The following is a 57671-nucleotide window of genomic DNA, read 5'->3' as shown; positions in this document are numbered from 1 at the left end:
CGGGATCGGACGGCAAGGAAAAGAGAATTGTGGTAAATGAGTCATATACGGTAAGGATGATGGCAAACGGTAAGGTAAATCTTATTAACTATCAGAGAAGAGCCGAAGAAACATTACTTCCGGACTCGGTAAGCGTAAGCAATAACTCTTTGCTTTTAGGATTTAATTATTCGTCGGAGGTTGAAGGAAGTTCAAGCCGAAACGGCAGATTTACCGCATTTAAAAACGGCGGAAATCTGTGGCTTGCGGATAACGGAGGAAAGCTGAGCGAAATATTTACATTTGACGTAAATGAATCAAATAACAGTGATTTGAATACCACCATAAAGGTTGACGATAAGGGATATATACAGAGCTGTGAAAGATCATACGGAATAAATATAATAAATGTCACGGATGACGGAAAGGTTACGTTTGCCGTATACGGTACGCAAATGGCGGGAGAACACGCCGGCGAAACGGGTATTGCGTTATTTAATTATGACGGCAGTGTGCTGAAAGAGGTTGTATTCGTTAAATCAAACGCAAACTTAAACGAATTGAAAGTGCAGGCGGAATCAAGTTATTTAAATGATAATAACCTGTACTATGTAGTATCGGGAAACACCATGTACGCAATTAATACCGACAGCCATAACTCCGACGCAGTACTGACCGACATTCAGGATGGTAAGTTTTCGGCAAGCGGAGACAGATCCGTTATAGCATACGACGGAGCCAAAAACGGTTCGGGGTATGTAACCGAAATTAAACTGTATAACCGGAACAGGGAAACGGCAAATACGGTTACGGCGGGAGAAGGCGAAACCGTAAAAACAATAGGATATATAGGCAGCGATTTCGTATACGGAGTAGCGGATGTATCCGATATAATAGATGACAAGGTATATTTTAAGAAATTTATAATTATTGACGCCGAAGGCAATCAGGTAACTTCTTATGAAAGTAACGGTATGAGATATGCCGACCCTGTCATAAGTGCCAACGACCTGTCCTTTGACAGGTATAATAAAAACGGCAATACATATAATAAAATCGATAATAATAAACTGATTGGAAAAAACATGGCGGGAAGTGCCGGATATACCGTATCATTTGACGCCGGAAACGCGTCAAATACATACAGAAAGCAGCTGTATATGACATTTACCAACGGATTAAACTTCAGCGGCAACGCAGACGCCGTTAAAAAATGGAAATACATGCAACCGGACACTGCCGTATTAAATAATAAATAATCACATTACTGCGAGGTGAATATGTCGGATAAATCGGAAAAAGGTAAGTTTAAGAATTATATAAAAATCAGAGGAGCGTCGGAGCATAATCTTAAAAATGTGGATGTTGACATCCCGAGAGACGCGTTAGTGGTTCTTACCGGACTTTCGGGTTCCGGAAAGAGCTCTCTTGCGTTTGATACGGTATATGCAGAGGGGCAGAGAAGATACATGGAATCGCTGTCTTCATACGCAAGACAATTCCTCGGTCAAATGGAGAAGCCTAAGGTAGAGTCAATAGAGGGACTGTCTCCTGCCATATCAATCGATCAAAAATCAACCAACAGAAATCCCCGTTCAACCGTGGGTACCGTGACCGAAATATATGATTATCTCAGACTGCTTTATGCAAGAATCGGTATTCCGCACTGTCCTAAATGCGGAAGAAAAGTGGAAAAACAGACAGTAGATCAGATGGTGGACGAGATTATGGCTCTTCCGGAGAGAACAAAGATACAGATTCTTGCGCCGGTGGTGTCGGGGAGAAAGGGAGAGCATCAGAAAGTATTTGAATCTGCACGAAAGTCCGGATTTGTAAGAGTTATTGCAGACGGAATACAGTACGACCTCAGCGATGAGATAAAGCTTGATAAAAACAAAAAGCACAACATTGATATAGTTGTGGACAGACTTATTATCAAAGAAGGACTTGAAAAGCGATTGACGGATTCAGCGGAGACCGCTCTTAAACTCGCAAACGGCGTAATGGATGTGGATGTTGCGGATTCAGATAAATTGAAATTCTCTCAGAGCTTTGCATGCGCAAATTGCGGAATAAGCATAGATGAAATAGAGCCGAGAAGCTTTTCGTTTAATAATCCTTTCGGAGCATGTCCGGACTGTTTCGGTCTCGGTTTTAAAATGGAATTTGATGAAGACCTTCTCATTCCGGATAAGAATTTAAGTATAAGCGAGGGTGCGATTGCGGCAATGGGATGGCAGTCCGCAACGGATAAAAAAAGCTTCTCCGGCGCAATACTTGCAGCATTGGCGGAAGAATACGGATTCAGCCTTGAAACTCCGTATAAGGATTATCCCGACTCCGTAAAGAATATTATTATTAACGGAACGGGAGGAAAAGCCGTAAAAGTAAAATATCAGGGACAGAGAGGATTCGGAATATATGACATTAAGTTCGAAGGCCTGATAAGAAATATGGAGCAGCGGTACAGAGAAACCGCCTCCGATACGATGAAACAGCAATATGAAACATTTATGAGAATCACGCCGTGTAAATCATGTAAGGGGCAGAGATTAAAACCGAGTTCATTGGCCGTAACCGTTGCGGATAAGAACATATATGAAATGACGACGCTTCCGATAGAGGATTTGGCGGCCTTTATAAAGAGTATAAATTTTTCGGAAAGGGAGCTGTCAATCGGCGAAGAAATCATAAAAGAGATAAATGCCAGACTTGACTTCCTGATAAATGTGGGGCTGGATTATTTATCACTTTCAAGATCGGCGGGGACTCTCTCCGGGGGCGAGGCTCAGAGAATCAGACTTGCAACACAAATTGGTTCGGGACTTGTGGGAGTTGCATATATACTGGATGAACCGAGTATAGGTCTCCATCAGAGAGATAATGATAAGTTAATAGGCACACTTACGCATCTTAGGGACCTTGGCAATTCCGTTATTGTGGTTGAACATGACGAAGATACCATGTATGCGGCGGACTGGATAGTGGATATCGGTCCCGGAGCGGGAGAACACGGGGGAGAAGTTGTTGCGGAGGGAACGGCAGAGGATATAAAGAAAAACAAAAACTCCGTTACAGGCGCATATTTAAGCGGCAGACTTGCAATCCCGATTCCGGATAAAAGAAGAGAGCCAGCCGGCTTTATAAGCATTAAAGGAGCCAAAGAAAATAATCTTAAAAACATAAATGTTGACATTCCTCTCGGCGTTATGACATGCGTAACAGGCGTATCGGGCTCGGGCAAAAGTTCTCTTGTAAATCAGATATTATATAAGGCGCTTGCAAAAAGCCTTAACAGAGCGTATACGATTCCGGGAAAATATAAAGAAATCATAGGTACGGAAAATCTCGATAAGGTTATAAATATCGACCAGTCCCCTATAGGAAGGACACCGAGATCCAATCCTGCCACATATACGGGAATATTTGACATAATAAGAGATCTTTTTGCGGCTACCACAGAGGCGAAGGAACGAGGATATAAAAAAGGCAGATTCAGTTTTAATGTTAAAGGCGGAAGATGCGAGGCATGCTCCGGTGACGGAATAATCAAAATAGAGATGCACTTTCTGCCGGACGTATATGTTCCGTGTGAAGTATGCCACGGAAAAAGATATAACAGAGAAACCCTTGAAGTTAAGTACAAGGGTAAAACAATTCATGATGTGTTGAACATGACGGCTGAAGAGGCTCTCGAATTCTTTGAAAATGTTCCTTCATTGAAGAAAAGAATAGAAACTATAAATGAAGTGGGTCTCGGATACATAAGACTCGGGCAGTCTTCCACCGAACTTTCGGGAGGTGAGGCACAGAGGATGAAGCTGGCGGCGGAATTGGCAAAGAAGAGCACCGGAAAAACAATATATATATTGGATGAGCCTACAACGGGACTGCACTTTGCGGATGTTCACAAACTGACGGATATATTGCAAAAACTTACGGACGGCGGAAATACGGTTGTGGTAATCGAACACAATCTGGATGTGATAAAAACGGCGGACTATATTATTGATATGGGTCCGGAAGGCGGAAGTAAGGGAGGCACCGTGGTATGCGCGGGAACGCCGGAGGAAGTGGTAAAGGAACCTGAGAGTTATACGGGTAAATATTTGAAAAAATATTTAACACGATAACGGTTTTAAAAATGCTTACAGCAGTAAATTAAATAAGAGCATTTAGGCATATGTTTATGTGCAGATGTGCAATTGAATGATTTTGCAATATAATATTATGTTATAAAAAATCTTGCAAAAAATTAAATTAGTTGTTAGATTTATAAAGCAAAGAAACAGGAGATTTGACAACAATAGGAGGAACACAAATGTCAATCGTAAGACCGGATGATATGGAAAGAATCAATACGCCTGAACTGGCAAAAAAGTTTATCGAAGAGCAGGTAGTTAAGATTAAAGAGCAGGTTGGAGACGGTAAGGTGCTTCTTGCCCTCTCGGGCGGAGTTGACTCATCGGTTGTGGCCGCGCTTTTAATTAAGGCAATTGGCAAAAATCTTGTATGTGTTCACGTTAATCACGGACTTCTCAGAAAAGGGGAGCCTGAGCAGGTAATAAATGTATTCGGAAAAGAATTAAACGCAAATCTCGTATATGTTGACGCGACAGACCGATTTCTTGACAAGTTAAAGGACGTTGCCGATCCTGAGGAGAAGAGAAAGATAATCGGAAATGAATTTATTGAAGTATTTGCCGAAGAGGCAAAGAAGCAGGAAGGTATCCAATTCCTTGCACAGGGCACTATTTATCCCGACATTCTTGAAAGTGACGGAATAAAATCACATCACAATGTGGGGGGACTTCCGGAAGAACTTAATTTTGAACTCGTTGAGCCGGTGGCACTTCTCTATAAAGATGAAGTAAGAACGGTCGGTAAGGAACTCGGACTTCCCGATTCAATGGTATTCCGTCAGCCGTTCCCGGGACCGGGACTCGGCGTTCGCTGTCTCGGTGCGATTACAAGAGACAGATTGGAAGCCGTAAGAGAATCAGATGCCATTCTCAGAGAAGAGTTTGCAGCAGCCGGCCTCGAAGGCAAGGTATGGCAGTATTTTACGGTTGTGCCTGATTTCTATTCGGTAGGTATAACGAAGGACGGCAAGAGAAGCGACGCGTGGCCTGTAATTATCAGAGCTGTTAATACAACGGACGCCATGCAGGCTTCCATAGAGAGAATCGATTATGACGTGTTGGATAAGATAACTCAAAGAATTACTTCCGAGGTTGAAGGTGTTAACAGAGTATTGTATGACATAACACCGAAGCCAACGGGAACGATTGAGTGGGAATAAACCTAGAGTGGCTTAGAGGTTGGTATAACAAATCAAGTATTTTCAAGGCTTGGAATCATGTTAAGAAAACATGATTTCAGGCCTTTTTTGTGTCGTGATACGATTATGATACTGTTTTTCTCAGAAAAAACTGTATCGGAATTATTCCAGAATAAAGTCCAAATCTGTTTTTCATCTTTTATTTTTCACAAATTATAAAATTTCAAACTTTTTTGCTCTCATTTAGTAATGGGGATTTTTTCAACCCAAATGTATTACGTAACAGGAAATAGTACGTAAGCGGAGGGCAAAAGATATGTTTGAATGCAGAACGTTTATATCAGTAAAAGAGATCTGTCAGGTATTGAGTGTTTCCGAATCAAAGTCATATGCAATCGTTCGTGACTTAAATAAGGAACTTTCTGATAAAGGCTACATGGTAATTCCGGGTAGAGTAAGCAGAAAGTATTTCGAAGAAAGATTCTACGGAGTTGATTCATTTGAAAAGGAGGATGAAGATGGCAGTTTATAAAGATAAGAAGAGAGGCACTTGGTATGTGTCGTTGTATTACACCGACTGGACGGACAAGCATGAAAAGTTTGAAAGGAATTATGTGTTCCCTTTTATTAATATAGTTCCGGCGATTGTTTGGAGTATTCCGATTCATCAAAAACTATTTCCGGAAGCTGGATTTTGGATAGTGGCAATATATATGGTCGTGTTTATTGCTCTATATCTGTATGTGAGTTTAAAACCGGTTATTGCAGCTGCGCCGTGTGTTGCCGGAGTGCTGATTTATACACTAACAGCATGGATACCGCTGAATCATATTGGAAACAATGTGGTGAGAATCATTTTAAAAGGAATAGCTCTGATTATCGTTGTTCTGGTTGAGTTTGCTGTCTGGATCGATGCAACGCTGCCGTGGTTACAGGAAAAAACGTATAAACCGTCGATTAGAAGAGTGGATGAATAGAATATGGAAGATGTAGGAGATACCAGTACTGTTGAGTGCTGGTATTTTTACTTTCACTGATGAAGGGTGATAAGGTTATCGAGGTTCGAAAATGTATCAGCAATTTCCTCTTGCTCTTTCAAATCTTTCGGCAATCTGATTTCAACTGATGATAACGATTTTTGACTCACGCCTTTTGCTGTTCCGCCACTAGAAAGTGCTGTCAGATATGCAAATACAGTTGGTGTTCGTAGAACAGTAGCAAGGAAGTTTTCTGTCAAAAGATTATCTTTAACATCAAGTGCTATGACTCGCTGGCTAAGTATATAACGCCTATTATCAGGCACTTGCGCAACATTTCCCATTGGAGCTTCTGTGGTAAAAAGAACCTGTCCTTTATGTAGTTCATTACCAGTCATCCACTTATCGTACAGCTCCTGATTCCCATAATGAACATCCTGATTGAAGTCTATATATCCGTCTTTGACATTAAGAGCAGATAGCGCCAAATAGCCTTCTTCGCTCCAATCCATTCCTAGTTTTTTTGGAGTTCTGCCTCTAAAATCTGTGATATTTTGAATACAATCAAGTAACTTACGCTGTTCCCAAGAATGTGTTTGATTTTGTTCGCATTTGAGAATATAAATAGAATAACTATTAATTACAACATATAGGTGGAGAATGTATGGAATATAAATCAATTCGAGAAATGGCGGATGAATGGGGAATATCCAAAAGGCGTATACAGGTGCTATGCTCGGGAAACAGAATCGAAGGCACAGTAAGAATAGGTTATTCGTGGGCAATTCCAGCAGATGCCAATAAGCCTGAAGATGCAAGAATAAAGAGTGGAAAATACAGAAAAAACAAGAAGAATGATGACAAATCATAATTGGTTTATAGGAGGGATTACAAGATGTATGGAAAAGCTATTGAACTCTTTCTTGTAAATGGCTCAGCAGATAGTTTGACAACAGCGGAATTATCAAATTGGAATGGAAAAGCCATTAAGATACCAAGAACGGAGATTACAGGTTGTGACCGGGATGACATCAAAGGTGTCGGGGTTTACTTCCTTATGTGCCAGGAAGATGACGGTGCAGATTCTGTATATATCGGAGAGGCAGAAAATGTATTAGACAGACTCACTCAGCATCTTAGAGATTATCAGTTCGGCAAAGAAAAGTATTACTGGAATACGGCGGTAATTTTTGTTGGTCGAGACTTGAATAAAGCCTTGATCCGATATTTAGAGAATCGTTTTGTTGAGATTGCCAAGGACTGTGGCAGATATTCGATTCTGACAAAGAATACATATAAGAACACGGTACTGAAGGAAGCTCAGATTGCCACAATGGAAGAGTTTATTGATAACGTGAAGATTCTTATCAATACCCTTGGATATAAGGTGCTTGTTCCTGTTCCGAGGGCTACGGATGATACGGTTTACTTATATTGCAAGGGCACGGAGGCAAATGCAAAAGGATTTGTAAGCACTGGTGGTTTTACAGTTCTGTCCGGATCGAAAATATCCGATCATACAGTGCCGTCTTTAGAGACAAAGGGAAAAGGATATTTTAATCTGAGAAATACTCTTATCAAAGAAGAAGTGATAAAGGATGGGGTATTCCAAAAGGATTATGAGTTTAGTGCTCCATCCGCTGCATCGGCTGTAATACTTGGACATACATCAAATGGTAATGTTGATTGGAAAACCGAGAACGGAACGAAATTAAAAGATTTGTAGGAGATGTTTAGATTGAAGTATATAGTAAAGAAAATCATGGAACCGGATTACGGTTGTGAGGAGCGTCCGGATGATTATGTGGCTATGGACAAAGTCTTATTAAGAGATGAAAACGGGTCTGAAATTGATATGGAGATTGCTGATAAAGAATTATACAGTAAAGATATCAATGAAGGAGATTGGGTATATTTTGATCTAAACAATCAGATTTTTAAAGAGCAATAACTTTTGGTCCAATGGACCAGAAGTGGACCAGGGGAAATAATATTGATGGATAATAATTTCATAGAGGAATTGCTTAATCATCCATATGAAAAAAAGAGTATTAAGTCATTAAGAGGTGAATTCTGGATAGAGGAAGTCTTTACAAATAAGAACGATCATATAGATGGTGAAATACGTTGTGGCATTCAGGGAGACGATTTTTGGCATGGAAGTGTGGAGGTTTACATAGACATCGAAAAATTTGAAAAAGAACATTATGCTGGATTTGGTTATTTAGAAGTTCCCTCAAAGATTGGTAATCAAGGAATAGGTACAACACTTATGCTTACCGCTATTGATATTATAAAGACTTTTAAGGAGTTTTATTCGGTAGGAGAAATAGTGAGAGTAAGTGGCTGGTTATCTACGGCGGATAAACAGAATGGTAATTGGAATAAGTCTGTTCCTCTTTACGAAAAGGTAGGGCGCTTAGCAAATGTAGAAAGATACTTTACTATCAAAAATGATGAAGAGCATTATACAGCGGAAGACTTCCTGCGTATATCAAATGACGATGGAAGTATTATTTATTTGATTTAAGTAGGAGGTGAGGATTTGCCTTTTCAGATTATTAGAAATGACATAACAAAAGTAAAAGCAGATGCCATAGTAAATACAGAAAATCCGAACGTTGCCGTTGGTGATGGTGTTGATTCTGCCATATATAAAGCTGCCGGAAAGAAAAAGCTTCTTGAAGCACGTAAGAAGATTGGTCTTTTGATGCCGGGTGAAGTAGCAATCACGGATGCATTTGATCTTGATGCAAAGTACATCATTCATGCAAGTGGTCCTTGGTGGACGGATGGAAGTAAAGGTGAGGAAGAGTGTCTTCGTTCATGCTATGCGAAGGCATTACAGTTGGCGAAGGACTATGGATGTAATTCCATTGCATTCCCACTTCTTGCCACGGGCACATATGGTTTCCCGAAGGAGCTTGGCATACAGATTGCTGTTGATACTTTTGCGGCTTTCTTAGAAGATAATGACATAGAGATTACGCTTGCTGTGTTTGGTAGCGAGGATGTTACTGTTTCTGGTAAGCTTGTAGAAGATGTTGCCAGCTTTGTTGATGACGGCTATGTAGAAACAGCTCTTGCTGAGGAATACCGAAATGATAACTATCTGCGCGAAAAGGGAAAACGGCCAAAGAGCAGAGTCGGTGCTTCATTGCAATCTTTCCATATGCCATCATTCCTGCGAAGAGAAAACAGGGATGAGGAGGAATATAGTTTTGATGCGCTTCCTTTAGAGGAAGAGGCTAAGGAAGATAAATCACCGGATGCAGATATGATGCAATCATATTCTGCAATGGAAGAGCCTTCGGTTATGATGCCGGAGTATCTTAAGCCGGTTTCCTTTGAAAAGAAGTCAGAGTCTTTGGAGGATGCGTTAAAGGAAATCTATACGGATTCTTTTGAAAAGCATTTACAGCAGCTTATCAATAAAAAGGGGCTTAAAAACTCAGAAGTATACGCAATAGCGAATATTTCAAAGCAGTATTTCTCAAAACTTCTTAAGGGGCAGGTAAAGCCTTCAAAAGAGAAGATGCTTGCACTTGCTGTTGGGTTGCGCCTTAATCTTGACGAAACGATAGATTTTCTTAGAATAGCCGGGTACGCGTTGTCACCGATATCGCAGACCGATAAGATAGTTGAGTATTTCATAGAGCACGAAGACTATAACGTCTTAAAAATAGATATTGTATTGTTTGATTATGGGCTGGATCCATTGTCAAATAAATAAATATGAAAGGTCGCCTCACGGTTGACCTTTTTTTTTGCCTACGGTTTATTATTACATCACAACAAGGAAATGCCTTATTGCAGGGAGGTCAGTAATAGAAAACGGAGGTAAAGGATCATGAGTAAAGGATTAACGGAAATCGTTTATATTTTGGATAGAAGCGGATCTATGGGAGGGCTTGAAGCAGATACCATCGGTGGTTTTAATTCCATGATGGAGAAGCAGAAAAAGACCGGTGAGAAGGCATATGTATCTACAGTGTTGTTTGATGATACCTGTGAAGTGCTACATGATAGAGTGTCGATTGATAAGATTAAGAAGATGACGGACAAGGAGTATTACGTTCGCGGATGTACAGCACTTCTTGATGCTGTAGGTGGAGCAATCCATCACATCGGAAATATTCATAAGTATGCCAGACCTGAAGACCGTCCGGAGAAGACCATCTTTGTTATTACAACAGATGGTATGGAAAATGCCAGCAGACAGTATTCTTATGATAAGGTGCAAAAGATGGTAAAGCGCCAGCAGAAAAAGTACGGCTGGGAGTTTATTTTCATCGGAGCTAACATTGATGCATATGCGGAAGCTCAGCGTTTTGGAATCAGAAAAGAGCGTGCCGTAAATTATGTGCATGACAATATCGGAACTGCTACAGTTTATGAAGGTGTATCTAAGGCAGTGTGCTTTGCGATGAAGGCAAGTTCTGCGGAAGATATGGAGGATTGTCTTAATGATAGTGGATGGGAAGCTCCAATCGTAGCAGATTATCTAACTCGTGGAAATAAGAAGAATGGGTGTAAGAACTAATGGCTATTAAGGGTGCAGTATTAGGCGATATATTGGGATCTCAGTATGAGTTTAATCGCCCGAAGAATCTGGACTGGAAAAATATACCGCTTATCATAGATGATAAAGCTAAGTTTACGGATGACTCTGTTATGATGCTTGCCATAAAGAAAGCTCCGGTGGAAGATAATGATTTAGTTGAAACAATGGTGAATGTTGGTCAGCAGTATCCGTTCTGTGGATATGGAGCAAAAATCTTTAGCTGGATCAATGGGAAAAAGCATCAGCCGTATAACAGTTGGGGCAATGGTTCTGCCATGCGGGTTGCTTTTGTTGGAGATTTCTACGAAGATTATGATGAAATGCAGGCGATGGCAGCTAAAACGGCTGAAGTATCTCATAATCATCCGGAAGGAATCAAAGGCGCTGTTGCTACAGCTACATGTATCTGGATGGCAAAGCGTGGTAAGTCTAAGCAGGAGATATATGATTATATTTTGTCGGAATATCCAGTAGATCTTTATGAGTACAGCATCGGAAATAGTCTGGATGATATTAGACCACGTTATAAATGGAATGAAAGCTGTCAGGGTTCCGTTCCGGCTGCTATGCGATGCTTTTATGAAAGTACGGATTATGAATCGTTCATGAGAAATATCTACAGTTTGCCGTGTGACAGTGATACATTTGGAGCAATCGCAGGTGGTGTTGCGGAAGAGTTTTATCATGGATTTGGAGATATAGATGCGGAAGGCATATTAAAGAAGCATCTAACAGATGACTTGTATGAGATATTGATGCGATAAATTACATATGTTTACTGTAGGTGACGGCTGTGCTAAGCTGTCACTTGCGAAAAGGCTCTCTATTCGGGTTTTGATACTCAGGTATGGTAGCCTTTCTTTATGCCTTTTTGCACAGCTGTGGGTTCCTGCAGCCAACTTAGGAGTAAAGATTGGAGGGGGGGTAACTTTTGGTCCAGTGGACCGAAAGTGGACTAAGATGATTTTAGGGAAGGCTACCCTAAAGCGGGCGACATAGGAGCACGGAATTTTTGCCTAAAGGGTTGTAACTTTAGGCGTATACTGTTAATCACTCTATAGGATGACCCACCAAAGAAAGACCAAAATGACCGAAGGGTGGCAAGCATTGATTTTACTGGAACCAAGACTTGGCGAAGCAGAAAAGAAAGCAATTTATGTGAAGTGACAAAAAAGGACTCACCAACACATAGCGGAGATGAAAAAGCTAATCAGTGGCGGAAGGTTAGCAGGCTGAAATGCCTGTTTTTTTATTGCCCATTTAGTAATGAGGATAATTCCAACCCAAATGTAAGGTGTAGGAACAAATATTAATATTTAATTGTTTGGCCAACAATTTGTTGGCGGAAAGATGAGGTCGAAATGATCAAATTAATTGTTTTTGTTCCTTGTCTGTCTTTATTGACAGGAGGGAACTATTATGGGCACAATTAAATCTGGACGTGTGTTAAATACTCGAGGAGCAGCTGGCTCAGCGAGTCAGTTTTCGGTAGTTCATTCTAATGAGGGGGCATATACGAAGCCGCAAAAGAATGACCATATTCGTTTGAAGAGCGGAGGTCATGGGCAAGCTGGAATGAATGAACTTGATAAGTATGGGATATGGAAAGGTGTTAGGGTTGGAGTTATAAAAACTCATGGTCAAATTGGTACGATTTTTCCAGATTCTAAACAACCAATAAAGAAAGGCGGTAAAAAATAATGGATATAAAAAGTTTTCGAGAAGTAATAAAGCAGCGTGAAGAAACGGATAATGAATGGGATTATGGTATTGAGCAGTGCTGGAAAAAGGAAATTGAGATACTTTCTGAAGATATTCCTTCAACAATTGAGTTCCTAAAAAATGAATGTACAGCAGACGAGTATTCTTGGATAAGCGAAGTTATCGTTGATGTGGTGGATAAAGTGCCAAGTAAGGAGCTTGTACAATGTTATACAGAACTTATGGCAAAGTTCCCAGAAGAGTGCCAAAAGTATAACATTAAAGGAGTTATAGAGATTTGTGAGGGAATACTCAAATGGGAGGAAGAGAATGGCAAAAAATAAAGAAAACCTTGTAGATGAGGGATTTAGAGTATCTCTTGTTGAAACAGCCTTTTTTGATGGAAAATTTGAAATTCCACATATCGATGCTCCAGACAAAATTATTATTCCAAATGGTATGGTTCCTTTCTCAGTAAGAGAAAGGAGCCAGGATAAAAAAGATTTCGTGTGTTTTTATGAGTATGATATTAATTTCAGAGATATACTAACAAAAACAGAAGAATACGTTGATGAATTAAAACAGTATCCGGGAATCATTACACCTGACTGCTCACTTTATATTGACGCACCGTTGTGTGTCCAAATAGCAGATATCTATTTGAATAGAGCAGTAGGACATTATTTGCAGAAACAAGGGCTATATGTTATTCCAAATATTCGATGGGGAGATGAAAGGACATATAAAGAAGAGTTTCTTGGTGAGAAAGTTGCATTTCAAGGTGTTGACAAGCATAGTATTGTATCGGTTGGTACATATGGGCAGATACAATCAGCTGAATCAAAAAGATTCTTCAGGGAAGGCCTTTCGGAAATGATAAAAGAACTAGAACCCGAGGTTGTATTGGTGTACGGTTCAATGCCTGATACAATATTTGCTGATTTTAAAAAGACAACTAAATTTGTTTCATATCCTGATTGGACTACACGGATGAAAAGTAAATAAGTTTGAAAAGCCCGCAACCCCCGGTATTTATAGGGTTTGCGGGCTTTTTGCGTTTTGCGAAATAAAAATGATGAACAGTTAGTGGTTTGCATGTTGAAAAAACGAGGCAGAAGTAAGTCAGACAGTGCTTTTTGTATCTTTATTTTCGAAATCCATACAGGACACCCATTGTTTAAAAGACTTTTTAGCGGAAGTATAAGATGTGCAAAATCATGGATGAATAAAGTAACGATTATTCAGATATTTATCTTCCGGAGAGTAGGTTATAAAGTCGTTTGCCAGGTGAGGATCAAATATGTGAAAAATGCCGCAGTGACGGGCTTTACGTGGTGTAAAGCCCGTCACTTTGTTGTTTACAATCTTTGCCATAATGCATAAAATAGCTATATAACGGATTATATAATTTTCGGTAAATGATGACCGGAATTATTATAATTGAGATATATGCGGAAGGCTTATGAGAATCAAGCACATAGCTTGGGAATGGGGCATTTAAGATTTAGGGAATACTGATAAAGGGTGATTATATGGAACCGAATTATTCTGTTCTTCTGTGTAATCAAAGCATGGAAGAATATAAAGATAAAATAGATACATGGCTTCATAGAGGAATAAAGGTTATTTGGTTTGGAGATGCCGAAAGCGTTGCATCTCTAAAAGATGAATATGGGATTTTTGCAAAAGAATTTATTTTGCTTGCATATGAAATTGATATAAAAGAGAAAAAAGTCATTGCAGACGGGGTTGATTCCGAGGACTTTGTTGAAAATGTCCTCGGAAATGCATGTCCGTTGTTCAATTCCGCACAGTATTTAGTGGAACACTGCGATGACAGGAAGCATATTATTGTACAGGCGTCGGCAGGAACGGGCAAGACCACTGTTATGATTGACAGAATAATGTATTTGCTTCACATGCATCCTGATTTACATCTGTCAGAAGTTTTTATGATTACTTTTACAAATGATGCCGCAAATCAAATGAATCGAAAATTGCAGGATGTTTTAATGCGCAGATACAGTCTTACGGGTGAAAAGAAATATCTTCGATGGATAGAAGAACAGTCCCAAATGAATATTTCAACCATCCACAGCTTTGCATATTATATGTTGAAAGAATACGGAATCGGAGAGGGATTTACCAAGAATCTTTCTATACGGAGCTTTCAGTATGAGCGTAAGGAACTGATTAAAGACGTTATAGATGACACCATAGATTCAAATAACAAAGTCGTTGACCAGTTAGGAGTACCTTTTTATAGAGCTAATTCCATGGTTAATGATTTTTGGAACGGTTTTTCGAAGCTTGGAATATCTCACAGAGATATCGGTAAAATGGATTGGGGAAATGCCGTTGATACAGATTCGGAACCTTTTCAGAACGTAATGACAGGGATCATTAATCGCTTGGATGAGGAATACTTTGATATCAAACGTAAGAATGAAGCTATATCCGTTGATGATATTATGCGGGATTTACAGGAAGTTTTACAGAGCGAGGTTCTTCCGAAACCGGATATTACAATGAAGTATCTTTTTATAGATGAGTTCCAGGATTCGGATTTATCTCAGATTAAGGTGGCATGTTTAATGATTAAACTGCTTAAGCCCGTCCTTTTTGCTGTAGGTGATGTCAAGCAGAGTATTTACAGATTCCGCGGTGCTATAGAGCAGGCTTTCATTGCTTTGAAGCGTGACATGAAAGAAATGAACATTGAATGTCCGGTTGAATTTACACTTGTTAATAATTATCGTACTTCGGCATCTGTTTTGAATAAGATGGATGACTACTTTAAGGTATGGGGAAGTATGGGTAAACTTCCGTACGCTAAGCCTGCCGTTTCGTTTAATAAGGAGCCCGGAAGAATCAGCATGATACACGGGGAGAGAAAAGATATGGCTGATAATCAGATTGCACAGATCGCAAGTCGGGAACTTGATGCTTTGATAGAAAGAGTTGAAAACTCCGGTAAAGAGGCAAATGACAAAACCCGTGTCGTGATGTTGACAAGGTCGAACAGTGAATTGAGACAACTTGCCGGAATTTTGCGAAAAAATAAGATTCCGGCTGTAATAAAACGTGACGGAAGCTTCTATGCGAGTGAAGCCGTAAGGGATTTTTACATTATGGTGGCATCATTTATGTTTAGCGATGAGCCAAAGTATATCTTCAACTTCCTTTTAACACCTTATGCCGGAGAAATTGATCCGATGAATTTAAATGATATGGAATGGCTCCATGGGGATCGTGATAATCTGGTTTCATATCTTAATCATTTTTTGGAACAGACTAACTGGAAAAAGTATCATAAGGATTTGCGATTAAGACCGGTTCTTGCGGTTTTAAAGGATATTATCGACGGAGAATCCGTAATCGATAATTATATACTTAACGCAAAGGCAAGGATGAAATCTGACGGCTGGGAAGAAAAACGCTGCAATGCAGCTGCTTTTGCGAATGCTCTCCAGTATCAGGCCAATCTGGAAAAACTGACGGAGATCCTCCAACATAATCTCGGAGGTGATAAAGTCAGTATTTATTACGTATATGATTTTCTTAAAGTTAATATTGCAACAAACCGTTCCGAAGTAGAGGCGGATATTGTGACAAATGACGAGCAGGCAAAGAGTTTGTATAAGTCCTTGCTGTGTATGACTGTTCATAAATCCAAGGGGTTGGAATTTGATACAGTAATCATTCCGTATACAAACCGTACATTTCCTACGTGGGAGCAGACGGAGATTATTATAGATCCGGTTGCAATGAGAGTCGGCTGGAATTATACGGGTGATAAGGAAAATAAGAACAGGCAATGGAAATATCCGGCCATGCGCAACAGTTTGTATAAGGAACTTAAAGAGCTTGATGCGGAAAGTATTAAACGTGAAGAAACAAGGATTCTTTATGTTGCAATGACACGAGCCATTCATAACTTAATTTGCATTGTGCCGGATACTAAGAATGAAAGAACCTGGGCAAGCCTGATAGAGGAGGTTGGTGTTGATTATGAATAGAGAGATTTATACCTATACCGATCTTACAAAACTTAAAGATAGTAAGTTGTTTTCTGAGATTAAACACTATCCGCAATTTACGGTTTCTTCGGACTTAAGAAAAGGTTTGACGGGAACCATGGAAACAGATCGTGTTGACGGCATGTTTACCGGAGATAAAGATGTAAGAATTACAGATTTTCGCAATCTTGTTCAGGCTATGAATAAGGATTTGGGAACGGATCAGAGTAAGTTCAATGAGATGGTTATTCTGTCCGAGTATATCAGGCAAAGAATATCGGAGGCAGGTCAGAATAAAAAGGAAATAAACTGGTTAACCGGATGTATGCGTAATATCGGATCACTACTTGCGGATATTGATTTGATGGAGTTGGCAGGAATTAAACCGGAGGATATCTCTACAGACGGAGACAGAAATCTTGAGCTTATGCTGGATGCCTGGAATTATCTCGCAGAGCGTGATCCGACCATAACAACATTCCGAAAGACAATGTCCGTGAAATATACGAAATCAGAATGGGAGCCGATTCTGAAAGAGGCATTTAAGTCGAAGAAATCATTTTCCAAGGCGGATAAGCTGGTTTTTCACGGCTTCTATTACATCACTCCGTTGCAGGAGAGGATAATGTGCCTTTTAGAAGATGCAGGGTTTAAACTGATCTTCCTTTTTCCATACGATGAAAGATATCCTTTTGTGTATGAGATATGGGATGAAACATATTCGGAATCAAGAGGATATCCGACAAAAGATAAATGGCATATGGAAAAAAGCAATGAAACCGACGTCTATGGGGATATCTTGGAAGGAAAAAAGAATGTTACCGTTCCTAACAAACTCAGAATTAAGGAATATGCATCCGTTATGGAGTTTGTTAATGATGTGAAACATATTCGCAGGGAAGGATATTCAATTTACTCACCGGATAGTATATCCGCAAATAAAATCCTGAAAGATTATTTTCCGGAGGCATACGGCGAAAGAAATATTCTCTCATATCCCGTGGGACAGTTTGTCGGCATTCTAAATCGGATGTGGAATGATGAACGACAGACGATTGTTCTTGATGAGAAGAGCCTGATTGAGTGCTTTTCATCCGGATGGTTATCAGTGAAAGGGGTTTCCGGAAGACAGTACATGCAGGATTTGACATATGTTTTACCTTTTTTTGAAGGATGTAATACCGCCGATGAATGGGAAAAGCGTATTGAATTACTAAAGAATATAAGACAGGGAGCAATAGAGCCGTTTTTAACAGAGCCCGATGCGGATGAATCTGTTTCCAGATGGCAGGAAGCAATCGGTAATCCGATGGCGAACTTCAGCGTGTTTGCCGTAGAGACAGAGAAACTGGATGTCATTTTGTCGCTTATACAGCAACTTTTAAATATGGCAAATAAGTTGTTTGGAAAGAATCAGGTGATTCGGGTGTCAGATCATATAAAGAAATTAGACCGTATTCTGAAAAGTCATGAGATTTCCGATGAGATGTATACAGAAGAAAGAGCTCTTGTTGAGGATATTTTTGAAAAGTTGGGACAAGAAAGTGACTTTGATGCAAAATGTGCACCTGCGGATATTTCCAATGCTCTTAACATCTTCATATGCGGAAGATTTGATGAAGGTGAGATTCAAAGAAACAGGGTTGGAATGGTTTATCCGATATTTCTTGTGGATGCAGCATGTATAAGGAATAAGGGCAAGGTTCATGTCTGCATGTGCGATATGAATGCCATGCCGGGCGGAAATAAGGAATATGTGTGGCCGTTGACTTCTTCGGTTATGCACAAGTGTTACGAAAAAACACATAATCATTTGATCATTAACCTGATGCATATAATGGAATCAACGGCCCATCGTAATCGCTATTTTATGTACAGTGCATTGAAAAATAAAGATGTAACAATTTCGTGGATAAGCAATGTCGGCGATAAAATGTTAACGCAGTCTCCGTATATTAAATTGGTATGTGAAGCAACCGGAATTGCTGCAGAACCCGCAAAACGGAACACGGTAACATTCGCAAGAGTTGCAGAATCTCCATATGGTGCGGGAAGAACAGAAGAATATGACAATGAAAGAACACCGTCGGGAATTATCAAAGAAGCTCAGATGGCATATGCACTTTGCCCTATGAAATATACATTGGGATATATTCTGGAGAAGTTTCCGACATATCAGTCGGAATTTCAACAGAACTATGCACTGAATGCCTTTATTTCGGCTATATATAATCTTATGAAAGGTAAGGGAGTATCGGTAAATCAGGTTTATAAGAATGTAATGGATTTGTTTCCGGGACTTCGTAAAGTTGAGAAACGACAGGTATATGATTACATATCCTATGATCGTCGGGAAAATGACATGGATTACAGCACCCGAACGGAGTGCGGAGGTTACTTCTATACGGATGAGAGGCTGAAGATTCATTATCCGAATCAACAGCTTCGTGAGGCGGTCATCGGAAGATATTGTAAGCTGTTAACCGATGACGGGAGAAAAGGAATGAATCTGTATGAAGTAATGGAAGCGGGAAGCGAAGAAAAATTGTATGGAAGAAAAGATATAGTAAGAAGGGCGTGTATGTTCTGCCCGCATGTGGATTATTGCAGAAATGCGATATATTACGGAGAACGGGAGAACCTTTATGATTAATAAAAAGTTTTGGGAAAAAATTGCGGAAGAGTAGAAAAAACCGGATGACGGTATCATAATACCGAAACCGGATACAGGCGGTGTTTCAGATATCGATCCTGATGCGGTTTCATTTGGGAGTACCACAGATGCCGAAATCAATGATATTTTATCTGATTTGGGACTGGATGATATTTAACGGGGCAGAAGGAGTGACATGGCTGATAAGATATATGATGTTTATCACCGAGAAATTGAATTAACGAATGAGCAGCAGGCGTGCCTGAAATATACGGGAAAGAGAACTCTCATGGTAAAGGGTTATGCCGGCGCCGGAAAAAGTCTTGTATTGATGGCAATCGCTCAGAAGTATCTGGAAAAGTACGGTAAAGACGCAAAAAATAAGGTGGCTGTTTTTACATACCAGAACACTTTGGTATCCACGATGCGCGAATTTTTGCAGATAAACGGGCAATCTGATGGAAGTGTGGTTGTAAGTACTATAGATTCATTTATCAAAAATATATATGATTTTCTGGTAAAGTCAGGGATTGCACCCAGGAGAAAATATCCGTTTTATGGTAAAAGCGGAGAGGAACGGCGCATCAAAAACGTGGAAAAAGCGTTAAGCAAACATCAGGCAAAATACGGCAAACATCGCTTTCATGATGTTAATCCGGAATTCTGGCTGGAAGAATTTGATTGGATGAAAGAAATGAATGTCTGGACGGACGATCTTGATCATTACCTTATGATACCTCGAAAAGGAAGGGGCGGTAAGATTCGAATGAGCCCTTCAGACCGTGTAACGGCATATCAGATTTTTACATATTACTGTGATTATTTGGCAAAGACAGGTCAGGGTGACTGGGCGGATCAAACTCTGTTTTTGGTGAGACATCCTGAGCTTATTCCGGATGAATTTAAATTTGAACATATTTTAATCGATGAAGCACAGGATTTATCCTTGGCTCAAATGACAGCTGCCATGATGTTGTATAAGAAAGATATGATTGTTGCGATGGATATGAACCAGAAGATTCACGACAGATACTGGACTCCTAAATTGCTTGGAATCGATACGACCACGAAGAAACTTACAAAATCGATGAGGACAACCGTTCAGATTGAAGCACTTGCAGAGTCAATAAGAAGTAAAAACGATGAGAATCTTTCGGAGGATGATAAGGGTCTTAGAGTCTTACCCGAGAGAGAGGGGAAGATGCCTAAGATTGTTCATTTGGCAGACAAGGCAGCTCAGCAGAAATATGTAGTTAATCTTGTTCAATGTTACCTTAAGGAAAATCCCAAAATCACAATCGGTATTATTGCTTCAAAAAACAAACAGATAAAAATTTACGCTAATTGGCTCAGCTCCGCAGGAATAAGGTATGAGCAGATAACCAAGGACACATCTTTTTCGATGGCAAAGCCCGGAGTCAAGGTTGTATCTGCTTTCGGAGCCAAGGGATTAGAGTTTGACTGTGTGATTATACCTATGTTTGCGGAAGGGTATTTCCCATATAATTACAAAACGGATGATCCGGAAGAGATGGAGGATTTCTTAGTCAAAATGAGAAATCTGGTATATGTATGTATGACCAGAGCAAAACATCTTTTGACAATAACATTTTGGGGTAAAGAAGGGTCAAGATTTATCGGAGAAATGGATTCGTCTTTGTATGAATGGGAAGGAGAACCGTTTGATACATCTGTTAAAAAGACCGGAAGAACAAATTTTGCAAAAACAGCAGTATCCCCTGTTTCGTCTACGGTTACGAATAACGAATCAAAACATGATATCGGGGTAAGCCGTAATGATAATGACAGTCTTTCGTCTTTTTTGACATCTAAGGGATTAGAGGTCATTGATAAAAGAGATAAGGGCGGATATTTGTGGGTTGTAGGCGACAAGGGACTTGGTCCAACGCTGAAAGAGAGTAAAAGCAGGTTCAAAGCTCTGTGGATATACAGGGAAAAAGGCGGAGGTGCCACGAATTATAAACCGGCTTGGTATACAACCAGTCCGAAGTAAAGAGGTGCGGGAGCTGTGGGATTTATTGATTATCATGGTACAAAAGAAAGCAGATATACGGAAGTTCTGGATTATGCAAGGGCTCAACAGCAGGAAGATCTGAAACGGAAGCAGAATATTAAAATAAAAAAGTGGCTTGACGAACTGACCGGAAACGGCAATATGTCAGATATGAATATACATGAGCTTCTGAAGACGGTAATTGTAAAATATAATGACTTGCTGAAATTGGAAGGATTACTTGATTGGGATGCATCGGAGATGCATGGAATTTCAACAGATAAGCTGTGGAGAGATTATACACTTGATTTAATACGGAGACATGTAGATTCGTTTCATATGGATGTGCACAGGAGAAATAAGCATTTCGACGCTTTTGTTATAAAAATTTTCAAAATCGGTAATCTTGAAGAGGCAGAAGAGTTTTTTCAAAATATATCGGATATTCCGAAATATAAAAAATACTTTACGGAGTGTTTTGATCCAACGTGGAAAGATCGGCAGTTCTTCAAATTCCTTAATAAGGTTTGCGGAAAAGATAAGAACAGACGTGATACTTACGGAAAATTCTTAGTTACATATCGGATGTTGGGATTAAGTATGGCGCTGTATTTAAACCAAGCCGTACAACCGCTTGATGACGGATGGATTCTGCAGGAAACGGCGGAGTGGAACGCTCTTACGGATTTGGAAGAAAAGTTACATAACGGTACACTTAACGGATTGGATTTTAGAATAATCAAAAATCCTATTGATAATGCAACCGTGGAATCGCTTCAAAACGATGCAGGTCAGACACGGGATGAGACAGCTGACAGTCAATTGTCAACTGTCCGACAATCAAAGTTAAGGAAGGATGAATTTAAATCATATTTGGAGAAAGCAGATATTCCGTCTTATATAAACGCGAGCAGACTGCTTTTGGAATGTGATTTGTCGGAAGATATAAAAAACAATTATGAACAGTTGATAAGCAGAATGACGGTGTTACAGGATTCTGTCAACAAATTTGATGAAATATATCATGCGGATTTGGATCAGTTTAAAGAATATTTTGCACCTGAGACATTGCGATTAACTGCCACATATTTGGACTACCTGGCGGCAGGACCGTCAGAAAAGATTTTGTGTGAAATCAGTGAAAATGTCCTGATTGCGACAAGAAAGTTACTGCAGGCAGTAAATGAAAAAATAGATGAAATTTATAAGTTTGTAACTATTGATGCCAATGCGGAGGCGAAAGCTCTTGAAGCGATAATGAGTCAATGCGGATATGTGGATTCTGAATATAAGATAAAAAGTACGGAGGAGATCAGCTATGAAAAGCACGAGTGAAGATATAATGAATACTGATGCGGAAAAGGTGAAGACACCGACATTGACATTGAATCCGGAAGAAACGGAACGGGATTTCCCGTTTGAGGAACCGACTTTGGAGAAAACCGACGCTGCAGGAATGTCATATGGTTCATCGGCCTCAGCCGGTTCAATAGATGAATCCATGCTTTCGGAAGAAGAGAGGAAGCAGGTGGAGGAATTTGCAAGTCAGATAGATATTTCGAATGTACGCACGGTGAATTCTTACGGAACCGGTGCACAGAAAGGTATATCGACATTTTCATCATCAATTACGGGAAATGTAAAGACTAAGGAATTCGGAGAAGTAGGTGACAGCCTCAGAGAACTTCGCTTAGCAATTAACAGTACTGTTGCTCCTCCGAAGAAGGGGTTCTTTGGGCTGTTTCAGAAGGGTAAAGCAAAGGTTACTTATTTGATATCTAATTATGAGAGTGCCGAAACTAATATCCGTAAGATTGAAAAAGATCTGCAAAAGCATCAGCAGAGACTGACAAAAGATGTGTATGTGTTTGACCAGATGTATGATATGAACATTGAGTTTTATAAAGAATTGACCATGTATATTATTGCAGGTAAGAAGGCTTTGGAAAAGGCAAAGGCGACAAAGTTGGTTGAACTTAGAGAAAAGGCAACACAAACACAGGATCAGCTGGATGTTCAGTTATATAGGGATTATGAGGATGCCTGTAAAAGATTTGAAAAGAGGATATTTGACTTGGAAACTACAAGATTAGTATCTATTCAGATGGCTCCTCAGATTCGTTTGCTTCAAAATGCAGATCAGGAAGTTGTGGATAAACTTCGTTCGGATGTAATTAATACCATTCCTCTTTGGAGAAACCAGATGGTTTTGGCTCTTGGTATCGAGCATACCACCAGAGCTTTAAAAGCCCAGAGTGCCATTGATGAGATGACTAATGAAATGTTTATACGCAATGCAGAGACGTTAAAACAGGGTGCCATTGATGCTGCTAGTGCTTCAGAGAGAGGCATTGTTGATATTGAAACTCTCCGTAAGGTGAATTCTGATATTATTACTTCCATCAATGAAGTTGTTAAGATTCATGAAGAGGGTTCAAAGCACAGGGCAGAGGCGCAGGAAGAACTTGTAAAAATAGAAGATGAGCTTAAACAGGCACTTCTGGAAGCCGGGAGCAGATGATTAACCATGAAGAAGAGAAGTAGGGATTGATTTGCTGTAAAAGAAATAAAAGCGATTTTTCTTATTTTCATTTTAAACCTGCCGCCGAAAGTATTACTTTCGGCGGCAGGTTCATTTTTATATCATGTACTATTTTTAATTTTACTGTCCTCTTTCTTCCATTATAATCCTGATTTCATCCGGATTTATGCCTACCATCGCTTCTCCCAAATCTTCTGAAAGTTCGGCTATCAGGTTTGCGTCATTATAATGCTTAACGGATTGCACAATTGCATGAGCGCGTTTAGCGGGATCTCCGGATTTGAATATACCGCTTCCCACAAATACTCCCTCAGCTCCAAGCTGCATCATAAGCGAGGCGTCGGCAGGAGTGGCAACTCCTCCGGCGGCAAAGTTTACGACAGGAAGCTTTCCGTTATCGTGAACATATGACAAAAGATTAAAAGGAACCTGAAGAAGCTTTGCCTGTTCGAACAGTTCGTCTTTGTTAAGTGAAACAACATATCGGATTTCGGAATTTATTTTGCGAATATGTCTGACAGCCTGTAAAATATCGCCTGTTCCGGCTTCTCCCTTTGTTCGAATCATTGACGCCCCTTCACATATTCTTCGAAGTGCTTCCCCCAGGTCGCGGGCTCCGCATACAAAAGGAACTTTAAACTCCGTTTTGTCTATATGATATATATCATCGGCAGGTGATAGAACCTCCGATTCGTCAATATAATCAATTCCGATTGCTTCGAGTATCTGTGCCTCGGCAAAGTGGCCTATGCGGCATTTTGCCATAACCGGTATACTTACGGATTTCTTTATTTCTTTTATTATTTTCGGATCGCTCATTCTTGATACGCCTCCTGCTGCTCTTATATCGGCAGGGACTCTTTCAAGAGCCATAACGGCGCATGCGCCGGCGGATTCCGCAATAACGGCCTGTTCCGGGGTGGTAACATCCATTATTACGCCTCCTTTTAGAATGTGCGAAAGATCTTTGTTTAATTTGTATTCTGTTTCAGTCATAATATATACCTCCTTGTATTCGGATGACATCGATAATATAATAAATCTGACTATAACAAAATGTCCAAAACAATATATTTTTAAATGTCAGATAAAGGAGTTTATATGATTACATATGATTTTGAGAAATCTGACGGACCGCTGTATTTATATATTTATAAGTGTATAAAAGACGACATTATTTCGGGAAAACTGAAGTCCGGGGAGAAACTGCCCTCCAAGAGAGCATTTGCCCGCAACAACGGAATAAGTACCATTACGATTCAAAATGCATATGACCAGCTGGTTAGTGAGGGGTATATATTTACGATTCCCAAAAAGGGATATTATGTTGCCGATATTATGAAAGATATTTATACGGCACCGCAGGCGAATATTTCATTTGACATTAATGTGCCGCGGGAGGATCCGAATGTAATATATGATCTTTCGGATAACGGAATAAATCCGGATAATTTCCCTTTTTCCGTATGGGCAAAAGTTTCAAGACGTGTAATGTCCGAAAAAAAAGAAGAATTGATGAAAATATCTCCTTCGGGAGGGGTAAGGGAGCTCCGTGAAGCCATTGCGGCCCACTTGCTTTCCTTCAGGGGAATGCTTGTGGATCCGGATCAGATTATTGTCGGGGCGGGCACGGAATATCTGTACGGAGTGATTACTCGCCTTCTTGGGAAGGATAAAATATATGCCGTGGAAAATCCGGGATATACGAAACTTCTGAAAATATACAGTCAAAACGGGATACAATGCGGTTTTGCGTCAATGGATGAGAGCGGAATAACGGCGACGGAGTTAAACAGGCTTAAGGCCGATGTTGCGCATATATGCCCCAATCACCATTTTCCTACGGGGATTACCATGCCTGCATGTCGCAGACATGAAATATTGGCTTGGGCAAATGAAAAAAAAGGAAGGTATATTATAGAAGACGATTATGACAGTGAATTCAGATCTCAGGGAAAACCGATACCGACGTTTTTCTCCATAGACGGATGCGGGAAAGTTATATATATAAATACTTTTTCCAAGTCGCTTTCACCGACGGTTCGTATAAGTTACATGGTTCTGCCGGTTCACCTTGTCAATAAATATTATGACACGATGTCATTCTATTCATGTCCGGTTTCGAATTTCGAGCAGTATACATTAGCGCGATTTATGAATATGGGATATTTTGAAAAACATATCAACCGTATGCGGCTTTTTTATATGAGGCAGAGAAAGGGAATTATGGACGCCGTAAGAAAAGGCACATTGGGAAAGTACTGTACGATTATTGAAAATGATTCCGGACTGCATTTTTTGATGAAAATAAACAGTGACATTCCGACGGAAAAAATATCAAAAATGTTATATGACAACGGCATAAAGATTAATTCCCTCGGTGATTACCGTTTATCCGGCGATAAATTTGAAAATGATTATTATATTATAAATTATTCTGTACTTACGGCGGAGCGCGTCACAAAAATATTAAAAATCATCGAGGAGCGCATTATTATCGGAAATCGGGAATAACCGCATGTATATTATATTTGCACGATTAACGGTGATTAGTTGACGGCGTTTGGCGAAAGTTGTACGATTTTAAAAAATTAATAAAAGGATATTAATATGGCGGTTAAAGGAGCAGTCCTAGGAGATATATTGGGATCTCAATATGAATTCGGGAGACCGAAAGAACTTGATTGGAAAAATATACCGTTGCTTAATAAGAAATCAGCGGGATTTACGGATGATACGGTTATGACTCTTGCCGTTAAAAAGGCGATTAAATACGGAAAAGGTTTTGCCGATACAATGGTTGAACTGGGAAGGAAGTATCCCGACAGAGGGTACGGACCCCGTTTTTTCGATTGGTTTACGGGAGATAATCATATGCCGTATAACAGCTTTGGTAACGGATCGGCCATGAGAGTATCATTTGTGGGAGAATATTTTGACGATTACGGTAAGATGCAGGAAACAGCGGCAAAAAGCGCTGAGGTATCTCACAACCATCCGGAGGGAATAAAAGGAGCTGTGGTTACGGCAACATGTATATGGCTTGCAAAACACGGAAGTGATAAAAAGGAAATATATGATTATGTATTGTCCAATTATCCGGCGGGAGAGTATGAGTACAGTATATATTACTGTCTTGATGAATTAAGAAGCCGTTATACATGGAATGATACCTGTCAGGGTTCAGTTCCTGCAGCCATGCGATGCTTTTATGAAAGTGAAGACTATGAATCCTTTATCAGAAATATTTACAGTCTCGAATGCGACAGCGATACATTCGGAGCAATCGCCGGAGGAGTCGCGGAGGAATATTATCACGGATTCGGGAATATAAATGCTGACGGGATACTCAGGGAATTTCTTACGGATGAATTGTATGGTATTTTATCGGAATAAATGAGAAAGTATTGGTAAATTATTATCAGTGGTAATGTTATATTGCCGATGAGTATTGACATAAATGCTAAAAACGGTTAGTGTTGGCTGGTATTGATTATAAGTTATGTTACATAAAAGGAGATCGATTATGAAACTTGTATACGCATCAAGAACGGGAAATGTTCAAAAGTTAATAGACAGACTTGGTATTGAAGCTACCAAAATAGAAGACGGCTCAGAAAAAGTCGACGGAGAATACCTTCTTATCACATATACTGACGGTAACGGAATTATTCCCGAAGTTGTAGAGAAATTTATAGAAGGCAACAGAGACGGTCTTATTGCCGCTGCCGTAAGCGGAAACAGCGAGCGCCATCCTGATACATTTTGCGACGCCGCAGACAGACTTTGCGCAAATTACGGAACTAATATCGTTGCAAGGTTTGAAGGAGCGGGCGACGAAAAGACAGATGCGGCAATTATTAAGGCTTTAAGATAATTGCTTTTTACATTTTTAAAATTCAAAAACGGTTTATTGTGCAGCCGATAATATATAAAAAGGATGTTGCCAAACAGGCAGCATCCTTTTTATATTAAGCACTTATTTAATTATATACGAATTAACTATTTCTCCGAAATACATGGTGTGGTAATCTCTGTTTGCTCCGTGGAACGAGCTGTCTACATCCTGCGGATAAAATGTTTTGTTATATTCCGGAAGAATCATTTTCGAATCCTGCTTTTGGCTGTAAACCACACGGCATTCAAGAGTAAGGGGAAGTTCTTTGATACCCGGAACGGATATTGTTTCAGGCTCTTCAAGAGTAAGTCCGAGCTCCTTTATCTTGTCGGTGTCACGACCGCTTTTTGTTCCGGCAATTCCGATTATTTTCTTATTGAAATCTCCCAACGGTATATTTACCGTAAACTCCGGATTATTGTCCAACAAATATTTTGTAAATCGGTGCTCTCTTACATATGCGGTGAATATGGGCTTTGCCCATTCTATACCGAGGGCTCCCCATGACACGGACATGGTATTGACTTTATCTTTAAATTTTGTGGTTATAAGTATTCCGTTTTTCAGAGCTTCAAGAATTTCTTTACCGTATTCAAATACATTTATTTTCTCTTTCATAAAGACGAACCTCCCGTACCGTTTTTAAACGGCAAATTTTGTATATAAATAATTTATTCCTGTAATTTTAGCACAATAAATGTCTTTTGCAATTTGAATGAAATAAATATTTCCGTGAAATTATTTTTTTACCGAATGCACATAAATTCGGTATGAATAAGGCTTGACTTCTGATTGTCTTAATCTTATAAAAAAAATAAAAACCATAGGCAGAGTTGCTGTTTGCCATATACCTTACAGGAGGATTTATTATGAGTAATAAAGAATATCATTTTAACGATATATCTTCGAATAATGAATTTACGGGAGAGTCAAAGCCCGCAACATCTTATACTTCGGAAATCAATGGAAATATATATAAATTTCTTGATTTTGAGGATAAAAGGGAATTTGAAAATGCCTCAAAAGGCCTGATTGCAAATCCGGATTCGTTGGAGATAACGGACGATAACGGAAAAATTGTATGGAGCCAGAAAGCATATGATTTTTTGAGTGAAGAAGCACCGGATACGGCAAACCCGAGTCTTTGGCGCAATGCCGGGCTTAACCATATATACGGTCTCTTTGAAGTGACGGATGGCATTTATCAGGTTCGCGGATATGATATGGCAAATGTAACATTTATAAAAGGAAACAGCGGCTGGATAGTTACAGATCCTCTCATGTCCGTGGAATGTTCAAAAGCCGCCGTTTCTCTTGTTAATGATAAATTGGGGGAATTTCCGGTAAAGGCCGTAATCTATACTCATCCTCATATAGATCATTTCGGAGGAGTAAAAGGAGTCGTTTCAGAAGAGGATGTCATATCGGGTAAAGTTGATATATATGCACCGGAAGGATTTGAAAAGCATGCCGTAAGCGAAAATATATATGCAGGCAACGCCATGCAGAGAAGAGCAAGTTATCAATACGGTACCATATTAAAGGGAAGTAAGAGAGGTTCTCTTTGTATAGGTATCGGAATGGGGCAGTCAAGAGGACTCACAAGCTACATATCACCGACGGTGGATATTAAATATACCGGTGAAAAACACATAATAGACGGACTTGAAGTAGAATTTCAGTTAACGCCCGGAACAGAAGCTCCCGTTGAAATGAATATGTGGATAGAATCAAAAAATGCGCTGTGCATGGCCGAAAATTGTACGGGAACTCTTCACAACCTTTATACTTTGAGAGGCGCTCAGGTAAGAGACGGTAACGCGTGGGCAGAGTATATTATGGAAGCGTTGAACATGTACGGGGACAGAGTCGACGTTGTATATCAGTCACATAATTGGCCGCATTGGGGTAATGAAGATATAAAAGAATATTTGACAAATACGGCGGCAGCTTACAAATGTATCAACGACCAGGCTCTTTTATATATCAACAAAGGATATACCGAAACGGAAGTGTCGCATATGGTTTCGCTTCCCAAAGAGCTCGAAAAGGTGTGGTATACACGTCAATATTACGGTACGGTTACTCATAATGCCAAAGCCGTATATGAAAAATATATGGGATGGTATGATGCAAATCCTATTCATCTTAATGAATTGGATCCTTCATCATACGGGAAGAAACTCATGTCTTACCTTGGTGACACAAAGACCGTGCTGAACAAAGCCAAAGAAGATTATGACAGAGGCGAATATCAATGGGTAGCGCAAATCACAAATACCATTATATTTGCGGATCCCGGCAATGAAGATGCCAGATATTTGTGTGCCGACGCTTTGGAACAATTGGGATATCAGGCAGAATCGGGAACCTGGAGAAATGCATATCTTTCTGCTGCTTTTGAACTCAGAAACGGTACAAATAACGATACATCTGCATGTGCTACGGGTTCGGAGGATGCCGTAGCTCATATGACTCCGGAGATGATTTTTGATTATTTGGGTATACTTGTTGACACTTCGCTGATTCAGGATCTGAGTTGTATCATTAATGTTATAATTCCCGAGGGTACATATGTAATCAATGTGAAAAACGGTGTTATCCTCTACAGGAAAGCCGAACCTGCAAAGGGAGCGGATGTTACGTGGACAACAGACCGACGAGGTCTTTTGTCAATCATAAAGAAAAATAAAGAATATGTTTCATCTCTGATAAAACAGGACGGAGATGTTACTCTGACAGATTCGCTTATGAACGCGGTTTCGGAACTTGAGGACTATAAGTTCTTTAACATTGTCGAACCTTAACCGAAGGACATAAATTCCATACAATATAGGAACAAATCGGATTATGTTCTCATGTGCGAATTAGTATTCATACATGTAATAAATGTATAAATATTGTAATAAAAGTATAAAAATGGTATTATGTTTAAATTCGATATGAGAGGAGAGAGTTCCGATGATAAGCAATATTATTAGTGCGATAAGTTCCGCAATGTATGATTGGATATTAATTATCATGTTGATTGCGGCCGGAATATATTTTACCGTGGCGTCAAAATTTCCGCAGTTCAGATTGCTTGGCAGGGCGATAAAGTGTTTAAAGGAAAAACCGAAGAATCACAATGAGAATTCCGTATCGGGTTTCCAGGCACTTATGGTATCAACCGCCTCAAGAGTAGGTACCGGTAATATTATAGGAGTTTCCGTCGCCATATGTGTCGGAGGGTACGGAAGCGTATTCTGGATGTGGGTAATAGCGCTTATCGGAGGTGCAACGGCCTTTGCGGAAAGTACTCTTGCGCAGATTTATAAAGTGAAGGGCAAGGATGGCAAATTTATCGGAGGACCGGCATATTATATTGAGAAGGCCCTTAATTTTAAGGTTCTTGCAATAGTATTCTGTATAGCCATGCTGCTCACATATGCATTCGGATTTAATATGTTGGCATCATATAATCTCCAGACAACATTTGCCATATTCCCATTTTATGATCCGAGCATTACACCGTGGATAATAGGGATCATATTAGCGGTGGTTACCGGATGGTGTCTTCTCGGAGGAGAGAGCAGAATAGTAAAGGTTACATCCGGAATAGTACCTATTATGGGCATTGCATATGTTATTATTTCCGTTATTGTTATTGTGATAAATGCGGGAAATATGCCTATGGTATTTCAGCAGGCATTTAATTTTAAGGCAATATTTGCAGGATTCGGTGCCTCCGTTTTAATGCAGGGAATCAGAAGAGGACTTTATTCAAATGAAGCAGGTATAGGTTCGGCGCCTAACGCCGCTGCATCAGCCGATACTTCGCATCCGGCAAAGCAGGGGCTTATACAGATGATATCCGTATTTATTGATACGCTCATCTTGTGTACGGCAACTGCCATGATGTGCATGAGTTCAGGAATAGTGCCGGTTCCTGAGATTAAAGGAGCGCCTTATGTGCAAATGGCTCTCGGCGAATCTCTTGGGGCATTCGGACCGTATTTTATAGTTATTTCCATGAGTTTGTTTGCATTTACAACACTGCTCGGAAACTGTTTCTATTGTGACAACCTTCTCACATATTTGAACGGCAAGAAAGAACCAAGCAGAAAGTTTATGATATTCTTCAGACTTATATGCGCAGGGGTTATATTCCTGGGATCCGGTTTGGAAGCCGGACTTCTTTGGGATATTTCCGATGTATGTATGGGACTGATGGCAATAATAAATATTCCGGTGTTGTTTATATTATCAAGGCAGGTGTTTAGAACTCTTAAAGATTTTGAGAGGAAAGAACGGCTGGGGGATACATCTGACTTTAAAAGCAAAGACATCGGTCTCAGAGGTAGGACCGAATGCTGGGAAACGGCAGATGTCCAAAGCAGTTGATTACGGTATAATAAGATGAGAAGACGGGTTTGAGTACATGCGATATGCATGAATGCAGACCCGTCTTTATTATTTAAGATATTATTACGGCTTATCATAATGCTGAGATAGTAGGTGCCGGATTACGGAGCAACGTTAAAATGCAGATAATATATGGAGAATATGTAAGTATATCTGATTTACGGCAGTGTTAAAACTCTTAAAACAGTATATGAGAAACTATGCGGTATACTTACGAATTTATATGTGACAAAATATAGCCTTATACAATATAGTATACATAAATAAAATATTGTGTATGGAATAACAGTAATTATTATTGTATTATCATGATGTAAATTAAGAAAAGAACTATATATTTATACACAACATTGTTATAATTATATGTATATATGACTTATGGAATCGTAATCTGAAGTAGGCTTTTTTAGACATAAGAGTGAATAGGTCATATGTATGACACATGTAGGATTTAACGGTAAGGGGGTAAACATTATGAAGTTTTATGTATGCGAGCATTGCGGCAGAATCATGGCAGAAGTTAAGGAGGGCGGTCCTCTTGTATGTTGCGGCGAACCTATGAAGGAGTTGGTTCCTAATACGGTTGAGGCTTCTGCAGAGAAACATTTACCTGTTATTGAAGTTGAGGGAGATAAGGTTACGGTTACCGTAGGATCAGTGCTTCATCCAATGGAAGAAGAGCATTATATCGAATGGATTGTTCTTGTAACAAAGCACGGCAACCAGAGAGTAGTTCTTAAACCGGGTCAGGAACCTAAGGCTTGTTTTGCACTTTGCTGCGGAGATGAAGTTTTAGAGGCATATGCATATTGCAACCTTCACGGACTTTGGAAAACAGAAGCTTAATTACCGGCACAGTTATAATTAATTAAAAGAAAATACACTTCAAACAGCTGTAAGTCGCGTATCTTCGTATGGAGTACGTCAGTCTTACGGCTGTTTTTGTTTTATTTTGAATCATTCAAATACATAACGGGACTTTTAAATTGTGATATTAAATATATAATTGATGCTGTATTAAAAAATATCCGATGAAACAGATATATCGTCTTTGTCGGTTTGACCGATAAAGACGATAAACATCAAATCGGGTGATAATTGCAATTGTTTTTTAAATAATACCGGGGCGGTGAAGCATATGAAGCAAATTAAAAAAATAAGAGGGGTTAATCTCGGCAACTGGCTTGTTCTTGAGAAGTGGATGGATGAAGCTCCCTTCAATAATACATACGCACAGGATGAAACATGGCTTGCGAGAGAATTGGATCGGGATGAACTGGAAGAAAGGTTAAGAAAGCACAGAGATACTTTTATTACAGAGAGGGATTTTAAAAAAATAAGCGGTGAATACGGTTTAAATACCGTAAGAATACCCGTTCCGTATTTTATATTCGGTGACAGGAAACCTTTTATCGGCTGTGTTGAGTATCTGGATAAAGCGTTTGATCTGGGGGAAAAATACGGTCTGAAAATTATTATAGACCTACATACGGCTCCGCTCGGTCAAAACGGATACGATAACGGAGGAATAGTAGGAGTATGTAAGTTTCATAAAAATCCGAAGGAAGTATCATTTGTAATATCCGTTTTAAAAAGGCTTGCCGAGAGATACGGCAGAAGAAAGGCTCTTTTCGGCATTGAGGTGCTGAATGAACCTATCGGTAAACTTGCATTCGCCACTTCACCGACAAAAAACGGTGCAAAAGATAAGAAGGAATCATACGGATCATCCGGAATACCGATTTCGTTTTTAAAAAGGTTTTATATAAAGGCATACAGGGCCGTAAGAGAGTATATGCCCGTAAACAAAGCGGTAATATTTCATGACGGATTCAGATTTGATGCATGGAGAGATTTTTTTGCACGCAACAATATGAAAAACGTCTATTTGGATGCACACTTTTACCTGTCCGCAATGGAAAGCTTTATACCTTTTCACAATAAGAAATTTTTGTCGGTTATAAATAAGATAAATCCGTTTAGAACAGTGAATAAATATGACAAAAATAAATTGAACGGGGATTATATGCAGTCGACTTCCGGAATTGTTCCGTATAATTCAATGACTTATCACAGGATTTATATTGCTGCGGAAAAATTAAGGATAAAAGCGGCGTCCATGCACATACCGATAATTATAGGAGAGTGGAGTATAAGTGTGTCATATGCCAACGACGCGGTATATTTTTGCAGAGAAAAGGTCAATCGAATTCTCGGCACGAATTATAATGAAAGAGAATTTATACGCGAATACGAGAAAAATGAATCCGTAAGAAGGCTTGTGAATAAAGAAAAGAGAAAGAGATACAGACAGATTTACAGACTTCAAAAGGATGCGTGGGACGTTTCCGCCGGAGACATATATTGGAGTTATAAGATTGCCGATGACAATACTCATCCTGAAAACATGCGGTGGAAAAAAGCATGGGATTACGGAAGATGTAAAAAGAACGGCTGGATACCGTAATAAGGCCGTATTATTGTAGGCGCGGTTATTTAGCGATGCTTCAATAGCAATTCGTCATAAAGTTAAGTGTTGTAATTATGGTTTAATAATAATACAATTCTAAGACTTGCGGAAATATATAATCTGAGTATAAACTAAGTATGCTTAAAAAGTACCGTATGGGAATATGAATATATGTAATAGGGCAAATGAAAGGAAACAGCAGTGAGCAGAATTGTATTGGCGCTCGGAGGGAATGCTCTCGGTAACACTCCTACCAAGCAGTTAGAACTTGTTAAAGACACTTCCAGAGCAATAGTTGATATTGTTGAACAGGGGAATGAGGTGATTATAGTTCACGGTAACGGACCTCAGGTCGGAATGATCCATTTGGCAATGGAGCTTGCCTCGTCAGAGGATGAAAAGATTCCCATGATGCCGTATCCCGAGTGCGGAGCCATGTCCCAGGGATATATAGGTTATCATCTGCAGCAGGCAATCGGACATGAACTTGAATTAAGAAATATCAATAAAAATGTTTCGACAATAATTACGCAGGTTATTGTTGATGAAAAGGATGAAGCATTTAATAATCCCACAAAACCGATAGGGAGATTTTATACGAAGGAAGAGGCTGACGATTTGGCAGCTTCTCACGGCGCCATATACGTTGAAGATGCAGGACGCGGGTACAGAAGAGTTGTGGCTTCTCCTGCTCCGAAGGAGATTGTGGAAATTGAGACCGTAAAACAGCTGAGTGATATGGGAAATATAGTAATAACAGTCGGCGGCGGCGGAATACCCATAATAAGAACTAAAAAGGGCCCGAAGGGTGTAATGGCGGTTATTGATAAGGATAAATCAGCGGCGCTTCTTGCAAAGGAACTGAATGCGGACGTTCTTATGATTCTTACGGCGGTCGATAAGGTATGCCTGAATTACGGAAAAGAGAACGAAGAGAAATTGGATTGTATTACCGTTGATGATGCATTGAAATATATACAGGAAGAACAGTTTGCCAAGGGAAGCATGCTTCCTAAGGTTACGGCATGTATGGATTTTGTAACAAGCGTGGACAACGGTACGGCATATATATGTGCGCTCAGTGATGCGAAAAATGCCATAGAGGGCAGGACGGGAACGAAAATCATCCGTTAAACAGAAACATTTACAAAATAAATTTAAAAGGTACAGTTATGATTATAAGAAAAGCGGTAAGGGAAGATATCCCTGAATTATTGAGATTGCTCCATCAGACAAATGATTTGCATTCGGAAAAAAGACCGGATATATTTAAAAGCTCCATAACAAAATATACGGATGAAAATATTGAAAAAATATTATTAAATGAAGATATGCCTGTATTTGTTGCTCAGAATGAAGACGAAAAGGGAGGAAAACTCCTGGGTTATGTATTTCTGCAGATTGGCGAATATAAGAACGATCATAAAATGGCTGACAGAAAATATGCTTATTATGACGACGTGTGTGTTGATGCGGAAGCAAGAAGAATGGGTGTCGGCAAGGCTCTTATGAAGTATGCCGAGGATTATGCAAGGAATTGCGGATGTTATAATATTGAGCTTCATGTGTGGGAATTAAACCCGGGCGCTTTGGAATTTTATAAGAACTTCGGAATGGTTCCGCAGTTTACGTCCATGGAAAAAATCCTTAAGTAAATTAAAGGGAAAAATGTTTGCAAAAATATACAAATTAACAACGTTATATATAATATTTAACATTGACATATAATTATAAATATTATAATTTATAAAAGAAAAATAAATATGACCTTGTAAGAGGGAGTAGCTTGCATAAACCGATGGTTTATGTTTATATGATCGTCAACGCGGCGTACAGCCCGGTCAATAAATAATTAGCGAGACTTTTACATAATTTCGGTTATGGTTATTAATAAGATAATCCGACTGAAATTATGTGAAGGTCTCGTTTTTTAGAAAGGTGTAAAATATGATTTTTGTTCAATTTTTGTTGCTGGCACTCGGTTTTGCCATGCTTATCAAGGGAGCCGACTGGTTCGTAAGCGGTGCTGCCGGTATTGCGACCAGGTTCGGAATTCCTCAAATCGTAATAGGTCTTACAATAGTCGCAATGGGAACAAGCGCTCCCGAAGCGGCCGTCAGTATATCGTCGTCATTGGCAGGCAACGCCGATATTACAATAGGTAACATTGTGGGAAGTAACATTCTAAATATACTTATTATACTGGGTATTACCGCAACCATGGTTCCGATAGCCGTTGCGAGGGGAACGATTAAAGTTGAGATTCCGTTTATGATAGCCATCAGCGTGGTTCTTTTATTGTTGGGACTGGACGGAAATATTACATTCATTGATGCTCTTATACTTATAGGTTTATTTGCCGTATATATGATATATCTTTTCAGACAGGCGAAATCGGGAATAAGCAGCGGAGAGAACAGCGCAGAAGAAGAGCATCACAGGAAGCCCAAGAAAATTCCTTTATTGATTCTGCTTACGGCTGTAGGCGTTGTTATTATAGTATTCGGAAGTCAGATTACGGTTAATGCGGCAACGGAGATTGCGAAGTTTTTCGGAGCCAGCGAAAGATTTATAGGCCTTACGGTAGTTGCGTTGGGAACATCTCTTCCGGAACTGTTCACATCCGTAACGGCGGCTAAAAAAGGAAATGCCGATATTGCCATAGGTAATATCGTGGGAAGTAATATATTTAATATATTATTTATCGTTGGAATATCGGGACTTATAACGACCGTTCCGTTCGATTCGGCGTTTATTACGGACACAATAATAAGCATCGGCGCAAGTGTACTTTTATGGGTGTTCTGTCTTATAAGTAAAGGACTCAGAAGATATGCGGGAATTATATTCCTTGCGGGATATGCGGGATACTTTATTTATCTGTTAAGGTAATTGATTGCGTTTTTACGTAACACACATATATACATTTATCTCAGTATGTTAAAATAATCAGTATAAATATTTATAAGGAGATAAGTTATGATAGTAGTTAATACAGATTATATCTCAGGAAAGAACCTGGAAACCATGGGACTTGTACAGGGGGCCATGGTTCAAAGTAAAAATATCGGAAGAGACTTTGCGGCAAGCTTTAAAGGACTTGTGGGCGGAGAGATAAAAGGTTATACCGAGATGATGAACGAAGCCAGAAATACGGCCGTGCAGAGAATGGTTGAAGATGCACAGCGTCTCGGGGCAGACGCTGTTGTAAACGTAAGATTCGGAACTTCTTCCGTTGTTCAGGGAGCTGCCGAAGTTATCGCATACGGAACTGCCGTGAGATTTATTTAAGTTAATATAATAAGATAAAAATATACATAAAAAATACCCTTTCCGCCGGATGGTGACCCGGCCGAAAGGGTATTTTTTTATGTAACATTATGTAAACGGAAAAGGGCGGCAAGCATATATGTTACCGATTTATTTATCCTTCGCTCTGCTTTTCCACCAGTCTTGCGCCGGCATATCTCTCTCTTAAAACGTTCTTTGCAATCTTACCTGTCGGATTACGCGGAACATCCGCAAATATAATGTTACGGGGCCTTTTATATCTCGGGAGATCCTCACAGAACTTATCAATATCTTCTTTTGTACATGTTCTGCCTTCCTTTAATTTTATAACGGCAGTTGTAATTTCACCCAATCGTTCATCGGGAGTTCCTATTACGGCAACATCCAATATATCCGGATGGGATGAGAGAAAGTTTTCAATCTGAACCGGATAAATATTTTCTCCGCCTGATATTACGACATCCTTTTTTCTGTCTACAAGATAAATGAAATTATCTTCATCCTGACGGGCCATATCTCCCGTATACAGCCATCCGTCCTTTATTGATTCGGCAGTGGCTTTGGGATTCTTGTAATATTCCACCATGACACCGTCGCCTTTTACGCAAAGTTCTCCCACTTCGCCGTTTTTAACTTCGTTGCCGTTATCATCAACAATCTTTACCTGCCATCCGTGACCGGGAAGACCTATGGCTCCGACCTTGTGGATGTTTTCAACGCCGAGATGCACACATCCCGGACCCGTTGATTCGGAAAGACCGTAGTTGGTATCATACTTATGATTAGGAAAGTAGCTTTTCCAACGTTTAATAAGACTCGGAGGAACCGGCTGGGCTCCTATGTGCATAAGTCTCCACTGATCAAGATCATAATCTGAAAGCTTTATTGTTCCGTTCTCTATTGCAGCAAGAATATCCTGGGCCCACGGAACCAGCAGCCATACTATGGTACAGTGTTCCGCCGATACGGCATCAAATATATTTTTTGGTTTGTTGCCCTTTAACAATACTGCCTTTCCGCCTGTATAAAGTGAACCGAACCAATGCATTTTTGCACCAGTGTGGTATAGGGGAGGTATACATAAGAATACGTCATCATGAGTTATTTCATGGTGAATGGCCTCCATTTCCGCAGACTGCATAAGGGCTTTGTGATTGAGAAGAATGGCCTTCGGAAATCCGGTCGTGCCGGAAGAGAAATATATTGCGGCATTATCTTCGTCGTTTATTTTTATTTTGGGAGCTATGCTGCTGAAATTGGCTACCCAGTGGAAATAATCTTCGGCAAATGAAGGAGCGGGACTGCCCACATAGAATAATAAAGTTTCTTTGCTTAAATCATTTGCTATGGCTTCCATACGTCCTATAAACTCCGGACCGAAGAATAAAACATCTATATCGGCGAGTTTTACGCAATAGTCGATTTCGTTTGATGTATATCTGAAATTTAAAGGAACGGCAATGGCTCCGCATTTGAGTATACCGAAGTATATGGGGAGCCATTCAAGGCAGTTCATGAGAAGAATACCGACTTTCTGTCCCTTCCTGATACCGCGGTTAAGAAGCAGATTGGCGCATCTGTTGGATTTTTCATCAAATACGGACCAGGATATCTCTCTTCTGTAAGGAACATCGGAAGTCGGCTGTACAAGCTCATATTCATTCCATGTAACTCTCGAAGGCTCACTTACTTCCGGGTTGATTTCAACAAGAGCGGTTTCGTGAGGATATTCCTTTGCGTTTCTCGTAAGTAGATCTGTGATAGGCATAATAAGCCCCCTTTAATATTATAAATGTCAATTAATGCTTATAAGCGAATATATTTAATAATTGTACAGGCTTTATACATTAAGTTCAATATAAAAACTTCTTAGTATTGCCTAATTACCTATACAAAATGTATAATCTAATCTATGAATTTTTATAATATACATATAAAATTTATAAAAATAAAATCAATCAGTTTTACAGTTTTAGATTAATGTCAGCGAATAAAAGATTGTTGATATTATTTTAACCACGATTTTTATCCGTTGATTATATATGAGACCAAGGGGGCAGTTATGAAAGAATTAATGCTTGGTAATAAGGCGTTTGCCAGAGGGTTATACGAAGCCGGATGTACATTTGCATCAAGTTATCCCGGTACGCCGAGTACGGAGATAACGGAAGAGGCCGCTAAATACGATGAGATATATTGCGAGTGGGCACCAAATGAGAAGGTTGCCATGGAAGCGGCGTTCGGAGCGTCTCTTGCGGGTAAGAGAGCGTTTTGCGGCATGAAGCATGTAGGTTTAAATGTTGCCGCGGATCCGCTTTATACAATGTCATATACGGGAGTAAGAGGAGGACTTGTTGTAGGTGTTGCCGACGATCCGGGAATGCATTCTTCTCAGAATGAACAGGATACGAGACATCATGCGATTGCAAGTAAGGTTCCGGTGTTGGAGCCTTCCAACTCTCAGGAAACTCTTGAGTTTGTTAAAATTGCATTTGACATTTCAGAGAGATTCGATACTCCGGTAATCGTAAAGATGTGTACAAGGATTTCTCATTCACAGTCCGTTGTTGAAACGGGCGAAAGAGAAGAAAGGGAAACCATTCCTTATGTGAAGGATCCCGCAAAGTACGTAATGGTACCTGCCAACGCCAAGATTCGTCATCCGTTTGTGGAAGAAAGAGTTAAAAAGCTCAGCGATTGGGGAAATACAAGCGGAATTAACCGTATCGAAAAGGGAACGGACGCCGAAAGCAGAAGAGGATTTATTACGGGTTCGACCTCTTATCAATACATAAAGGAAGTATTCGGTGATTCGGTTTCAATTCTTAAACTCGGAATGCCATATCCATTCCCTGATGAGCTTATAAAGGAATTTGCCAAGGATTTGGATGATATAACGGTTGTTGAGGAAATGGATCCTATCGTGGAAGAACATTGCAAATCACTGGGGATCAACGTGCATGGCAAGGATATTCTTCCTATTGTGGGAGAATATTCTCAGAACCTGATAGCTAAGGTCCTTGCGGGTCAGGATATAGATGAGAATTCAAAGATTGATTTTGAGACTCCGGTAAGACCTCCTATTATGTGTCCGGGATGTCCTCACAGAGGTATCTTCTATACATTGAAGAAAAATAAATGTATCGTTATAGGAGATATAGGCTGTTATACGCTTGCTGCAGCAGAACCTCTTGCGGCAATGGACATGACTCTTTGTATGGGAGCGTCGGTAAGCGCAACTCACGGATTCTTAAAGGCGTTGGGCAAAGATGCTCCGAAAAATGTAGTCGGAGTAATCGGCGACTCAACATTTATACATTCAGGTATGACAGGCCTTGCGGAGATAGCATATAATCAGTCAAATGCCACAATTATTATTCTCGACAATTCAACCACGGGTATGACAGGTCAGCAGGAGAATCCTACAACAGGATATGACATTAAGGGAGACCCTGCGGGCAAGATAGATCTTGAAGCTCTTGTGAAAGCAATGGGTATAAGAAGAGTAAGAGTAGTTGATCCTTTGGATCTTAAAGCATGCAATGCCGTTGTTAAGGAAGAACTTGCGGCTGAAGAGCCTTCTGTAATTATTACAAGAAGACCTTGCGTATTGTTAAAATCCGTTAAGAAATTGCCGCCTCTCAGAGTTAATCCGGATAAGTGTACCGGCTGTAGCGCCTGCATGAAAATCGGATGTCCGGCTCTTGCAATGAAGGACGGCAAGGTTGTCGTGGACGAAACGCTTTGTGTGGGCAGCGGATGTGACTTATGTGTTCAAATGTGTGGTTTCGGCGCTTTCGAGCACCCGGGAGAGGAGTAATTCAATGGAAACTAAAAATATAATGATCGTGGGAGTAGGGGGACAGGGTTCCCTTCTTGCGAGTAAACTTCTGGGAAGATTATTTATGAACAAAGGATATGACGTAAAAGTATCCGAGGTTCACGGAATGAGTCAAAGAGGCGGAAGCGTGGTTACTTATGTGCGATACGGAGATTCAGTTGGCTCTCCCGTTGTGGATAAGGGCGAAGCGGACTATATAGTATCGTTTGAAATGCTTGAAGCCGCAAGATATGCGGATTATTTGAAACCGAACGGTAAAATAATTACAAGTAATCAGGAAATAGATCCAATGCCTGTTATTACGGGAGCGGCAAAGTATCCGGAGAATATTGCCAAAAGAGTTGAAGAAGACGGTATATCAATAGATGCCATAGACAGCTTATCGCTTGCGCTGAAGGCAGGCAATGCAAAAGCTGCCAACATAGTCCTTATCGGAAGACTGTCACACTATTTTGATTTTCCTAAGGAAGATTGGATAGAAGCCATTGAACAGGTGGTTCCGGCAAAGTTTGTCGAATTGAACAAGAAGGCGTTTGAGTTAGGAGAGAACGCATAATAAATTTTAAAACATTGTTATCAATAGGAGATTATGATGGGTAATTATTACCAAAAAGACATAGAATGCGCTGAAAGAGAAGTAATACGTGATATTCAAAGCAGAAGACTGGTAGAGCAGGTAAGACATGTTTGGGAAAATGTCAAACCTTACAGGATTAAAATGGAGGAAGCCGGTATAACGCCGGAAGACATTAAGTCAGTTGACGACTTAAGCAAGCTTCCGTTCACCGAAAAAAGTTTTCTCAGAGATAACTATCCTGACGGTCTTTTAGCGGTTCCTACAAAAGATTGCGTAAGAATACATTCCACATCCGGAACTACCGGAAAAAGAGTAATTGCATACTATACTCAGGATGATATCGACTTATGGGAAGACTGCTGCGCCAGAGCCATAGTTGCGGCGGGAGGAACGGATGAAGATGTATGTCAGGTGGCATACGGATACGGATTATTTACCGGAGGAGCAGGCCTTCACGGGGGAAGCCACAAGGTGGGCTGCCTTACGATTCCGGCTTCCTCCGGCAATACTCAAAGACAGATTATGTTTATCAGAGATCTTAAGGCAACTATTTTATGTTGTACTCCTTCATATGCGGCATATCTCGGAGAATCAATGAAGGAAATGGGACTCGGACCCGACGACATACCTTTAAAAGCCGGAATATTCGGCGCCGAAGCGTGGTCAGAGGAAATGAGACATGACATTGAACAGACTCTGGGAATTAAGGCATATGACATATACGGTCTTACGGAACTGTCGGGTCCGGGAGTTGCATTTGAATGTGAAGAACAGAACGGGATGCATATTAATGAAGATCATTTTATTGCGGAAATAATAGATCCTGATACCGGCGAAGTTCTTCCGGAAGGCGAAAAGGGCGAGTTGGTGTTTACTTCAATCTCCAAAAAAGCATTTCCGCTCATAAGATACAGAACAAGAGACATTTGTGTGTTGTCGAGAGAAAAATGTTCATGCGGAAGAACGCACGTAAGAATGACAAAACCTCTCGGAAGAACGGATGATATGCTGATAATACGCGGCGTTAACGTATTTCCGACTCAGATTGAAACGGTTCTTATTAATAACGGTTATGCGGCAAACTATCAGATTATAGTCGACAGAGAGAATAATACGGATACTTTGGACGTACATGTTGAAATGACGCCGGATATATTTACCGATAATTTAGGCGAAATAACTCATATGCAGAAAGAGTTGTCGGATGAACTTCATTCAATGTTGGGTATAAAGGCGGCGGTTACCCTTGTTGCGCCTAAATCCATCATCAGATCCGAAGGAAAGGCCGTAAGAATAATAGATAACAGAAAATTATAATTAACGGAGGAATAAACAATGAGTATAATGCAAATCTCTGTATTCTTAGAGAATAAATCAGGATCTCTTGCCAACCTTACTTCCGTGCTCGCTGAAAATAACGTTAATATTCAGGCCATGAACGTGGCGGAAACAAGTGAGTTCGGTATTGTAAGAATGATAGTCGAAGAGGTCTACAGTGCGGCGAACATACTTAAAGAAGAGGGATATGTATGTAAACTCACACCTGTCGTTGCAATAACCATCGGAGACAGACCGGGAAGCCTTAACAATGCAATCAACATTCTTAACAATGCGGGAATGGATGTTGACTATTTATATGCATTTTTGGGCGGAAGGGCAATGGATACTGCCCATATTATTCTTAAGGTTGCGGATAATTCGGCCGCCGAGGCTGCTTTGAGATCTAAAGGCGTTGAACTTCTTACTCAGGAAGACGCCGGTGAGTTGTAACAGAAAAGGATTTAATATATGGCTATTAAAATTATTATGCTCGTTGTATTTTTTGCGGTTATGTTAGGCGTGGGATTCTATTGCCGCAAAGAGGCGCAAAATGTTGACGGATTTGTTCTAGGAGGTCGTAAAGTAGGTCCGTGGCTTACGGCATTTGCATATGGAACGAGCTATTTCAGTGCCGTTGTATTTGTCGGATATGCAGGACAGTTCGGATGGAAATACGGCTTGGCATCCACATGGGCCGGTATAGGCAACGCCGTTATAGGTTCTCTTCTGGCATGGATTATTTTGGGAAAAAGAACAAGAATAATGTCGCATACGCTGAATTCATCGACAATGCCGGATTTCTTCGGCAAACGATTCGGCTCTAAATCGCTTAAAATCGGTGCTTCGATAATCACGTTTGTTTTCCTGATTCCATATACCGCATCACTGTATAACGGGCTGTCAAGGCTCTTCGGTATGGCGTTTAACATCGACTATACGGTATGTGTAATTATAATGGCCGTACTTACGGGCATCTATGTAATCGCCGGAGGATATATGGCTACCGCAATAAATGATTTTATTCAGGGACTGGTAATGCTTGGAGGAATCGTGGCGGTAATAATAGCCGTAGTAAACGGAAAGGGCGGATTTGCGGCGGCATTTGCCGAAATGGCAAAAATCAGCGATCCTTCCGTGGGCGCAGAACCGGGTGCCTTCGCAAGTATATTCGGACCGGATCCGATAGGACTTCTGGGAGTTGTACTGCTTACATCGCTGGGTACGTGGGGACTTCCTCAAATGGTTCAGAAATTCTATGCCATTAAAGATGATGACGCCATCAAAAAGGGAACCGTGATTTCCACAATATTTGCATTGGTTGTTGCCGGAGGATGTTACTTCCTCGGAGGATTCGGAAGGCTGTTTTCGGATCAGATAAATATATCATCAGGCGGATACGACTCCATTATTCCGACAATGCTTTCGGGTCTGCCGGATATTCTTATAGGAATAGTTGTGATATTGGTTCTTTCGGCTTCCATGTCAACATTATCGAGCCTTGTTCTTACAAGCAGTTCGACAATTACCATTGACCTTATAAGTGAAGCGGGTAAAAAGAAAATGTCAGACAAGTCTCAGGTATTTCTTATGAGGGTGCTTATTGTAGTATTTATTGCTATATCGGTTATTATTGCAATAATCCAATATAAATCCAACGTTACGTTTATAGCTCAGCTTATGGGTATTTCATGGGGAGCGTTGGCGGGAGCATTTCTTGCGCCGTTTCTGTATTCGCTGTTTTGGAAGGGAACAACCAAAGCGGCATGTTGGGTAAACTTTATATTTGCTGTTGCATTCATGGTGATTAACTTTGTGGGCAATTTAACAGGTGCTCATATATTTCCGGTTATTCTCCGTTCGCCTATTAATGCAGGTGCGTTCTGTATGCTGGCAGGCTTTATAATAGTTCCGATAGTTTCGGCATTCACAAAGAGACCGCCTTCGGGAATAACGGAGTTGTCATTTTCAAACATCAGCAGGAAATAAGTTAATTAATAGTACTTTGTGAGGATATGTCAAAGCGGATGTATATTATATAATATTATTGTAATATATATTCTTTTATAAAAGTATAAAAGGAGATCCGCATGAAAGATGATGTGAAAATTTGCGTTGACAGCAAAGTTGATTTCATTGTTAATTATCTGGATATTACCCCGGATAACAGGGATGAATTTGAAAAATTTGTTAATGACATAACCGCACTTGGAGAGAGATGCGGTGACTACAGTGAATTTGAAAACAGATTTGCTTCTGAAGGCTTGAGTGACCGTTTTAATTCCATGGTCGGAAGATTTCCGCAAAAGACTCATAAGATGACCAAGGAGGAAAAGGATTTCTCAAAGGCAACATTCAGGCAGATGTTAAAAGACAACAAAGAAGAGATAATTTCAGACATTGTAGGTGATGCTGCAGATACGGCAAGGATTCATGCGGAAGGTGAGCTTATTGCGAAAAACCGCGAGAGAATGATTGAAGAAGGCGTGTATGACGATTATACAATAGCGTCAAACACCGCGGATGACATAAGAACCGTTTTCGGATTATTTAAAAAACGTAAAAAGTAAAGGCGGGCTTTTTGAAGCAAGTTTAAAAGTCAAAAAATGAAAAGAGGCTTTTTGCTAAGTAAGTAAAGTGAAGCAGAGTCCGTAAAAAATGACCTCGGGGGTAACCCGAGGTCATTTTTTTTACCGTTTAATATTTAAATTCAGTGAAGGGAACCGTTAAGTTCAAGATTCGCATATGCAACATTCGTCTTAAGTTTCTTAGCGTCCTCATAAGGTAAAGTTCCGTTTTCGAATTCTTCCTGAATTATGGTATTTTCAATTTCCAGAGCTCTTCTTTCAACTCTTCTCAAATCGGATTCATCGATATTCTTAGGATCATCCAATTCAATATAGTAGTTAAGCCGGCTCAAATTAAACTGATACTTTTGTATGTACAATTCGAGAGCCTCTGAATCAGGATTAGCCTTATATTCATCTTCAAGTTTAGAGAGAACATATTCGGTATTGGATTTCGTAACCGTAATAAATGTATCCTTATTGTTTCTGAATTCTCCCGAGTTGGCAATCTTTCTTGCCTTCAGCTTACTGAAGAAGTTGCTGATTGCAATCGACGTTACGCTGTGGCGTTTGTGATTAGGATTTTGATCGTCTATTAATCTGTTAAAATGATCAACGCCTTCAATGTCGATTACATTATTGTATTTAAGCTGTTTGATATTTTCCTTCTGCCATTCGACGATTTTGTTATGAACCTTGTCAAGCTCCTTTGCCGTTTCTTTATTGCCTAGGAGAGTCATCTGTATATCGTCTGCCCAGTCTCTGTACCTGAAAGCGACAATATTGGTTTCGGCTCTTGTCTGAGGGGTTGCTTCTGCGTCGAGACTGTCTGCAACCTGAAGGAAAATGTTAACTCTCACTTCATCCATTTGCTTAGGAGAAAGAGATTTATTTTCAACAGGGGCGATAATAGGAAGGAATATATACGACACGGCGAGGGAAACGATTATAACACCCATTGCTATTACGCTTATTTCGTCAAGCAGAGGGAATTCGGTTCCGTTTGCCAACACCGCAGGTATACCTCCGATTGCGGCCCAGGTAATTGCACCTCTGGCTCCGGACATGGCAAAAAGCAGAGAAGCTCGTACTTTGGAAATAGGATGCTGTTCCGCGTATACATATTTAGGAAGCGTAAGTAACGACCATAAGAAACGAATAAGGAGGATAACTCCGGATACGATAAGTATAATCCAAAGAGCCCACCAGTGATCCATTTCCATATGGTTAAATATAAGAGCCTCAAGAGTGTGAGGAATCTGCATTCCCAAGTATACAAAAATGAGTCCGTCAAGGGTAAATGACAGGAAACTCCACACATTCTTAGCACCGCTGTCAAGTCTGATTGCCTCTCCGACTTTTTCATCATATTCGAATGTGGAAATAATTCCCGCAAGGAATATGGCAACAACGCCGCTTACATGGAAGTGGTCGGCAATTATATAAGCAAAGAACGGGAATACAACGCCGATAAGTGTATGGAGCGGCGTCTTCTTAATGCCCTGCGTATACAGAAAACGGACAAGTAAAAACTTTCCGATGCCGAGGATGGCTCCGACTAACAGACCGCCTCCGAGTTCGATAAGGAATTCAAGCACTGCATGGTCTAAATGAGCGCCTTCGCCTCCCATTACATTGATGCATGTCTGAAGGAAAATAACAGAGGTTACTTCCGCAAAAACAGATTCATTTTTCAGAAGCTCCATCAGTCTGTGAGGAACGCTGCTGTGTTTTTCCACATTATCAACGGCGATGTGGTCTGTTGATCCGAGAGCGGACATAAGGGTTATGGCGGCCACGACCGTAATCTGAGGAATAAGACTCTTAAGAACGAGTCCGGTAATAAATCCTGTGATTAATAAGAGAACAACAGCCATATTGGCAATGGAACCCTTCATTTTCCACAGATCCTTACGGCTTATTTCCATACCGCCGTAGTATACAAGCGGTGCTATGAATATTAAATGAAAATATTCATGAGATATATGGAAGTGAGCCGCTAACGGAAGAAATGAAATAGCAATGCCGATGCCGATTTTTATTAACGGGCTTGCGATTGCCGGCACGAATTCGGCAAGGATATCGGCAAGTACCACGGCAAATACCATGATCAGCAGTACGACCAAAAAGTCCATACACTACCTCCTTTTTAAATTAATAATTGTGTGTAAATGTTATTAAATGAACACTGATACATATTTTACAAGGCAATTATAACATATGCAAAAAGTGCATTTAAAGAAAAAATAGAATTTTCATTGTAACAATATATGTATTTATATTTCAAGAAAATATTTTCGGAGCAACCGGATGACAGGTTTTTTGAGAGCAACAGATAATATGTCTCAGTGAAATTGTTGACATATATTTTATAGAAAGGAACAATATGTTTTTCAGTGAAATCATTAACATATTTTTATACAAAGGGTTATTTACGATAAGCGAATAAACGGAGAGACGGGTTTTCGGTTAAGTATAAGACTGAAAATATTTACTCACACAAAAAGTTACAAGTGTGATTTGATATTTAACTTTAAAAAATATAGAATAGTGACAAAATTATTTAATTAAATTTAATTAAACGGGGAAGGCGGTGAAAAAATGAACAATACTCAAATCATTGTACTGGTTGTGGTAATCGCATTAATAGGAATGTTTGCCTTCCAGACATACATAAGGATGAAGAACAGGGTAGACAGCGAAAAGAAGCTGTTTGAGGAGATGCAGAAAAAGGAGAGAAGGGAAGCCGTGGAAAAAGTAATTAAAGAGCGTAAAGAACAGTTTGAACAGGAACAGAAAAACAAAGATACAAAGTCGGAAGACGATAATAAGTATGATAAGGATAAAGATAACAATGTATCAGACGAAACGGAAAGCGAATATTCCGTATATCCGGATGATTATGAATACAGGAGAGATAACAGAACAGACGATATAAGTAAACTTTAACTTAACATAGATTTAAATTTTGTGATACAATACCTCTCAAAAATAAAATATACAGTGAGAAGGTGTTTCTAATGCCTATAGGCATAATCGTAAATTCAATAGTAATATTCGGAGGAGGACTGATAGGAGAGGTTGCCGGTAACAGGCTAAGCGAGAGCATTAAAGAGAAGCTCATAATGATATTCGGATTATGTTCCATGGCCATGGGCATAACAACGGTCATACTTATGAAAAACATGCCGGCGGTAATCCTCTCGATACTCGTGGGAACCGTAATAGGAAGCATGATTCATTTCAACAGAATGATAGAAAAAGGTGCGGCCAAACTGGAACAGATAATTACGAAGATCATACCGATGAAAAAAGAAGAGTTAACTGCTGACGAAGAAAAGGTCAGAAAAAACGGTTTGGTCACTGTAATTGTTCTTTTTTGCGCAAGCGGAACGGGTATTTACGGATCGATCATCTCCGGAATGAACGGTGATAACAGTATATTATTTTCCAAATCAATACTGGATTTCTTTTCCGTAATTATATTTACGTGTGCATACGGAGCCATAGTTAAATATATATCCATACCGCAGTTTATTATTTTTATAATAATATTTTATCTCGCTAAGATTATCTTCCCGATTACAACTCCGGATATGCTTAACGACTTCAGATCCGTAAGCGGAATTTTAATGGTTGCCAACGGATTCAGAATTATGAATTTAAAAATGTTTCCGGTGGCTGACATGATACCGGCTATGATTCTTGTGTTTCCGTTAAGCGCCTTGTGGTCAATGATACAATTTTAATTTATCATTTTATAAAAAGGTTGAAATTGAAGACGATTATATAATAGAATGAGCGTATTAAAATACATATAGTTTAAGGAGAATTAACATGGCAGTAGAAAGAACATATCTTATGCTTAAACCTGATTGCATTAAGAGAGGACTTATGGGTGAGGTTATTGCGCGTATCGAGCGTAAAGGATATAAAATCACAGATGCAAAGATGATGAACCTTGATGAGGCTATCCTTCGTGAACACTATGCGCACATTGCAGATAAGCCTTTCTTCCCTGAAATTGTTGAGTATATGACATCAGGTCCTGTTTTCGGAATGATTGTCGAGGGAGAAAACGCAGTAGCAGGCGCAAGAATTATCATGGGCGCAACAAAATTTGAAGAGGCTGCAGCAGGTACAATCAGAGGTGACTTTGCCAATTCAACAGGTCAGAACATTATCCACGGTTCCGATTCCGTTGAAAATGCCGAAATCGAGATTAAGAGATTCTTCGGCTGATTTATAAATTACATATTAACGAATGATAAATGTCAAATATTACGAATGGTTTTCGTAATATTTGACATTTTTTATTTTCTGAATGTGTATATGTGCCATGTAGGTTGCGATATTAGCTTAGTAATATGCATTTGCAAAAAGCATCTTGTTATATGTGATTTGCAATATATGTTTTGTAATGTGTATCTTATGATATCTATTTTACAATGAGCATTTATGATATACATCCTGAAATAAGCGTATTGTAAAAAACTGCGTTTATTACTTCAAAAGAAGTTGAATAAGGTGAATTGGAAGCTTAAACTCCAATCCATTTATCACTAAACCAAAATCTCTAATTTCAATTCAAAATAAGTTGAATTGGTAGTGAGAATAAATCAGATGACAGCAAGAAACAAGGCGTATTACATTAATTATTTAAAGTTTACATTCAAGGATAGTTAATATTATTCATATATATTACCTGTATCCCCATATACAGGTATTAAATGACTATTTGAGAGTAGCATTATATGATTGCAAATTTATTAAGAATAAATAAAAAATGGAGGGCGTATGAATATTAATTCAAAAGACATTGAGGCCATAGCAGGGTATTGGGATGAATATTCATCATATTTTGATGAACAACATAACATGGAAAATATCAATCTATGGTCGAAGGAATTAATGACACTCTTAAGAGAAGGGGATGAAGATGTTAAAAAGGTGCTTGATATAGGCACTGGAACTGGTTTTCTTGCTCTTATTCTTGCAGAAAACGGATATGATGTAAAAGGAATCGACATTTCCAGAGAAATGATGGAAATTGGAATGAGAAAGGCATCTAATAGAGGGCTTCATATTGATTTCATATATTCTCTTTGCGAAGAAATGCCGTTTTACGACAACGAATTCGATGCGGTAGTAAATTCAAGAGTTCTTTGGACGCTTACCGATCCTGTAAATGCATTGAAAGAGTGGAAAAGAGTGGTTCGTCCAGGTGGGAGAATTATTTCATTTATGAGAGTAATGGATACGGACGGTTCTTCGTATTACAAAAAAGAAGAGGGGGAAGTGTTTCTGCCTCTTAGTAATGCCAAAAGAGAAGATTATGTTAAAACTTATCTCGATGCGGGACTAATAAATGTAGAGGTTATAGAAATGCCTAAAGAAATGTCTGATTCAGATATGCCACATTGGACTGCATTTATCGGAGAAGTACCAACATGAAACAACAATTAAATGGAAATGTGTTTAAAAAGAGCTTAGGGAAAGTGCTCTTAAACAGGATATTGCTTTTTGTCATATGTATGTTTTCATTATCAATTATTCTTTTTATTTTATCAAGAATAGCACCTGGTGATCCTTTGATTTCTTTTTATGGAGACAAGCTGTATTCAATGCCACCTGAAGAAGTAGCAGCTGCAAGAAATAGACTCGGATTAGATGAGAATATTATTATTCAATATTTTAAGTGGGTAGGTGGAATATTTACAGGAGACTTCGGATTATCATTAAAGTATAAAAAACCAGTGCTTGATGTTGTCGTTCCGTTGCTTCCGAATACACTTATACTTGGAATTACAGCGTATGTAATTGTTTTCGCACTTGCAATATTACTTGCAGTTGTATGTGCGGCTAATGAAGACAACTGGATTGACAGGATAATAAGTAAGACTGGGACAACTCTTTATTATACGCCGACATTCTGGTTTGGCATTATATTAGTGCTCGTATTTAGTATTAATCTAAAGTGGTTTCCAAGTAGTGGAGCATATGATATGGGGCAATCGGGCAATATATTAAACAGAATGTGGCATCTTGTGTTACCGGTAATTGTAATGGTAGCAAGCCATCTGTGGTATTACGCCTATATGATAAGAAATAAGCTTCTTGACGAATTAAGAAAGGACTATGTTCTTTTGGCAAAGTCAAAGGGGCTAAAGAAATATGAAATTATTTGGAAGCATTGTTTGAGAAATGTAGCACCTACAATAGTGAGCATTATGGCTATATCAACAACGCATATTATGACAGGCGGAATAATTATTGAGTCGATATTTGATTATCCAGGAATAGGTAATCTCGCAATTGAAAGTGCAAAATTGCATGATTATAACCTTCTTATGTTGTCGGTTCTAATAACGGGCATGTTTGTATTTATTACAAGCCTTATTGGGCAGACTGTAAATGAAAGAATAGATCCAAGAATGAAAGCTGCAGGGGTGTACAAATGGTAGAAAATGCAAAAATAAATGTTACGGATGCCCCTATCGATGATGAATTTAGGATTGTGGGAGCAGGTTATAAAGAGCATATACCTAAATATAAGAAAGCGACATTTAGGACAAAGCTAAAAGGAAAGCCTATTGCATCTATAATAATCCTGTCATTTATAGCATTTGGCTGTATATTTGCAGGATTATTTGCAAACCACGATCCAAACGGTTTTTATCTTGCCAGCCTTGATAGCTCACCTAACGGCGAATTCTTTTTTGGAACAGATTCTTTGGGCAGAGATATATATTCTATGATGTGGTACGGGGGCAGAGTTTCTCTTGTTGTAGGACTGTTGGGAGCAGCTATAATTGCTGTTATCGGCGTAGTGTATGGAAGTATTTCAGGAACAGCCGGGAAAAATGTGGAATCAATAATGATGAGAGCTGTTGAGATATGCGGAAGTATACCGACAATACTTTTTACGCTTATAGTATCAGCAAGCTTACAAGCTAATAATGTAATTACCTTGTCAGTTGTTATTGGAATAGTTGGATGGTTTAGTTTGGCTCGTCTCGTTAGAAGCGAAGTAAGGCAGATAAGAAATGGTGAATATGTATTATATGCAAGGAGTTGTGGCGGAAGCTTCTTATATGTGATGGTAAAGCATTTGTTACCAAATTTTCTATCTGCAGCTATGTTTGTAATTATTTCATCAATAAGTACATGTATTACTACAGAATCCACGCTCAGTTTTTTGGGATTAGGACTTCCTATAGATGTAATCTCTTGGGGAAGTATGCTTTCTCTGGCTAATAAAGCGCTTTTGACTGGATCATGGTGGGTTATCGTATTCCCGGGAATATTTATAGTAGCAACATTACTATGTATAACTAATTTAGGAAATTATGTTAGAAAAGAAACAAATAGAAAACCGAGCAACTTATAAAACAAAGCTTCAACCACAATAATATAACAAAAATAAAAATTTAATTATAACAGTACAACAAAAATAGAATTCAACCATAACAATATAACAAGAATAAAATTCAATCATAACGACATAACAAAAACAAAGCTTAATCAAAGTGACATAGCAGAAAAACAAAGTATACTAAATCAGATAAAGCAATATAAAGTATATAAACTTTTTGTCTTAGATAAAACAATATAACAAAAACATATAATTCAAAACAATTTAAATAACAATAAAGGGAGATATTTATGAAAAGAAAATTATTTAAAATTACAGCATTAGCAGGAACAGCAATTACAACAGTAAGCTTAGCAGCATGTGGTGGAACATCTAATGCAGGTTCATCTGGAGAAAGCTCTAATACAGGTGGAAGGGGCAATACATTAGTTTATGCAGGGGAAGCATCAAGCACAATAAATCCCCTTCTTGATAGTTATGATGAAGTGACAAGAATGATATTCTCAGGACTTACAAAGGAAGATGAATCAGGAAAGCCGGTTGGAGATTTGGCAGAAAGCTTTGATTATGACAAGGATTCACATACATATACATTTCACTTAAGAAAAAATGTAAAATGGCACGACGGAACACCTTTTACAGCCGATGATGTAATATTTACATATGATCAATTGGTAAAGAGTGATGCTGTTTCATCTTCTCTTAAAGCTAATTATGAAGATATAATCAGTATAACTGCACCTGATAAGAATACGGTGGTTATGAAGCTATCACAGAATGATAATGGAATGCCCGAATATTTTACTATTGGTATTTTGCCTAAGCATGTTTATGAAGGGCAAGACCTTGCCACAACAGAGTATAATCAAAAGCCTATCGGAACAGGTAAGTACAAATTCTCATCTTGGGACACGGGAGCAAATACAATTTCCTTAGATAAAAATGCTGACTATTATGGTAAGGTTCCTAGTATAGAGCATGTAAATTACAGAATAGTTGAGGATGAAACAACAAAGGCTCAGCTTGTCGAATCTGGAGAAGTGGATCTTGCATGGCTAGCTCCTAAATATGCAGAAAAGTTTAGAACTAATACGAATTATACTGTATGGGATTTCCCAAGTGCCGACTACAGAGGAATTGCTCTCAATTATGGTAGAGAATTCTGGAGTAAAAATAAAGACTCAGCCGGTGTCCTAAATTATGCTATAGATAAGGAAACTATTGTGAAAAGCGTAATAAAAGGACAGGGAAGTGTAGCATATAGTCCAATTCAGAAAAATCCTTTAGGAAGCTCAAAAGATTCAGACATTTATACATATGATTTAAATAAATTTGATGAGGAAATGACAAAGCTTGGCTGGACAAAAGGAACTAACGGAATATATGAAAGAAACGGACAGCCTTTCCATTTTACAACTCAAGTTCGAGAATATGAGGAAGAAAGAGTTGAAATTGCAAATGTAACATCAAGTATGCTTAAGCAAGCTGGAGTTGATATGGAAGTAGTTCTTGTGCCTAAGTTCGATCATCCTTCATATGACTCATTCCTTGCTGGATATTCAACTGAGTATGATCCTGATATGATTTATTCAAATCTATATTCATCATCTAAAGGAAATACAATGAAATATTCTAATCCAGATGTTGATAAATATTTATCAGAAGGAAGACATGCGGAAACAGAAGAGGAGCGTAAGGAAGCTTATAAAAACTTTGAAATTGCATATGCAAAAGATCCTGCAGTTGTCTTGGTTAACTACCTTAACGGTAACTATGTAGGAACAAAGTCACTTACAGGTCTTAACACTAAGAGTGTACTGGGACATCATGCAAGAGGCGTTATGTGGAATGTAGAAGAATGGACTCTGAACAGATAAAAGATTACAAAGCTTTTAACATAGATTTTTATTAGCACAGATATGGAAGAAATATTAAAATTAGAAAACTATTCAGTAAGCTTTAATACACCTAAAGGAGAAGTTGAAGCGGTAAGAAATATTAATCTGACTGTCAATAAGGGAGAAATATTGTGTATTGTAGGAGAGTCTGGATGTGGCAAGACTGTAATGTGCCAAAGTGTAATGAAATTACTGCAAAAAAATGCAAAAATAAAAAGTGGAAAAATTACAGTAGACAACGAAGATATTACAGATTACAAAGAAGGGAAAATGAGAAAGCTAAGAGGTGGACGTATGTCTATGATATTTCAAGATCCGCTTCTTACGCTTAATCCTACTATGCCAGTTGGAAAGCAAATAACAGAATCCATAATTAGACACCAAAAAAAGGATAGAGAAAAAGCAAAGGAAATGTCCATAGATTTGTTGAGATTAGTGGGCATAAATGAGCCAGAGAAAATGTATCATCTTCAGCCACACTTTTTTTCTGGCGGAATGAGGCAAAGGTGTGTTATAGCGGTGGCCTTGGCAACTCGTCCTAAAATATTATTTGCAGATGAGCCTACAACGGCTCTTGATGTAACGGTTGCTGATAAGATACTTGACTTGCTTATTGAAATAAAAAACAAAATGGGAATATCAATAGTTTTTATCTCTCATGATCTAGGCGCGGTTGCTAAAATAGCAGACCGAGTTGCAGTAATGTATGCAGGTAAAATAATAGAAATAGGAACGGCAGAGGATATTTATTATCGTCCTGAGCATCCGTATACATGGGGGTTGTTATCATCTCTTCCGGCTCTTGCAATAGAAAGTGGAGAGCTGTATAGCATTCCTGGAACGCCTCCAGTGCTTATTGACCCACCTAAGGGAGATGCATTTGCAGTGCGCAATGAATATGCTTTAGCAATAGATTATGAAAAAGAGCCTCCTATGTTTAAAATTTCTGATACGCATTATGCGGCAACATGGCTTTTGGACGAGAGAGCTCCAAAGGTTAATCGTCCTATACAATTGGAGCGTGGGAAGGGAATATGGAAGAAGATTACTTAATTAAAGTAAAAGATTTAAAGCAACATTTTAAAATAAATGAAAATTTCGTCATAAAAGCAGTAGATGGAATATCATTCGGAATAAAGAAAAATGAAATATTCGGACTTGTAGGAGAGTCTGGATGCGGTAAGTCAACAACGGCAAGATGTATTTCCGATATCTATCGCCCCACGGAAGGTGAAATATATTATAAGAATATGCTTGTCTCGGGGCGCAAGCCTTGTAAAGAAAATGTTGAATTATTTAAAAAGGAAATGCAGCTTATATTTCAGGACTCGAGTGCTTCTCTTAATCCTCGTATGACGGTAGAGCAAATTGTAAGAGAACCTCTTGTTATCCAAAAACTGTATGAAAACAAGGGAAATTTAAAAGATAAAGTAATTTATAATCTCAAGAGAGTGGGAATGGACGGCATTTATCTTTCGAAATATCCTTCGGAAATGTCTGGCGGGCAAAGGCAGAGAGTATGTATTGCAAGATCTCTTATAACTTCACCGTCGATTATTATTGCGGATGAGCCGATAGCGTCTTTGGACGTTTCGATTCAGGCTCAAATAATTATGTTATTTAAGCATTTACAGAAGGAACACGGATTTTCCATGCTTTTTATTGCTCATGATCTCTCAGCGGTAAGGTTTATAAGTAACAGAATAGGTGTAATGTTAAAAGGAAAACTTGTTGAACTTGCGGACACGGAAGAACTGTTCAACAATCCTATACATCCGTATACAAAATCTCTGTTATCATCCATACATATACCTGATCCACTTTATGAGAGAAACAGGGTTCATATTGAATATGATAAAGAAACTCCTTTGGGAAAGGCATTTGTCGAAAAATACAAAGATCATTTTGTTTTGGAATAAAAAGGCGGTAAAACAACCGCCTTTAAAATGTATACTTTTAGAAAAGCAATATATAATACTAACGAAAGAAAAGTAATATATGTATAATATTAACGAGAATATTATATATTGCTTAATATCGAACGGATATGATATTTGCATAAACTTTGAAAATACGGCAAAAGTCGCATTTTTCTGCCGTTTCGCGGAATTAAAACAAAAATATAAATATTGTAGATGCGTTTTGAAAACGATCAAGTAACCGATAAAAATCAAATATTTTAAAGGTCTGGAAAAGAATATTTATGAATTTCCTAAAATTTTGAAAATAAATTCAAATATTTTTCAAAAAAGGTGTTGACATTATATTGGGGTATTGATATTATATACAAGTCGCCGCGGCAA

General features: G+C 39.2%; 50 protein-coding genes and 1 pseudogene (1 of these 51 running past the window's edge). 46 read left to right on the top strand and 5 right to left on the bottom strand.

Translation table 11 applies throughout. The features are described 5' to 3' along the window. The 5 genes and pseudogenes from ACYQ1N_RS02295 to ACYQ1N_RS02275 all read left to right on the top strand — a co-directional run. A protein-coding gene (locus ACYQ1N_RS02295) for a hypothetical protein (protein ID WP_459832256.1) crosses the window boundary here: on the top strand, positions 1–1238 show its 3' portion. 850 nt of this gene lie to the left of the window's left edge; 1238 of the gene's 2088 nt are visible here — the last part of the coding sequence; its start codon lies off the left edge, out of view; the stop codon is at positions 1236–1238. A gap of 21 nt (positions 1239–1259) precedes the next feature. Further along, the gene (gene uvrA / locus ACYQ1N_RS02290; protein ID WP_459832254.1) at positions 1260–4112 is read left to right on the top strand and encodes an excinuclease ABC subunit UvrA; all 2853 of its coding nucleotides are present in this window, start codon (positions 1260–1262) and stop codon (positions 4110–4112) included. A gap of 248 nt (positions 4113–4360) precedes the next feature. Continuing rightward, positions 4361–5281, top strand: a pseudogene (guaA, locus tag ACYQ1N_RS02285) (glutamine-hydrolyzing GMP synthase); the annotation flags it as partial. 295 nt (positions 5282–5576) lie between these two features. Beyond that, entirely contained in the window at positions 5577–5792 is a 216-nt protein-coding gene (locus ACYQ1N_RS02280) for a helix-turn-helix domain-containing protein (RefSeq protein ID WP_027421677.1), read from the top strand. Beyond that, complete coding sequence (locus tag ACYQ1N_RS02275; protein WP_459832251.1) at positions 5779–6237, top strand: hypothetical protein; 459 nt, start codon at positions 5779–5781, stop codon at positions 6235–6237. The genes ACYQ1N_RS02280 and ACYQ1N_RS02275 overlap by 14 nt, the downstream gene beginning before the upstream one ends. Before the next feature lie 53 nt (positions 6238–6290). On the opposite strand, the gene ACYQ1N_RS02270 is transcribed toward ACYQ1N_RS02275, so the two are convergent. After that, entirely contained in the window at positions 6291–6917 is a 627-nt protein-coding gene (locus tag ACYQ1N_RS02270) for a restriction endonuclease subunit S (protein WP_459832249.1), read from the bottom strand. Between ACYQ1N_RS02270 and ACYQ1N_RS02265 the strand changes: the two genes are divergently transcribed. From ACYQ1N_RS02265 to ACYQ1N_RS02195, 15 genes are all read left to right on the top strand, one after another. Further along, on the top strand, positions 6902–7108 hold the full coding sequence (locus ACYQ1N_RS02265; RefSeq protein WP_459832246.1) for a DNA-binding protein: 207 nt from the start codon (positions 6902–6904) through the stop codon (positions 7106–7108). The genes ACYQ1N_RS02270 and ACYQ1N_RS02265 overlap by 16 nt on opposite strands. A 24-nt stretch (positions 7109–7132) precedes the next feature. Next, on the top strand, positions 7133–7963 hold the full coding sequence (locus tag ACYQ1N_RS02260) for a GIY-YIG nuclease family protein (protein ID WP_459832243.1): 831 nt from the start codon (positions 7133–7135) through the stop codon (positions 7961–7963). A gap of 12 nt (positions 7964–7975) precedes the next feature. Further along, positions 7976–8188 (top strand): hypothetical protein, encoded by a 213-nt coding sequence (locus ACYQ1N_RS02255; RefSeq protein ID WP_249302645.1) that lies wholly within the window; start codon positions 7976–7978, stop codon positions 8186–8188. 45 nt (positions 8189–8233) lie between these two features. Beyond that, entirely contained in the window at positions 8234–8767 is a 534-nt protein-coding gene (locus tag ACYQ1N_RS02250; protein WP_459832240.1) for a hypothetical protein, read from the top strand. Between the two features lie 15 nt (positions 8768–8782). Beyond that, positions 8783–9970: a macro domain-containing protein gene (locus ACYQ1N_RS02245; RefSeq protein ID WP_459832238.1), complete on the top strand. Its 1188-nt coding sequence runs from the start codon at positions 8783–8785 to the stop codon at positions 9968–9970. A 117-nt stretch (positions 9971–10087) separates the two neighbouring features. Further along, a complete protein-coding gene (locus ACYQ1N_RS02240) occupies positions 10088–10780 on the top strand; it encodes a vWA domain-containing protein (protein WP_459832235.1) in 693 nt (230 codons plus the stop codon). Continuing rightward, on the top strand, positions 10780–11565 hold the full coding sequence (locus tag ACYQ1N_RS02235; RefSeq protein WP_459832232.1) for an ADP-ribosylglycohydrolase family protein: 786 nt from the start codon (positions 10780–10782) through the stop codon (positions 11563–11565). The genes ACYQ1N_RS02240 and ACYQ1N_RS02235 overlap by 1 nt, the downstream gene beginning before the upstream one ends. A gap of 655 nt (positions 11566–12220) precedes the next feature. Next, entirely contained in the window at positions 12221–12502 is a 282-nt protein-coding gene (locus tag ACYQ1N_RS02230; RefSeq protein ID WP_459832230.1) for a hypothetical protein, read from the top strand. Then, positions 12502–12846: a hypothetical protein gene (locus ACYQ1N_RS02225; RefSeq protein WP_459832228.1), complete on the top strand. Its 345-nt coding sequence runs from the start codon at positions 12502–12504 to the stop codon at positions 12844–12846. The genes ACYQ1N_RS02230 and ACYQ1N_RS02225 overlap by 1 nt, the downstream gene beginning before the upstream one ends. Further along, positions 12833–13507: a DUF4417 domain-containing protein gene (locus ACYQ1N_RS02220; protein WP_459832225.1), complete on the top strand. Its 675-nt coding sequence runs from the start codon at positions 12833–12835 to the stop codon at positions 13505–13507. The genes ACYQ1N_RS02225 and ACYQ1N_RS02220 overlap by 14 nt, the downstream gene beginning before the upstream one ends. Positions 13508–14034: 527 nt before the next feature. Next, positions 14035–16521, top strand: a complete 2487-nt coding sequence (locus tag ACYQ1N_RS02215; protein ID WP_459832223.1) for a UvrD-helicase domain-containing protein — start codon at positions 14035–14037, stop codon at positions 16519–16521. Beyond that, positions 16514–19174, top strand: a complete 2661-nt coding sequence (locus tag ACYQ1N_RS02210; protein WP_459832220.1) for a PD-(D/E)XK nuclease family protein — start codon at positions 16514–16516, stop codon at positions 19172–19174. The genes ACYQ1N_RS02215 and ACYQ1N_RS02210 overlap by 8 nt, the downstream gene beginning before the upstream one ends. Positions 19175–19370: 196 nt before the next feature. Continuing rightward, positions 19371–21188 (top strand): 3'-5' exonuclease, encoded by a 1818-nt coding sequence (locus ACYQ1N_RS02205; protein ID WP_459832217.1) that lies wholly within the window; start codon positions 19371–19373, stop codon positions 21186–21188. Positions 21189–21203: 15 nt separating this feature from the next. Next, entirely contained in the window at positions 21204–22523 is a 1320-nt protein-coding gene (locus tag ACYQ1N_RS02200) for a hypothetical protein (RefSeq protein WP_459832214.1), read from the top strand. Further along, on the top strand, positions 22507–23709 hold the full coding sequence (locus ACYQ1N_RS02195) for a toxic anion resistance protein (RefSeq protein ID WP_459832211.1): 1203 nt from the start codon (positions 22507–22509) through the stop codon (positions 23707–23709). The genes ACYQ1N_RS02200 and ACYQ1N_RS02195 overlap by 17 nt, the downstream gene beginning before the upstream one ends. Before the next feature lie 141 nt (positions 23710–23850). On the opposite strand, the gene pdxS is transcribed toward ACYQ1N_RS02195, so the two are convergent. Beyond that, the gene (gene pdxS, locus ACYQ1N_RS02190; protein WP_459832208.1) at positions 23851–24726 is read right to left on the bottom strand and encodes a pyridoxal 5'-phosphate synthase lyase subunit PdxS; all 876 of its coding nucleotides are present in this window, start codon (positions 24724–24726) and stop codon (positions 23851–23853) included. A gap of 105 nt (positions 24727–24831) precedes the next feature. Here pdxS and pdxR point away from each other — a divergent pair, with 105 nt between their 5' ends. The 3 genes from pdxR to ACYQ1N_RS02175 all read left to right on the top strand — a co-directional run bounded on the left by pdxR (position 24832) and on the right by ACYQ1N_RS02175 (position 27607). Beyond that, complete coding sequence (gene pdxR, locus ACYQ1N_RS02185; protein ID WP_459832206.1) at positions 24832–26244, top strand: MocR-like pyridoxine biosynthesis transcription factor PdxR; 1413 nt, start codon at positions 24832–24834, stop codon at positions 26242–26244. Between the two features lie 96 nt (positions 26245–26340). Next, on the top strand, positions 26341–27126 hold the full coding sequence (locus ACYQ1N_RS02180; RefSeq protein WP_459832203.1) for an ADP-ribosylglycohydrolase family protein: 786 nt from the start codon (positions 26341–26343) through the stop codon (positions 27124–27126). Between the two features lie 130 nt (positions 27127–27256). Further along, positions 27257–27607 carry a class Ib ribonucleoside-diphosphate reductase assembly flavoprotein NrdI gene (locus ACYQ1N_RS02175; protein ID WP_459832200.1) on the top strand — a complete coding sequence of 117 codons (351 nt, stop codon included), beginning with the start codon at positions 27257–27259 and terminating at the stop codon, positions 27605–27607. 102 nt (positions 27608–27709) lie between these two features. Here ACYQ1N_RS02175 and ACYQ1N_RS02170 read toward each other — a convergent pair whose 3' ends face one another. After that, on the bottom strand, positions 27710–28246 hold the full coding sequence (locus ACYQ1N_RS02170) for a flavin reductase (RefSeq protein WP_459832198.1): 537 nt from the start codon (positions 28244–28246) through the stop codon (positions 27710–27712). A 251-nt stretch (positions 28247–28497) separates the two neighbouring features. Here ACYQ1N_RS02170 and ACYQ1N_RS02165 point away from each other — a divergent pair, with 251 nt between their 5' ends. The 8 genes from ACYQ1N_RS02165 (at position 28498) to ACYQ1N_RS02130 (ending at position 37793) form a co-directional block, all read left to right on the top strand. After that, entirely contained in the window at positions 28498–30435 is a 1938-nt protein-coding gene (locus ACYQ1N_RS02165; RefSeq protein ID WP_459832195.1) for an alkyl/aryl-sulfatase, read from the top strand. A gap of 154 nt (positions 30436–30589) precedes the next feature. Then, positions 30590–32011 (top strand): alanine/glycine:cation symporter family protein, encoded by a 1422-nt coding sequence (locus tag ACYQ1N_RS02160; protein ID WP_459832193.1) that lies wholly within the window; start codon positions 30590–30592, stop codon positions 32009–32011. Between the two features lie 495 nt (positions 32012–32506). Next, entirely contained in the window at positions 32507–32878 is a 372-nt protein-coding gene (locus ACYQ1N_RS02155) for a desulfoferrodoxin family protein (RefSeq protein ID WP_459832190.1), read from the top strand. A gap of 292 nt (positions 32879–33170) precedes the next feature. Next, a complete protein-coding gene (locus ACYQ1N_RS02150) occupies positions 33171–34499 on the top strand; it encodes a glycoside hydrolase family 5 protein (RefSeq protein WP_459832188.1) in 1329 nt (442 codons plus the stop codon). Positions 34500–34703: 204 nt separating this feature from the next. Further along, entirely contained in the window at positions 34704–35636 is a 933-nt protein-coding gene (gene arcC / locus ACYQ1N_RS02145) for a carbamate kinase (protein WP_459832185.1), read from the top strand. Positions 35637–35674: 38 nt separating this feature from the next. After that, positions 35675–36157, top strand: a complete 483-nt coding sequence (locus ACYQ1N_RS02140) for a GNAT family N-acetyltransferase (protein WP_459832183.1) — start codon at positions 35675–35677, stop codon at positions 36155–36157. Between the two features lie 292 nt (positions 36158–36449). Next, on the top strand, positions 36450–37394 hold the full coding sequence (locus ACYQ1N_RS02135; protein WP_459832181.1) for a calcium/sodium antiporter: 945 nt from the start codon (positions 36450–36452) through the stop codon (positions 37392–37394). 87 nt (positions 37395–37481) lie between these two features. Next, complete coding sequence (locus ACYQ1N_RS02130; RefSeq protein WP_459832179.1) at positions 37482–37793, top strand: YbjQ family protein; 312 nt, start codon at positions 37482–37484, stop codon at positions 37791–37793. Between the two features lie 133 nt (positions 37794–37926). Here the strand turns inward: ACYQ1N_RS02130 and ACYQ1N_RS02125 are convergent, their stop codons facing one another. After that, the gene (locus tag ACYQ1N_RS02125; RefSeq protein ID WP_459832176.1) at positions 37927–39561 is read right to left on the bottom strand and encodes a class I adenylate-forming enzyme family protein; all 1635 of its coding nucleotides are present in this window, start codon (positions 39559–39561) and stop codon (positions 37927–37929) included. 294 nt (positions 39562–39855) lie between these two features. Between ACYQ1N_RS02125 and iorA the strand changes: the two genes are divergently transcribed. The 6 genes from iorA (at position 39856) to ACYQ1N_RS02095 (ending at position 46098) form a co-directional block, all read left to right on the top strand. Further along, entirely contained in the window at positions 39856–41613 is a 1758-nt protein-coding gene (iorA, locus tag ACYQ1N_RS02120; protein ID WP_459832174.1) for an indolepyruvate ferredoxin oxidoreductase subunit alpha, read from the top strand. A gap of 4 nt (positions 41614–41617) precedes the next feature. After that, complete coding sequence (locus ACYQ1N_RS02115) at positions 41618–42190, top strand: indolepyruvate oxidoreductase subunit beta (RefSeq protein ID WP_459832172.1); 573 nt, start codon at positions 41618–41620, stop codon at positions 42188–42190. Between the two features lie 36 nt (positions 42191–42226). Next, positions 42227–43528: a phenylacetate--CoA ligase family protein gene (locus ACYQ1N_RS02110; protein WP_459832169.1), complete on the top strand. Its 1302-nt coding sequence runs from the start codon at positions 42227–42229 to the stop codon at positions 43526–43528. An 18-nt stretch (positions 43529–43546) separates the two neighbouring features. Then, positions 43547–43981 (top strand): ACT domain-containing protein, encoded by a 435-nt coding sequence (locus ACYQ1N_RS02105; RefSeq protein WP_459832167.1) that lies wholly within the window; start codon positions 43547–43549, stop codon positions 43979–43981. Between the two features lie 18 nt (positions 43982–43999). Next, positions 44000–45517 (top strand): sodium:solute symporter family transporter, encoded by a 1518-nt coding sequence (locus ACYQ1N_RS02100; RefSeq protein WP_459832165.1) that lies wholly within the window; start codon positions 44000–44002, stop codon positions 45515–45517. A 101-nt stretch (positions 45518–45618) separates the two neighbouring features. Further along, positions 45619–46098 carry a hypothetical protein gene (locus ACYQ1N_RS02095; RefSeq protein WP_459832163.1) on the top strand — a complete coding sequence of 160 codons (480 nt, stop codon included), beginning with the start codon at positions 45619–45621 and terminating at the stop codon, positions 46096–46098. Positions 46099–46238: 140 nt separating this feature from the next. On the opposite strand, the gene ACYQ1N_RS02090 is transcribed toward ACYQ1N_RS02095, so the two are convergent. Beyond that, complete coding sequence (locus ACYQ1N_RS02090; protein ID WP_459832160.1) at positions 46239–48230, bottom strand: cation:proton antiporter; 1992 nt, start codon at positions 48228–48230, stop codon at positions 46239–46241. A gap of 466 nt (positions 48231–48696) precedes the next feature. Here ACYQ1N_RS02090 and ACYQ1N_RS02085 point away from each other — a divergent pair, with 466 nt between their 5' ends. The 9 genes from ACYQ1N_RS02085 to ACYQ1N_RS02045 all read left to right on the top strand — a co-directional run bounded on the left by ACYQ1N_RS02085 (position 48697) and on the right by ACYQ1N_RS02045 (position 57287). Next, the gene (locus ACYQ1N_RS02085) at positions 48697–49044 is read left to right on the top strand and encodes a hypothetical protein (RefSeq protein ID WP_459832158.1); all 348 of its coding nucleotides are present in this window, start codon (positions 48697–48699) and stop codon (positions 49042–49044) included. Positions 49045–49115: 71 nt separating this feature from the next. Continuing rightward, a complete protein-coding gene (locus ACYQ1N_RS02080) occupies positions 49116–49844 on the top strand; it encodes a DUF554 domain-containing protein (protein WP_459832155.1) in 729 nt (242 codons plus the stop codon). Between the two features lie 88 nt (positions 49845–49932). Next, positions 49933–50337 (top strand): nucleoside-diphosphate kinase, encoded by a 405-nt coding sequence (ndk, locus tag ACYQ1N_RS02075; RefSeq protein ID WP_459832153.1) that lies wholly within the window; start codon positions 49933–49935, stop codon positions 50335–50337. 555 nt (positions 50338–50892) lie between these two features. Then, positions 50893–51549, top strand: coding sequence for a class I SAM-dependent methyltransferase (locus ACYQ1N_RS02070; RefSeq protein ID WP_459832151.1), 657 nt, complete (start codon positions 50893–50895; stop codon positions 51547–51549). After that, on the top strand, positions 51546–52559 hold the full coding sequence (locus tag ACYQ1N_RS02065; protein ID WP_459832149.1) for an ABC transporter permease: 1014 nt from the start codon (positions 51546–51548) through the stop codon (positions 52557–52559). The genes ACYQ1N_RS02070 and ACYQ1N_RS02065 overlap by 4 nt, the downstream gene beginning before the upstream one ends. Then, positions 52553–53485, top strand: a complete 933-nt coding sequence (locus tag ACYQ1N_RS02060) for an ABC transporter permease (protein ID WP_459832147.1) — start codon at positions 52553–52555, stop codon at positions 53483–53485. The genes ACYQ1N_RS02065 and ACYQ1N_RS02060 overlap by 7 nt, the downstream gene beginning before the upstream one ends. Before the next feature lie 275 nt (positions 53486–53760). Next, on the top strand, positions 53761–55347 hold the full coding sequence (locus ACYQ1N_RS02055; protein WP_459832145.1) for an ABC transporter substrate-binding protein: 1587 nt from the start codon (positions 53761–53763) through the stop codon (positions 55345–55347). A 42-nt stretch (positions 55348–55389) separates the two neighbouring features. Next, positions 55390–56421 (top strand): ABC transporter ATP-binding protein, encoded by a 1032-nt coding sequence (locus ACYQ1N_RS02050; RefSeq protein WP_459832143.1) that lies wholly within the window; start codon positions 55390–55392, stop codon positions 56419–56421. Beyond that, the gene (locus ACYQ1N_RS02045) at positions 56403–57287 is read left to right on the top strand and encodes an ATP-binding cassette domain-containing protein (protein ID WP_459832141.1); all 885 of its coding nucleotides are present in this window, start codon (positions 56403–56405) and stop codon (positions 57285–57287) included. Before ACYQ1N_RS02050 ends, ACYQ1N_RS02045 begins: the two co-directional genes overlap by 19 nt. Positions 57288–57671 lie beyond the last annotated feature (384 nt).

It is taken from the genome of Howardella ureilytica, assembly GCF_054657495.1.
This window is presented reverse-complemented; position numbering and strand designations above follow the sequence as displayed.

Coding starts and splice junctions, on each gene's coding strand:
- uvrA (WP_459832254.1), top strand. CDS start 1,260: ATGTCGGATAAATCGGAAAAAGGTAAGTTTAAGAATTATATAAAAATC.
- ACYQ1N_RS02280 (WP_027421677.1), top strand. CDS start 5,577: ATGTTTGAATGCAGAACGTTTATATCAGTAAAAGAGATCTGTCAGGTA.
- ACYQ1N_RS02275 (WP_459832251.1), top strand. CDS start 5,779: ATGGCAGTTTATAAAGATAAGAAGAGAGGCACTTGGTATGTGTCGTTG.
- ACYQ1N_RS02265 (WP_459832246.1), top strand. CDS start 6,902: ATGGAATATAAATCAATTCGAGAAATGGCGGATGAATGGGGAATATCC.
- ACYQ1N_RS02260 (WP_459832243.1), top strand. CDS start 7,133: ATGTATGGAAAAGCTATTGAACTCTTTCTTGTAAATGGCTCAGCAGAT.
- ACYQ1N_RS02250 (WP_459832240.1), top strand. CDS start 8,234: ATGGATAATAATTTCATAGAGGAATTGCTTAATCATCCATATGAAAAA.
- ACYQ1N_RS02240 (WP_459832235.1), top strand. CDS start 10,088: ATGAGTAAAGGATTAACGGAAATCGTTTATATTTTGGATAGAAGCGGA.
- ACYQ1N_RS02235 (WP_459832232.1), top strand. CDS start 10,780: ATGGCTATTAAGGGTGCAGTATTAGGCGATATATTGGGATCTCAGTAT.
- ACYQ1N_RS02230 (WP_459832230.1), top strand. CDS start 12,221: ATGGGCACAATTAAATCTGGACGTGTGTTAAATACTCGAGGAGCAGCT.
- ACYQ1N_RS02225 (WP_459832228.1), top strand. CDS start 12,502: ATGGATATAAAAAGTTTTCGAGAAGTAATAAAGCAGCGTGAAGAAACG.
- ACYQ1N_RS02220 (WP_459832225.1), top strand. CDS start 12,833: ATGGCAAAAAATAAAGAAAACCTTGTAGATGAGGGATTTAGAGTATCT.
- ACYQ1N_RS02215 (WP_459832223.1), top strand. CDS start 14,035: ATGGAACCGAATTATTCTGTTCTTCTGTGTAATCAAAGCATGGAAGAA.
- ACYQ1N_RS02210 (WP_459832220.1), top strand. CDS start 16,514: ATGAATAGAGAGATTTATACCTATACCGATCTTACAAAACTTAAAGAT.
- ACYQ1N_RS02205 (WP_459832217.1), top strand. CDS start 19,371: ATGGCTGATAAGATATATGATGTTTATCACCGAGAAATTGAATTAACG.
- ACYQ1N_RS02195 (WP_459832211.1), top strand. CDS start 22,507: ATGAAAAGCACGAGTGAAGATATAATGAATACTGATGCGGAAAAGGTG.
- pdxS (WP_459832208.1), bottom strand. CDS start 24,726: ATGACTGAAACAGAATACAAATTAAACAAAGATCTTTCGCACATTCTA.
- pdxR (WP_459832206.1), top strand. CDS start 24,832: ATGATTACATATGATTTTGAGAAATCTGACGGACCGCTGTATTTATAT.
- ACYQ1N_RS02180 (WP_459832203.1), top strand. CDS start 26,341: ATGGCGGTTAAAGGAGCAGTCCTAGGAGATATATTGGGATCTCAATAT.
- ACYQ1N_RS02175 (WP_459832200.1), top strand. CDS start 27,257: ATGAAACTTGTATACGCATCAAGAACGGGAAATGTTCAAAAGTTAATA.
- ACYQ1N_RS02170 (WP_459832198.1), bottom strand. CDS start 28,246: ATGAAAGAGAAAATAAATGTATTTGAATACGGTAAAGAAATTCTTGAA.
- ACYQ1N_RS02165 (WP_459832195.1), top strand. CDS start 28,498: ATGAGTAATAAAGAATATCATTTTAACGATATATCTTCGAATAATGAA.
- ACYQ1N_RS02160 (WP_459832193.1), top strand. CDS start 30,590: ATGATAAGCAATATTATTAGTGCGATAAGTTCCGCAATGTATGATTGG.
- ACYQ1N_RS02155 (WP_459832190.1), top strand. CDS start 32,507: ATGAAGTTTTATGTATGCGAGCATTGCGGCAGAATCATGGCAGAAGTT.
- ACYQ1N_RS02150 (WP_459832188.1), top strand. CDS start 33,171: ATGAAGCAAATTAAAAAAATAAGAGGGGTTAATCTCGGCAACTGGCTT.
- ACYQ1N_RS02140 (WP_459832183.1), top strand. CDS start 35,675: ATGATTATAAGAAAAGCGGTAAGGGAAGATATCCCTGAATTATTGAGA.
- ACYQ1N_RS02135 (WP_459832181.1), top strand. CDS start 36,450: ATGATTTTTGTTCAATTTTTGTTGCTGGCACTCGGTTTTGCCATGCTT.
- ACYQ1N_RS02130 (WP_459832179.1), top strand. CDS start 37,482: ATGATAGTAGTTAATACAGATTATATCTCAGGAAAGAACCTGGAAACC.
- ACYQ1N_RS02125 (WP_459832176.1), bottom strand. CDS start 39,561: ATGCCTATCACAGATCTACTTACGAGAAACGCAAAGGAATATCCTCAC.
- iorA (WP_459832174.1), top strand. CDS start 39,856: ATGAAAGAATTAATGCTTGGTAATAAGGCGTTTGCCAGAGGGTTATAC.
- ACYQ1N_RS02115 (WP_459832172.1), top strand. CDS start 41,618: ATGGAAACTAAAAATATAATGATCGTGGGAGTAGGGGGACAGGGTTCC.
- ACYQ1N_RS02110 (WP_459832169.1), top strand. CDS start 42,227: ATGGGTAATTATTACCAAAAAGACATAGAATGCGCTGAAAGAGAAGTA.
- ACYQ1N_RS02105 (WP_459832167.1), top strand. CDS start 43,547: ATGAGTATAATGCAAATCTCTGTATTCTTAGAGAATAAATCAGGATCT.
- ACYQ1N_RS02100 (WP_459832165.1), top strand. CDS start 44,000: ATGGCTATTAAAATTATTATGCTCGTTGTATTTTTTGCGGTTATGTTA.
- ACYQ1N_RS02095 (WP_459832163.1), top strand. CDS start 45,619: ATGAAAGATGATGTGAAAATTTGCGTTGACAGCAAAGTTGATTTCATT.
- ACYQ1N_RS02090 (WP_459832160.1), bottom strand. CDS start 48,230: ATGGACTTTTTGGTCGTACTGCTGATCATGGTATTTGCCGTGGTACTT.
- ACYQ1N_RS02085 (WP_459832158.1), top strand. CDS start 48,697: ATGAACAATACTCAAATCATTGTACTGGTTGTGGTAATCGCATTAATA.
- ACYQ1N_RS02080 (WP_459832155.1), top strand. CDS start 49,116: ATGCCTATAGGCATAATCGTAAATTCAATAGTAATATTCGGAGGAGGA.
- ndk (WP_459832153.1), top strand. CDS start 49,933: ATGGCAGTAGAAAGAACATATCTTATGCTTAAACCTGATTGCATTAAG.
- ACYQ1N_RS02070 (WP_459832151.1), top strand. CDS start 50,893: ATGAATATTAATTCAAAAGACATTGAGGCCATAGCAGGGTATTGGGAT.
- ACYQ1N_RS02065 (WP_459832149.1), top strand. CDS start 51,546: ATGAAACAACAATTAAATGGAAATGTGTTTAAAAAGAGCTTAGGGAAA.
- ACYQ1N_RS02060 (WP_459832147.1), top strand. CDS start 52,553: ATGGTAGAAAATGCAAAAATAAATGTTACGGATGCCCCTATCGATGAT.
- ACYQ1N_RS02055 (WP_459832145.1), top strand. CDS start 53,761: ATGAAAAGAAAATTATTTAAAATTACAGCATTAGCAGGAACAGCAATT.
- ACYQ1N_RS02050 (WP_459832143.1), top strand. CDS start 55,390: ATGGAAGAAATATTAAAATTAGAAAACTATTCAGTAAGCTTTAATACA.
- ACYQ1N_RS02045 (WP_459832141.1), top strand. CDS start 56,403: ATGGAAGAAGATTACTTAATTAAAGTAAAAGATTTAAAGCAACATTTT.